40 protein-coding genes (2 of these 40 only partly in view) are annotated in these 57,671 nt (G+C 44.7%); 19 read left to right on the top strand and 21 right to left on the bottom strand.

Going from position 1 to position 57,671, the window contains the following annotated elements; all coding sequences use genetic code 11:
* From RQM65_RS06445 to RQM65_RS06410, 8 genes are all read left to right on the top strand, one after another.
* Positions 1 to 1,333, top strand: the final stretch of a protein-coding gene (locus RQM65_RS06445; RefSeq protein WP_314016795.1) for a SusC/RagA family TonB-linked outer membrane protein. 1,424 nt of this gene lie to the left of the window's left edge; only the last 1,333 of its 2,757 coding nucleotides appear in the window; its start codon lies beyond the left edge, outside the window; the stop codon is at positions 1,331 to 1,333.
* 9 nt (positions 1,334 to 1,342) lie between these two features.
* On the top strand, positions 1,343 to 2,815 hold the full coding sequence (locus tag RQM65_RS06440; protein ID WP_314013540.1) for a SusD/RagB family nutrient-binding outer membrane lipoprotein: 1,473 nt from the start codon (positions 1,343 to 1,345) through the stop codon (positions 2,813 to 2,815).
* Positions 2,816 to 2,832: 17 nt separating this feature from the next.
* Entirely contained in the window at positions 2,833 to 3,690 is an 858-nt protein-coding gene (locus RQM65_RS06435) for a PKD domain-containing protein (RefSeq protein ID WP_314013538.1), read from the top strand.
* Positions 3,691 to 3,765: 75 nt separating this feature from the next.
* The gene (locus RQM65_RS06430) at positions 3,766 to 5,130 is read left to right on the top strand and encodes an aldehyde dehydrogenase (RefSeq protein WP_314013536.1); all 1,365 of its coding nucleotides are present in this window, start codon (positions 3,766 to 3,768) and stop codon (positions 5,128 to 5,130) included.
* A 219-nt stretch (positions 5,131 to 5,349) separates the two neighbouring features.
* The gene (locus RQM65_RS06425) at positions 5,350 to 6,954 is read left to right on the top strand and encodes a sulfatase (protein ID WP_314013534.1); all 1,605 of its coding nucleotides are present in this window, start codon (positions 5,350 to 5,352) and stop codon (positions 6,952 to 6,954) included.
* 214 nt (positions 6,955 to 7,168) lie between these two features.
* A complete protein-coding gene (locus tag RQM65_RS06420; RefSeq protein ID WP_314013533.1) occupies positions 7,169 to 9,817 on the top strand; it encodes a DUF7133 domain-containing protein in 2,649 nt (882 codons plus the stop codon).
* A 473-nt stretch (positions 9,818 to 10,290) separates the two neighbouring features.
* Positions 10,291 to 10,698, top strand: a complete 408-nt coding sequence (locus RQM65_RS06415) for a hypothetical protein (protein ID WP_314013531.1) — start codon at positions 10,291 to 10,293, stop codon at positions 10,696 to 10,698.
* A gap of 929 nt (positions 10,699 to 11,627) precedes the next feature.
* Entirely contained in the window at positions 11,628 to 12,842 is a 1,215-nt protein-coding gene (locus RQM65_RS06410) for a site-specific integrase (RefSeq protein ID WP_314013530.1), read from the top strand.
* 69 nt (positions 12,843 to 12,911) lie between these two features.
* On the opposite strand, the gene RQM65_RS06405 is transcribed toward RQM65_RS06410, so the two are convergent.
* The 4 genes from RQM65_RS06405 to RQM65_RS06390 form a co-directional block, all read right to left on the bottom strand.
* Positions 12,912 to 13,151 carry a hypothetical protein gene (locus RQM65_RS06405; protein WP_314013528.1) on the bottom strand — a complete coding sequence of 80 codons (240 nt, stop codon included), beginning with the start codon at positions 13,149 to 13,151 and terminating at the stop codon, positions 12,912 to 12,914.
* Between the two features lie 154 nt (positions 13,152 to 13,305).
* On the bottom strand, positions 13,306 to 13,935 hold the full coding sequence (locus tag RQM65_RS06400) for an outer membrane beta-barrel protein (protein WP_314013526.1): 630 nt from the start codon (positions 13,933 to 13,935) through the stop codon (positions 13,306 to 13,308).
* Between the two features lie 139 nt (positions 13,936 to 14,074).
* A complete protein-coding gene (locus RQM65_RS06395) occupies positions 14,075 to 15,088 on the bottom strand; it encodes a hypothetical protein (RefSeq protein ID WP_314013525.1) in 1,014 nt (337 codons plus the stop codon).
* A gap of 385 nt (positions 15,089 to 15,473) precedes the next feature.
* Complete coding sequence (locus RQM65_RS06390) at positions 15,474 to 16,586, bottom strand: hypothetical protein (protein WP_314013523.1); 1,113 nt, start codon at positions 16,584 to 16,586, stop codon at positions 15,474 to 15,476.
* A gap of 237 nt (positions 16,587 to 16,823) precedes the next feature.
* Between RQM65_RS06390 and tnpA the strand changes: the two genes are divergently transcribed.
* The 3 genes from tnpA (at position 16,824) to tnpC (ending at position 19,038) form a co-directional block, all read left to right on the top strand.
* The gene (tnpA, locus tag RQM65_RS06385; RefSeq protein WP_314012698.1) at positions 16,824 to 17,105 is read left to right on the top strand and encodes an IS66 family insertion sequence element accessory protein TnpA; all 282 of its coding nucleotides are present in this window, start codon (positions 16,824 to 16,826) and stop codon (positions 17,103 to 17,105) included.
* Positions 17,105 to 17,446, top strand: coding sequence for an IS66 family insertion sequence element accessory protein TnpB (gene tnpB / locus RQM65_RS06380; RefSeq protein WP_314012699.1), 342 nt, complete (start codon positions 17,105 to 17,107; stop codon positions 17,444 to 17,446). The genes tnpA and tnpB overlap by 1 nt, the downstream gene beginning before the upstream one ends.
* A 74-nt stretch (positions 17,447 to 17,520) precedes the next feature.
* Complete coding sequence (gene tnpC, locus RQM65_RS06375) at positions 17,521 to 19,038, top strand: IS66 family transposase (RefSeq protein WP_314013521.1); 1,518 nt, start codon at positions 17,521 to 17,523, stop codon at positions 19,036 to 19,038.
* 71 nt (positions 19,039 to 19,109) lie between these two features.
* Here the strand turns inward: tnpC and RQM65_RS06370 are convergent, their stop codons facing one another.
* From RQM65_RS06370 to RQM65_RS06325, 10 genes are all read right to left on the bottom strand, one after another.
* Positions 19,110 to 19,910 carry a TIR domain-containing protein gene (locus RQM65_RS06370; protein ID WP_314013519.1) on the bottom strand — a complete coding sequence of 267 codons (801 nt, stop codon included), beginning with the start codon at positions 19,908 to 19,910 and terminating at the stop codon, positions 19,110 to 19,112.
* Between the two features lie 327 nt (positions 19,911 to 20,237).
* A complete protein-coding gene (locus tag RQM65_RS06365) occupies positions 20,238 to 21,635 on the bottom strand; it encodes a Sau3AI family type II restriction endonuclease (protein ID WP_314013517.1) in 1,398 nt (465 codons plus the stop codon).
* Entirely contained in the window at positions 21,628 to 22,863 is a 1,236-nt protein-coding gene (gene dcm, locus RQM65_RS06360) for a DNA (cytosine-5-)-methyltransferase (protein WP_314013516.1), read from the bottom strand. Before dcm ends, RQM65_RS06365 begins: the two co-directional genes overlap by 8 nt.
* Positions 22,864 to 23,134: 271 nt before the next feature.
* Positions 23,135 to 24,139, bottom strand: a complete 1,005-nt coding sequence (locus tag RQM65_RS06355; protein ID WP_314013515.1) for a PDDEXK nuclease domain-containing protein — start codon at positions 24,137 to 24,139, stop codon at positions 23,135 to 23,137.
* A gap of 27 nt (positions 24,140 to 24,166) precedes the next feature.
* A complete protein-coding gene (locus RQM65_RS06350) occupies positions 24,167 to 24,838 on the bottom strand; it encodes a recombinase family protein (protein ID WP_314013513.1) in 672 nt (223 codons plus the stop codon).
* A gap of 725 nt (positions 24,839 to 25,563) precedes the next feature.
* Positions 25,564 to 26,811 (bottom strand): MFS transporter, encoded by a 1,248-nt coding sequence (locus RQM65_RS06345; RefSeq protein WP_314013512.1) that lies wholly within the window; start codon positions 26,809 to 26,811, stop codon positions 25,564 to 25,566.
* A 77-nt stretch (positions 26,812 to 26,888) separates the two neighbouring features.
* Positions 26,889 to 28,025: a Gfo/Idh/MocA family protein gene (locus tag RQM65_RS06340; RefSeq protein WP_314013511.1), complete on the bottom strand. Its 1,137-nt coding sequence runs from the start codon at positions 28,023 to 28,025 to the stop codon at positions 26,889 to 26,891.
* A 21-nt stretch (positions 28,026 to 28,046) separates the two neighbouring features.
* A complete protein-coding gene (locus RQM65_RS06335; RefSeq protein WP_314013509.1) occupies positions 28,047 to 31,949 on the bottom strand; it encodes a PVC-type heme-binding CxxCH protein in 3,903 nt (1,300 codons plus the stop codon).
* 43 nt (positions 31,950 to 31,992) lie between these two features.
* On the bottom strand, positions 31,993 to 33,573 hold the full coding sequence (locus RQM65_RS06330) for a RagB/SusD family nutrient uptake outer membrane protein (RefSeq protein WP_314013507.1): 1,581 nt from the start codon (positions 33,571 to 33,573) through the stop codon (positions 31,993 to 31,995).
* A 30-nt stretch (positions 33,574 to 33,603) separates the two neighbouring features.
* Positions 33,604 to 36,540: a SusC/RagA family TonB-linked outer membrane protein gene (locus RQM65_RS06325; protein WP_314013505.1), complete on the bottom strand. Its 2,937-nt coding sequence runs from the start codon at positions 36,538 to 36,540 to the stop codon at positions 33,604 to 33,606.
* A 713-nt stretch (positions 36,541 to 37,253) separates the two neighbouring features.
* Here RQM65_RS06325 and RQM65_RS06320 point away from each other — a divergent pair.
* Positions 37,254 to 38,390, top strand: a complete 1,137-nt coding sequence (locus RQM65_RS06320; protein ID WP_314013503.1) for a XylR family transcriptional regulator — start codon at positions 37,254 to 37,256, stop codon at positions 38,388 to 38,390.
* A gap of 795 nt (positions 38,391 to 39,185) precedes the next feature.
* Here RQM65_RS06320 and RQM65_RS06315 read toward each other — a convergent pair.
* The 6 genes from RQM65_RS06315 to RQM65_RS06290 form a co-directional block, all read right to left on the bottom strand.
* Complete coding sequence (locus tag RQM65_RS06315; RefSeq protein ID WP_314013502.1) at positions 39,186 to 39,887, bottom strand: endonuclease/exonuclease/phosphatase family protein; 702 nt, start codon at positions 39,885 to 39,887, stop codon at positions 39,186 to 39,188.
* A 334-nt stretch (positions 39,888 to 40,221) separates the two neighbouring features.
* The gene (locus RQM65_RS06310) at positions 40,222 to 41,322 is read right to left on the bottom strand and encodes an alkaline phosphatase family protein (RefSeq protein ID WP_314013500.1); all 1,101 of its coding nucleotides are present in this window, start codon (positions 41,320 to 41,322) and stop codon (positions 40,222 to 40,224) included.
* Between the two features lie 57 nt (positions 41,323 to 41,379).
* Complete coding sequence (locus tag RQM65_RS06305) at positions 41,380 to 42,627, bottom strand: purple acid phosphatase family protein (RefSeq protein WP_314013498.1); 1,248 nt, start codon at positions 42,625 to 42,627, stop codon at positions 41,380 to 41,382.
* Between the two features lie 954 nt (positions 42,628 to 43,581).
* On the bottom strand, positions 43,582 to 45,387 hold the full coding sequence (locus RQM65_RS06300) for a RagB/SusD family nutrient uptake outer membrane protein (RefSeq protein ID WP_314013497.1): 1,806 nt from the start codon (positions 45,385 to 45,387) through the stop codon (positions 43,582 to 43,584).
* Between the two features lie 10 nt (positions 45,388 to 45,397).
* Positions 45,398 to 48,640 carry a TonB-dependent receptor gene (locus RQM65_RS06295; RefSeq protein ID WP_349255851.1) on the bottom strand — a complete coding sequence of 1,081 codons (3,243 nt, stop codon included), beginning with the start codon at positions 48,638 to 48,640 and terminating at the stop codon, positions 45,398 to 45,400.
* 246 nt (positions 48,641 to 48,886) lie between these two features.
* Positions 48,887 to 50,035 (bottom strand): FecR family protein, encoded by a 1,149-nt coding sequence (locus tag RQM65_RS06290; RefSeq protein WP_314013494.1) that lies wholly within the window; start codon positions 50,033 to 50,035, stop codon positions 48,887 to 48,889.
* 151 nt (positions 50,036 to 50,186) lie between these two features.
* Here RQM65_RS06290 and RQM65_RS06285 point away from each other — a divergent pair, with 151 nt between their 5' ends.
* The 4 genes from RQM65_RS06285 to RQM65_RS06270 all read left to right on the top strand — a co-directional run bounded on the left by RQM65_RS06285 (position 50,187) and on the right by RQM65_RS06270 (position 53,205).
* Positions 50,187 to 50,618: an RNA polymerase sigma factor gene (locus RQM65_RS06285; protein WP_314013492.1), complete on the top strand. Its 432-nt coding sequence runs from the start codon at positions 50,187 to 50,189 to the stop codon at positions 50,616 to 50,618.
* Positions 50,619 to 50,638: 20 nt separating this feature from the next.
* A protein-coding gene (locus RQM65_RS06280) for an IS3 family transposase (RefSeq protein WP_314012607.1) occupies positions 50,639 to 51,813 on the top strand; the annotation gives its coding sequence in 2 pieces (ribosomal slippage) (positions 50,639 to 50,897 and positions 50,897 to 51,813; 1,176 coding nt in all).
* 35 nt (positions 51,814 to 51,848) lie between these two features.
* On the top strand, positions 51,849 to 52,052 hold the full coding sequence (locus RQM65_RS06275; RefSeq protein ID WP_314013491.1) for a sigma factor-like helix-turn-helix DNA-binding protein: 204 nt from the start codon (positions 51,849 to 51,851) through the stop codon (positions 52,050 to 52,052).
* 70 nt (positions 52,053 to 52,122) lie between these two features.
* A complete protein-coding gene (locus RQM65_RS06270; RefSeq protein ID WP_314013489.1) occupies positions 52,123 to 53,205 on the top strand; it encodes an IS701 family transposase in 1,083 nt (360 codons plus the stop codon).
* A gap of 470 nt (positions 53,206 to 53,675) precedes the next feature.
* On the opposite strand, the gene RQM65_RS06265 is transcribed toward RQM65_RS06270, so the two are convergent.
* Positions 53,676 to 54,152: a DinB family protein gene (locus RQM65_RS06265; protein ID WP_314013487.1), complete on the bottom strand. Its 477-nt coding sequence runs from the start codon at positions 54,150 to 54,152 to the stop codon at positions 53,676 to 53,678.
* Between the two features lie 1,405 nt (positions 54,153 to 55,557).
* Between RQM65_RS06265 and RQM65_RS06260 the strand changes: the two genes are divergently transcribed.
* From RQM65_RS06260 to RQM65_RS06250, 3 genes are all read left to right on the top strand, one after another.
* The gene (locus RQM65_RS06260) at positions 55,558 to 55,944 is read left to right on the top strand and encodes a hypothetical protein (protein WP_314013485.1); all 387 of its coding nucleotides are present in this window, start codon (positions 55,558 to 55,560) and stop codon (positions 55,942 to 55,944) included.
* Complete coding sequence (locus tag RQM65_RS06255) at positions 55,941 to 56,879, top strand: relaxase/mobilization nuclease domain-containing protein (protein WP_314013483.1); 939 nt, start codon at positions 55,941 to 55,943, stop codon at positions 56,877 to 56,879. The genes RQM65_RS06260 and RQM65_RS06255 overlap by 4 nt, the downstream gene beginning before the upstream one ends.
* Positions 56,880 to 57,010: 131 nt before the next feature.
* Positions 57,011 to 57,671, top strand: partial view of a hypothetical protein gene (locus RQM65_RS06250; RefSeq protein ID WP_314013482.1) — the 5' portion only. It continues 575 nt past the right edge of the window; only the first 661 of its 1,236 coding nucleotides appear in the window; it begins with the start codon at positions 57,011 to 57,013; the stop codon falls past the right edge of the window.

Genomic DNA, 57,671 nt, shown 5'->3' with positions numbered 1-57,671 from the left:
TGTCACGAGAAAGGGCATCACATCCTATTATCTCCTCGGCCAGTTCAGTTACGGCGGGTACGTATATTTCGATGCTTCCCTACGGAACGATAATTCCTCCGCCCTTCCAAAGGACAATAACTCGTATTGGTACCATTCCGAAAATATGAGCTTTTTGTTTACCAAGGCGTTGGGTCTGGGCAACCAATACATCAGCAAAGGCAAATTGAGGGGTTCTTTTGCCAAAGTAGGAAATGACACAAGTCCCTATCGCACACAGGCTATCTATAACGTCGATCAAACGGTAACCTTGCCCTATACGGTCGGTTCGATACCGGGCAGCCTCCCCTCTTTCGACCTACGGCCCGAAACTTCCGAATCTTGGGAAGTAGGCGTGGACCTTGGTTTTTTTGAAAACCGGCTGCTCCTTGATTTAACCTATTACGAAACCGATACCAAAGACCAGATTCAGGCGGTTCCCATTTCGGGGTCTTCAGGTTTTGGGAGCGTAGTGGTCAATGCGGGAAACATTACCAACAAAGGCTATGAATTCCAGTTGAACGCCGTTCCGTTTGAATCCGAGAGCTTTGGCTGGAATCTGGGCCTGAACTTTACCAAGAGCAACTCGAAGGTCGAATCCCTGAACGAAGGTCTGACGAGCATCGAATTGAACCGGCTCTGGTCGGTTTCGGTAGAGGCACGGCCGGGGGAAGAATTCGGCGGTATTTATGGCAATGATTTTTTAAGGGATAATTTTGGACGGAAACTGATTACCGATGACGGACTGGCCCAGCGAGGCGAGCGTATAAAACTCGGAAGCATCAATCCCGACTGGTACGGGGGCATCAGCAATACCTTACGCTATAAAAACCTGTCATTGAATACTTTGATCAGCGTACAGCAGGGCGGAGAATTCTATTCCTACGGCAGGGCCTATCGTATGTTCTTCGGAACGGATGCCCGTACCCTGCCCGGACGGGAAACGGGAATCGTAGAGGAAGGCATCAACGAAAATACCGGATTCGACAACGAGGTGGCGGCACCTGCATTTCTGAAACACTTTACCGACATCTTTAGCAACGAGGTCGCCGTGGACCAAGTTCTCGATGCCAGTAACGTAAAGTTGCGTGAAGTAGCCTTGACCTACAATTTCCCTCAAAAAATGCTAAGGGATACCTTTATACAGTCCGGCAGTCTATCGGCCATAGGGCGTAACCTATTCTTTCTTTACAATGCTGCCGGCGACATCGACCCCGAGGCCGGCTTTAGCAGTGGTCCGACGTCAACGGCTCTGGAACATTCCTCTTTGCCCTCGACCCGAAGTTACGGACTCAATCTGAAACTCAACTTTTAATACAAGACCATGAACAATACATATAGAATATTACGTAGAATTACGGTAGTTGTGGTCATGGTAGCGGTACTGTTATCCTGCGAAAAACGGATCGATGACCTTTATGGCAACCCCAACGCGGTAACCGTTATCGACGATGCCGCTCTGTTCACCAAAGCGGTACGAAGTCTTTTTTTGGAAACCACGGGTCAGTCCGCCTCGCGGTTTTCGGGCCATTATGGCCATTACTTTGTGGCCGGAAGTACGGCCCGTATCCCCGACCAGTATGGCGATGGTTTTGACCAGAACTACGATCAAATGTTCGATGATCTGTACGGGGGAACGATAAGGCACATCGAAGAAGTGCTCGAGATCACTTCAACAGGGGAGACCCAGAATGCCGTTCGTCATGCCATGGCCGATGTGATTGCGGTACTGGGCTACGCTAAAATTACCGACGCCTACGGAAGCGTTCCCTACACCCAAGGGGGGAAAGGTAAAACGGAAAATATCCTGCAGCCAGCTTATGATTCGCAGGAAAATATTTATGGGGATCTAATAGCCCGGCTTTCATCGAGTATTTCCGTATTGGATAATGCGGATCCCGCTATGGGCTACCCGGGCTCAGATCCGATTTTTGACAACGATCTTGGAAAATGGGTACGTTTTGCGAACAGTGTCCGGCTTCGATTGGGCATGCGGCTGCGATTTGCCGATAACGACTTGTCAAAGGCTACGGTCGATCAATGCTTATCCGCCCCCTTGATGGAAACGACCGGACACGACGCGTCCATCATAGAGACCGAGGGCACGGGCAATCCATGGTTCACTAACCGTACAGGGTTTCCATCGATCAAAATGTCGGTTCGGCTGATCGATCAGTTGCAGGGAACTGCGGATCCGCGTCTGCCGGTATTTGTAAGTCGCGATGGGAACGGCCAATACTCGGGAATGGTCAACGGATTGGACGATACCGCTTTCGGAAATTCCGATTTTGCGACTAAATCCGATATCGGAATTCCCCTTTCTTCCCCCAACAGCAAAATCTATATGATCACCGCGGCCGAAACATGGCTGCTGCGGGCAGAGGCCGCCTTGGCTTACGACAACGACCCGGTAGTGGCCAACGAACTTTACCGGAAGGGTATCGAAACCGCGCTGCTGCAATGGGAAATCGACCCTATCGAAATCGATGCCTTTTTGGCCGCTCCGATCGCCACGCTCAGCGGTACCAATGACGAGGAACAAATAGGCATCCAAATGTGGTTGGCGCTGGTTCCGAATTATTTTGAGGGCTGGTCACAAATTCGGCGTACCGGCTACCCGGTGGTTCCGCAAAGAACCGCTGAGAATCTGTCCCAGGGAGTAACCAACGGTTTTTTACCTACGCGATTTTTGTACTCCTCGTTCGAGTTAAGTACCAATAAAGCCCATGTTTCGGAGGCCATAGCCAATCAGGGTCCCAATACAATAGACACTCCTATTTGGTGGGACGCAAAATAGAGAAGAAAACCAATCCTATGAAAACGACGGAAATGAATTTAAAACGAATGTTCGCTCTGTTGATTCTCGCCTTTGTGGTGGCGAATTGTAGCGATGACGAAGAACCCCCAATGGCTCTCGCCGATTTTCAGTTTCTGGTCGACGGCACCCAGGTAAGCTTTAACGGCACCGTAGCCAATGCCGATACCGTGAGCTGGGATTTTGGGGACGGCAATACCAGTTCCGAGGAAGATCCCGTGTACGCCTATGCAAGTCCCGGTACCTTCACCGTAGTCATGACCGTGAGCGGAAATAACGGTACTTTTTCGGAAACCAAGCAAGTCACCATTCAACCTTCGCTGGAGCTATTACTTACCGGCGGCCCGGCCCAACCCGATGGAAAATCATGGCGTTTGAAAAAGACCTTTACTGCAGGCAAGGAAGGGGCGGGACCCGTTGATGACGGGCTGGGCGCATCCTACGAAGATACGTTCACCTTTGTCCATGACGGGCGGTATATTGTTGACAACAAGGACGGTCAAAGCCTTATGGGTTTGGTCTATGCCAGTGTCGTCCATGGTCCGAACATTACGGCAGTCTCCGCCGATCCCAACAACGTTCCCTTGGCCAATGTGGTGTACACCCCTGCTACGGACGCAACTTGGGAAGTGCTAGAGGGCGGTTTTACGGTCGATGCGGCCACGGGACCAGTAGCGTTTAAGGACAAGACCCAATTGATTTTGGGCGAATACTTAGGGTTTAAGGATGCCAGCCTAGTGGTGATCTTAAAGGAAATTACGGAAACAACGATGAACGTGGCTTTGGGCATCCATACCGAGCCATCGGTATTCGAGAAGCCTACCTTATTGTTTCATCTATCGTTGGAGGCCTTATAAGCACCACACGAAATAATCACCACACGAATTTTCGGCAGATTTGATATCCAGTACGGAGAATTTATACCTTTACCCATGGAGCAATTAAAGATACAGCGCGATTTCTTTCGGACGCATCGCACAAAGGATGTCGGATTCAGAAAAAAGGCTTTAAGGCGTCTTCAACAGGAAATTATAGCCAGGGAGGATGCTATCTGCGATGCCATCTACGCCGATTTTAAAAAGCCCAGGTTCGAAACTTTGGCCGCGGAGACCCAATTTGTGTTGGCGGATCTCAAGCATACCTTGAAAAAAATGGCGTCTTGGGCGCGACCGGAAAAAGTAGGGTCGAGCTGGATGAACTGGCCGTCTTCCGATTACATCTATAAAGAGCCGTATGGCAATGTGCTTATCATCGCCCCCTGGAACTATCCGTTCCAATTGGCGATCGCGCCCTTGATCGGCGCCTTGGCGGCTGGAAATACCGCGGTGATCAAACCCTCGGAGGTTACGCCGCATACCGCCGCAATCGTTTCCGAGATCATCAAGGCCGCGTTCAAACCGGAATATGTTACGGTAGTCGAGGGCGGGGTGGAAACCTCACAACGGGTATTGGCCGAAAAATGGGACTATATCTTCTTTACCGGAAGCACCCGTGTGGGACAGATCGTTTATGAAAGCGCGGCCAAACACCTGACACCCGTTACGTTGGAATTGGGGGGCAAAAACCCTACGATCGTAGACGGAACCGCAGCCATCGCAACCGCCGCCAAGCGTATCGCTTGGGGAAAATTTTTAAATGCGGGACAAACCTGTATCGCAACCGATTACGTATTGGTAGATAGCTCCGTGAAGCAGAAGCTGGTAGAGGAGCTTAAAAAAAGCATAACGGACTTCTATGGAGAAAACATAGAAAATTCCCCGGATTACGCCCGCACGGTCAGTGAAAAACATTACTCCGGACTAAAGGATATGCTCAAGGGGGAAGAGATACTGTTCGGTGGGAATACCAACGATTCGGACAATTATCTTTCGCCCACATTGGTCAACGAACCAAAACTGGGCAGCAAATTGATGGAAGGGGAAATCTTTGGTCCGATACTTCCTATCATTTCCTATGAAAATGAGGCCGATATCGACAGGCATATAGCCAAATACGGGAAACCATTGGCCACCTACGTATTCTCGAACCGTAAGTCCTTCCAAAAGAAGATTATCGACACCTATAGTTTTGGCGGCGGTGCCATTAACGATACGGTCATTCAGATTACCAACAAGCGATTGCCCTTTGGGGGTGTGGGCGCCAGCGGTATCGGAGCCTATCACGGGCGGACTTCGTTCGACCTATTTTCCCATCAAAAGTCGATTATCAAAAAGGCGAATTGGTTGGATATTCCCTTGCGGTACCCCCCCTATACCATGCCCTTGAAATTTGTCAAAAAAGTGAAACATCTTTTTTAGCTGCAGGCGACCGGATAAAAGGTTCGAGACCGTACCGATGAAAATTAGTGGGATGGTGTCAAAAGGTGAGGGGAGGCATTATGCGAACTTAATGGTACAATCGATTCAAATCGTTACGCTATCGTTACATTATGGTGCAATGGCTACATTATAGGGCAAATTATTTATTTTTGATCATAGACGCTGATAGCAAGCTTTCCCCAACTAAACTACGGAACCATGATAAGGTCGAAGATCAACTTGAGAGGAATACCGGTGTGGGGCCTACTGCTATGTATTATAGCAGTTTTAGGCTGTAAAGAAAAAGGGCCGGCTTCCCAAAAGAAGAGGCCGAACGTGGTCTTCATCCTGGCCGATGACCTGGGGCTGCACGACCTTAGCGTCACCGGAAGCGACTATTATGAGACTCCTCATATCGATAGAATTGCAAACGAAGGCACCATGTTCACCCAAGGCTATGCCGCCAGCAGGGTATGCAGTCCCTCACGAGCGAGTATCATGCTCGGGCAGTTTACGGCACGGCACGGCATTACCGATTGGATAGGGGCGGCCTCGGGAACGGATTGGCGCAACCACGGTCGGAACGATAAATTGCTTCCGGCGGGGTATGTTCACCAATTGCCCTCCCGGGATACCACCTTGGCCGAGACCATGCGGGCCAACGGGTACCGTACCTTTTTTGCCGGGAAGTGGCACTTGGGCAAGGAGGGCTCCTGGCCCGGAGATCACGGCTTCGATATCAACAAGGGCGGTTGGGACGTTGGGAGTCCAATAGGAGGTTACTTCTCGCCATGGGAGAACCCGAACCTGAACAACAGGAAAAAGGGGGAGAACCTCTCGATGCGGCTTGCCCGGGAGACCGTGGATTTTATCGAAAAGAACAAGGACAGTACCTTTTTCGCCTATCTTTCGTTCTATGCGGTACACGGCCCGATCCAAACGACCGAAAAAAAGTGGGGTCATTACCGGGACAAGGCCGAAGAGATGGGTATCAAGGACCATGGTTTTGAAATGGAACGCGTATTGCCGATTCGAGTCGTACAGGACAATCCTATTTACGCCGGACTTGTAGAACAAATGGACGATGCGGTCGGGCTCGTCCTTGACGGCCTTAAGGAACAGGGGCTGGACGAAAACACTATTGTAATATTCACTTCCGACAATGGCGGGGTAGCTTCCGGGGATGCTTTTTCGACGACCAACCTTCCCCTTCGTGGCGGCAAGGGCTACCAATGGGAAGGCGGCATCCGGGAGCCATACTTTATCAAAGTGCCAGGTTTGAAGAACGGGGCCTCGATAGACTATCCCGTGACCGGGGCCGATCTTTATCCCACAGTGCTCGATTTGACCGATATCCCGCTAAAACCCGAACAACATGTCGATGGCGTAAGCCTTAAACCACTTTTCGAAGGAGAAGGTTTGGAAAACAGGGCTCTGTTTTGGCACTATCCACATTACGGCAACCAAGGAGGAAATCCCTCGTCCATAATTCGGGAAGGCAAGTGGAAATTGATCCATTATTATGAAGGCGATAAGAGGGAGCTCTATAATTTGGAAGTCGATCCCAAGGAAGAAAAGGATATATCCGACGCTAATCCGGCCGTAACCGAGCGGTTGGGTGATAAATTGCAGGCTTTTCTTCAAGAGAACAACGCCCGTTTTCCGCGGAAAGAAACCAAGTATGATCCCGAGCTGGCAAAAAGGCTGCATCGAGAGAAAATCGAAATTCTCATGCCCAGGCTCGAAGCTGAACGATTGAAATTTTTGTCCGAGGATTTTCAGCCGAACGATACTTGGTGGGACAGTAAAACCACCTCGGATTGATTTAAATAGTACGCTTCAAAAGCGTCATACCGAAGACTGTTCGTCCTGATGCGATTTTAAATGCTTCTGCTTTGGTGCTCGCTTTACAATTGACAATAGGTTGGCACAAAATTCGTTTATTTGCAATCCGAATGACAACAAGATTGTTGATATGGTCTTGCCCAATTCAAAGTGAGACAAGTCTTCAAGTAAGTTAAAAACCAAAAAATTTTACATGACCAAACGACCCGTTTTTTTTGTGATACTGTTTCTAGTGATAGCAAGCTGTCAAGATAAGAATGAGAAATGTGTACCAAGTGCCGACGTTGTTGAATATCCAACGGATTCTGTGATCAACGCACTTAATTGGCCCAAGGATTTGGAGATAGAGGGTTTTTCCGGTCCTAAACTTACCCCTAGCCCAGCCTGTATGGGAGTGGCTGCTTCAGGCGAGGTTTTTGTCGGCGTGGATATGATGGGCTCTCTCGGAAAAGAGATGGGAAAGGGATCGATAAAACGTTTGGTCGATTGTAACCACGATGGCATCATGGATTATCACACCGAGTTTGCACAGTTGGATAACCCAAGGGGGATTTTACCAATTGGTGACCAAGTATTTGTACTTCACACCACCTTTTCGGACGATACCAAAAAAGCGGATAACATGGACCTTGTGGTTTTTGACGATAAAGATAAGGACGGCATTGCCGATGGCCCACCCAAAGTGCTGATCAAGGACATGAGTAATCCGAAGTACTTGCGGGAACGGGGAACAGACCATGCCACCAATGGCATACAAATGGGTATAGATGGTTGGATTTACATCGCCGTGGGCGATTTCGGTTTTCACAACGCAACAGACAGAGAGGGTACCAAAATGACCCAATTGGGCGGCGGCATTGTGAGAATACGTCCCGATGGCACCCAAATGGAAGTTTATACCCATGGGCTGCGAAATATCTACGATGTGGCCATTGATCCTTTCATGAATGTATTTACCCGAGGCAACACCAACGATGGCGGGGGATGGAATGTAAGGTTCGCTCACCAAATACAATCCGCGGAATACGGTTATCCGGTGCTTTTTAAACATTTTACCGAAGAAATCTTACCGGCGTTGGTCGATGTGGGGGGCGGTTCGGGGACCGGGGCACTTTTTATGAACGATGAACGATGGCCTGAAAAATACAATAATGTTCCCATGATGGCCGACTGGGGAAGGAACCAGTTATACATTCATAGGGTCACGAATGACGGTCCGAGCTTCACACAGCAGGAAGAACAGTTTATTCAATTGCCACAAATCACGGATGTAGATATGGATGCTTCGGGTACAATGTATCTATCCGCTTGGGACGGTGCCGGTTATTCAGGAAACCCTGATAAAGGCTACGTGGTTCGGGTTACCCCTAAGGAATTTAAGTACGAGCCTTTCGTCGATATAAAAGATGTATCCATCGACGATTTGATCGATTTATTGAAAGCTCAAAATGCAAAGTCGCGGTTGAGTGCCCAGTATGAGTTGTTGCAACGACAAGAAGTCAAATCGGTCCCTGGGGTATTGGAACTGGCAAAAGATAAAAATCAGCCCTTGGAAGTACGGGCGGCGGCAATTTTCACCTACGCCCAGCTTGCCGGTGCCACGGGTATTCCGGAGTTGGTGGCGCTGTCAAAGGATACCGCGGTGCAAAGATTTACGTTAAGGGCCTTGGCCGATCGAAAGGAGATTGTTGAAAAAGCGCCCATCCAACCTTTTTTAAAAGGCTTGAAATCTAAATCTCAAGAGGTAAAGGCAGCTGCTATTATCGGTCTGGGCCGCCTAGGGAATCCTGTTGCAGCCCAACAACTATTGAAGATAAACGTGCCGAGTTCATTTACCGCCCCAAAAATAAATACCGAAGGCCCACATGCTACACCGAATGCCGAAATCATTCTGCCACATTTGGCCGTAAAGGCATTGGTAGAATTGAATGCGGTCGATGCTTGTATTGCCGCTCTTGGATCCGCTGATGAGGACCTAGCCCTATGGGCCATGCGCTATATGCATGATTCCAAGGTGGTGAAAGCGCTTATTGAAGCGTATAACCGTTCCACTGACGACGCTTTCAAGAAAAAGGCAATGAACACCTTGGCCAGGATTTATTATAAAGAAGCGCCTTATGATACTTCTTGGTGGTGGAGCACCAGGCCCGATACGCATGGGCCGTACTACAAAACCGTAGAATGGGAACAGTCCCTTGTTATCCGGTCGTTTTTAGTAGATCAATTTAAGGCAACGGGTAAAAGCGACAACCAGTTTTTTACGGAACTCAACAGTAAATATCGATTGGGGATCGATGCTTTTGGGGAATTGGAATTTGATCAACCGAAAGAAGATATGCCAGTGGTCGACTTCAATAAGATTAAAAATGAAAAGGGACAGATCGGGGAGGCTTCCATAGAAGATGTAATGCTAGCTTTAGGCGAGATTGAAGGGAATCCTGAAAAAGGGGCGGACCTCTTTAATTCCCAAGGTTGCGTTGCTTGTCACAGCATCACTGAAGAACAGGTCATGAAAGGTCCCTTTATGGGGCAAATAGGCTCTATTATGAACCGGGAGCAGATTGCGGAGTCTATCCTAAAACCGAATGCCTCTATTTCACAAGGATTTTCCACTGTGCAAATCAGCACCACGGGAGGTGATAATTACGTAGGCTTCGTTACGGCAGAATCCGCCGATAGACTGACCCTTCGTAATATTGTGGGGGATGCAACCGAGCTCGAAAAGGCGAACATTGCCGAACGACAGGAATTGGAAACGTCGATGATGCCTGCCGGTTTGGTAAATTCACTGAGCTTTGAGGAAATGGCGTCGTTAGTGGCCTTTTTGTCGCAGCAAAAATAGATTTTACAAAACCTCAGATTTATCAAGCCATCGCTTATTTAAATTTTCCCTGTGTTGCTCTTCTATAATGTTTCCGAAGGGGTATCTTTATTTGACAGTTTGTTGGACCTATGTTGTACCACTTTTTTGAAAATCATGGCCTCCGATGTAATCAGCGAATCCTTGGAAGACAAGAATTTGGAAGTCACCCCAGGCTTATCGCAAAGAATTGGATAGTTCTATTATGGATGAGGCCTCCGAGCTGCTGTTGCCCCAAAACGCTCTGTTTATCCGCTTTTAAGTACCTGTTAAAATTTCGATGGGCTTATTGGAGAATCACCTTGCCCGTTGTTCGAACGAATAGAGCTTATTAATCCTTAATTTGGCAGTGGTATTCAGTAAAGGGGAGCTTCATTTCTCTATGTAATGACGCTTCTCATATATTAAAAAGGAATATGGATCGTTATGGACATGACCTAACCAAAATCCTTTTTATGAAATTTAGAAGCCCTATCCTTTTTTTGATTGCTTTATTTCTGTTCGCTTGCTCTAAAAGCAGTGATAACGATGAAGTTGTAGTCGATCCGGTAATAGAAGCCGAACTAGTCCATTACATATATGAAATCGACACGGTCAATAAAACCTTTACTTGGGATTACGAGGTCAAATTCAGGAACGTTTCGGAGGTCGATGCCTCAGGATTTGCTGTTGTTTACCATAGAGATGTAGTAGGGGATTTCACATTTCAAAATACGCATCCAGATGGAGCGCAATGTTTTACTATTAAGGCAGGTGAGGAATGTATCTACTCTTTTTATGAATCAGCAGAGTACGATGCCGATCTCATGGAGCCAGGTAAAAACGTCGAATTTGAAAGAGGTGAGTACTTTTTTGAGGAATAAATATTTAGATGAGTATTCACTTTAACAAAGTTTGGGCCATTCGTGGCTGCGTGAGATGACAGGTATTTTTACAATTGCCGATTTTTCAGCCACAAGTAGTCCAATTTACATCAAACGTTGGCATAATCGAGTGATAAGCTTTTTATTCCAGCTTTAGGTTCTCTCTTTTTTCCTCATCGTATGCCATTACTCTTTTATAACAGTTATCTCTTTTGGCTTAGACGACGCTCGTTTTCTTCCACGGCCTTCCTTTTAATGGTTTCCACCAAAGCAGAATCCATAATGTAGTGGGAAGCAAAGCGGAAATTTTAACGTAAATCAGCGAAGTTATTTGAAACATTATCGAAATCTAGGAAAATCGTTGCAGAATGTGCAATAGGCTGTTTGCAGATGACAGTAGTGGTGAGAAAAGTTTTATTACTGTGGTCAGCTTACGGACAAATCATATTTCTGGACTGGACTTGATTTATTTAGGCGACCAAGAAAGGAATAAAAAGCATTTGATTTGTTGTGCCTATTTTATGGCAATCGCACAAAATAGGCCCCCGGTTTTTCGGAAGCCCTACGAGTATTAGTGATCGCGGCAGGATTACCCTCGGTTTTCCTTTGTCATCGATGTTGCAAATAGGGAACCGCGAGGCTGTCGCCTTCGGTTTTGAGTTCCAAACCGCTTACAAAAGCTTTGGCTTTTGACGCTTTTGAAACACAAAACCACGCTTTCGCGTGGTTCCCTGAGTGTCGTGATCGCGGCAGGATTCGAACCTGCGACCGTCTGCTTAGAAGGCAACGGATTTATGGTTTTATATATTCCAAAAAATATTTAAAAGTACTGGTAATCAATGATTTAAAAATCATATGGATTCATATAAAACCATATAATACCCCATTTTGAGTGCAAATTGAGTGCAAATTTTTCGTATCTTCAAAAAATGAAAACCAACCTTACACTTTCAATAGATACGAGACGCAAACGAAAAGATGGCATGTGCCCCATTATTTTCAGATTGAGCCACCATCGAAAAACAATTGCCATTTCAACCGGATTTGCCGTTCCGCCAGAATACTGGAATGCGAAGAATCGCGAAGTCAAGAGAACCTATAAAGGTGTTTCGTCAGTACCTCGTTTGAACAATATGCTGACCAAAAAGAAAACCGAACTAAGGGACGACATTAATTTGTTGGAGGAGAACAAACAGTTACAAGGTCTAGGTATAACCGATTTGAAACGCATGCTAACCAAATCCACCAGAAAGATTTCCTTCTTCGAATATACGCAAGAACTCATTGATGAAATGGAAGAAGCCAACCGTTTTGGTAATGCCAGGGCTTATAAGAGCGCATTGGGAGCATTAAAGAATTTTCATGGTAAGAAGAGTTTACGGTTTGAGGAATTGAATTATTCTTATCTCAAAAAATTTGAAACGGCCCATCTCAAGAAAGGGAATAGTCTGAATGGGCTATCGACGTATATGAGAACCATTAGGGCCATTTATAACAAAGCGATTCATCAGGAAATTGTATCGGCCGACAACTATCCGTTTAGGAAGTATAAGATAAAATCCCAACCTACTGCAAAAAGGGCGATTAGCAAGGATAAGATTAAACGCATTCTTGGTTTGCAATTGGAATCGGACAGCCCGTTATTTCACACACGCAACTATTTTATGTGTTCCTATTTGATGAACGGTATCTCATTTATCGATATGGCTTTTTTAAAAGTGGGTAATATTATCGATGGTCGCATTCAATACCGCAGACAAAAGACGGCTAGACCTTATGACATAAAAATAACGCAGCAATTATCTTCAATCTTGGACTACTATTTAAAAGATAAGGGAAAAGAAGATTTCATTTTCCCAATAGTACGAAGGGAGGATATCCAAGACCAATACTATGACGTGCAATGGGAACGCAAACGTTACAACAAACGCCTGAAAGAAATTGCCGAACTGTGTGATATTGAGGAGAAACTAACAAGCTATGTCAGCCGTCATTCGATGGCTACGAATCTTATCCTTAGTGATGTGCCAATCAATGCCTTGAGTAAAATGCTTGGGCACAGTAAACTTCAGACCACGGAGATTTACATCAAAAATCTACCAACGCATATTATGGATGAGTATCAAGAGCGGTTGGAAATTTAAACTTTTCAAAACATCATATTAAACCTCGGAAAGTTAAATTACCTTATTACAAATGAGTTTGTATCGGATTTAGAAGTTATTAGATAAGGTTTCAATTGGCGCGGTTTGGACCGAAACGACCGGCACAAGGCCTCCGAAATCAGTGGCACTATCCGAACCGAAATATCCACGGGTCATGGCGTTTTCAAAGCTGATAGTTCTATACGTTTGCCCATCGCGCGAGTCAGTAGAGGCGTCGGCGGATTGGGCAATTCCTGCATTAATAAAAAGAAAGGCAGAAAGTAGGGTACAGACGTGCTGTTTTATCATCGTTCATTTGAACTTTGGCAAGCGTCTGGTTGGTAATACATAACGGAAAACGTCCCCGGTCCTTTTCTGCCGTAACCCGAGGTTAGCAAATAAGCAGGGATTTCCGCTGGGAAATCCGCCGCAATAGATCATGGGGTTCTGTAGCCCAAGGTTTTTATATGTTTTTCATTATTCCTATTCCAAGGTGTAGCGACTTGATCTTAAAATCGGAATCTTTGAATACCCTCGACATGCCGTTGTTGTAATCGATCTTCAACTGCAGGGCAAATTTTCGGCCTAAATTATATTCCATTCCCCCCGCGATTTTGAGCCCGGTTATGAACGAAAGGGATCCTGCTCCATAGTCAAGTTCGTCCAAGGGGAAAATATTGTTAAGACCCGCCTCCACAAACCATCGGATTCTATTTGGCGGGAAGTAGTATTTAAAGGTTACCGGCACCGAGATGAAACCAAAGGAGACATCCTCCGGGATCGGCGGTACCTCAAAGTCGCACACGTCGCAGAAATATGTTCCCGTGAAATCCTTATTTGAATATTCGATTGCTCCGGTAATCGCGAGGTTGCTTTTCAATCCGTACTCCAGGCCCAGGCCGACCCTGTAGTTCACTTGTTCGTAATCGGCGGTAAAACCAGTGTACCGACCAAAAGCAACTCTTTCCGAGCTTATGTTTTTTACAGGACCGGCAGATAGTCCGATCCTGAATTTGTTCGTAATATCCTGTGCCCGGACTACGGAAATGCAAAGCAAAAGTATGGCGGTCGTTGATGAAATTCGAATTCTCATTCTCAAAAGGTTATGTGACCAAGTTATATGGCCCGAGAAGGGACAATAACCGGTATGGCCATGTTCGTTCCGATCTGATCGATGGGGACGGGAAATGGTTATTCCGATGGTGTAAACGCCCGGCCTTTATAGGTAGGGTTTATTTTCGGTCATGGAACGGTAGATCTACCCGAATCCCGTTTTTCCAGAAGCAGGGCGTATATTCGACGGGTACGCGACCGACAGATCCCGAAACATAAATATCATCCCCGTCGACGAATATACCATAGGCCTGTGCATCCTCCTCAAGTTCGACGAGCTCTTCGTTCTTCCAGTAACACGCAGTATGGCCCGTACTGTTCGACCCATCTTTATTGATCAGGCCGACCGCGTAAACGTCCGTGCCGGATTTGGTTACCTGCCATACTTCCCCGTACCTTGTATCGAGTACTATCGGTTCGGTGTTCTTCCAGTATGCCGGCAAGGATCCCCGGCTCCCGACATAGAATTCGTTAGGGCCTTCAACATGAACGTTACTGGTGCCTTGAAAAAAGGCCTCCTCCGATGGCAGGGGCAGTTCCAGCAACGCTGGACCTCCGTTCCAGATAAAGGGAGTGACAGGAGAAAGTGCATCCCCGGCCTCCGTTTTTACGATTTTACCGAAATAGCCTGCGTAATAGGGAGCTCCCTCCAAAAAGGATAACGAGGACACCGTCCCGATGGCTATAGTGTCCAATGTTATTATCGAGTCGTTTTTATAGAAGAAATTTTGCCCGCCGCGAAACAGGCTTCCCTGATCGAACCGATATTTCTGGTTTTCGCCTTTAAGATCTTTATAGGAATAAACGGTTCGATAGCTCTCATCCACCGACTCCCGAAAAACGGTGCCGTTGTCCACCGATTCAATGAATTCGGATCGGTCTATGGAGATAGAGTCCGCCCAATATCGTGTGCTGAAATGGCCGCTATTGTTCGCGTAACCTGTAATCAACAACTTACCGCTATCGATAAAGATGGATTGGGCACTGGCCAGGGAATATGATGTTGTTCCCGGCCCAATCCCGTTCGGATCAATTCTGTCCTTTGTGCAACCGCTCAAAAACAGTAACCCCAAAAGCAAAAAAAAGCTGGTTCCTCCGGCCGTTTTCGATTTTTCGCATATCAGTTCTTTCATATTCATATCGTCCTTTCTTCAAGGATGCGGTACATGCAAAAAGGTTGCTTCAAATCGACGAGGAATTTTGAAATCCTATATTTAGACTTCTATAGGACATTGACATTTCGCCAAGCAAAATATAATCTGAACCTTTCAATTCATAATCCAATAATGAAAAGGATAATCCATCCGATGATGCTCTAGTTACGAGCTCATCCATATTTTCCCGCTGAATCTTTACATTATACAAACCAGCCCGCTCAGGGTGATTATCTTCTAGATCATGATAATTCAAATTAACTTTTTCATTGTTAATTTGAACTTTGTAAATGGACACCTTATCCTCTCACCAAGAAAATGATGATATAAATTAATTGTCAGTTTAGATAAAGAATTGTATAATCTAGTTATCTGATTTTTCCAATAGGTTGGTATACACTTTTTTCATCACTTTTGTTTTACCTTTATCCTCAGCTACGGCAGAAGTTGTGAACATCATCACTCCGCTAGATTCATCTGCCAGTCCACCTTTGAGAACAATTTCAAATTCCTCATTGGAAATGACCCCTGGGTTGTTATATGCTTGAACGATAGGCCATACTTTTGGATAAGAACCCTTTTTAATATTCAGTCGATTACTAAACCACTGTATATTCTCTTTTACCCAATCTGGCTCTCGTCCCATTCTCCCGTGGTATACCATAGGAGAAAATACATCGATAGTTTCTTTCAATAAATTATAGTCGAGTCCCAGTATACGACGTCTTGCACCATTGAATTCCTGATCATCCCATGGACAATGATAAAGTCCAAGGAGCGCCTTTGGTCTGATTTCATTGATAATGCTTTTTATTTCATAGGTCCAATCATAGATCACCTTGCATCGCCAATTACGCCATGATTCATCATGGTTGTTGAGAATCCATGATGCCTTCTCTGAGGTCATTCCGTCCGGGATTTCAATCCCGGAATCTTTTGAAAAACCATCAAGACAATGATTACAAAAACAGGTTTCGGGCAAGATGGGTTCAGGTTCTTCAAACTGGGCATGCCAATGTACATAGTCCATCCAAACACCATCCAGTTCATACTCCAGAAGTAAATTCCGCAACTGGCTAAAACGATACTGACGGAAGCCGGGTTCGGTAGGACAAACCCCCATAAACCAGGACGCAGCTTGTACTTTTTCGCCTTTTTCGTTGATCGCCCAAGCTTCAGGGTGTGTTTCTACATAATTTTTACCATTTAAGGTAGCAAATTCAGCATAAACCATTACACCCTCAGATCTGGCCCTGTTAATCATATCATGGTTGATTGATCCGCTATGGACAAAAATAGCATTGACCCCGAGCTTGTTAAGATTGAATCCTTTATCCCAGAAAGGTTTGGGGTTACCATAAACACCCCTTATTTCAGAGGTTTCAGCGGATTTTTGGTCGCAGGATATAAATAGTAAGGGCCATAGAGTAGCGTAAAGCAAAATATATCTAGAACAGAATTTTATAATAGAATTCATGTTGATCTATGCTATCGTTTAATTGAACTTTTGAGTTGCGGGATTTCCCCCCCTCTACCGGTTTCAAAACTATCGTTTATTCAGACTTTATATCAATTCGGTTTTGAGGGAAGCTCATCCCAATACCAGTATCACTTATTAGGTATGGCTGGTTATAGTTTTTTAAAGTATCCACCCCACCAAGTACATATTGCTAGATCACGCTCCTGACTTTAGCTTTGCCCAAAAATAGATAAAATGAGCAAGGAACAGGAAATGTTCGCCCTGATCGATGAATTTGAGAACGGCGTCCTTAGCGGGAAGGATTTCTGTAGGGCCAAGGGCCTTGTACCCTCCACCTTTTATTACTGGAAGAAAAAGAAGGCCCGGATAGATACCGGCAGTAGCACAGGGTTTGTAACTATAGGCCCAAACCCTTTGATGGATGGAAATCTGGAACTTATATATCCAAATGGGATCCGGCTACGGCTGGGGGCCTCACAGTTCACTTTGATCGGCAAACTCCTCAGGCTTTACTGATGTTTGCCTTAAGTTCGTTCCATACGTACCACTTTTATCCCAGGCCCTGTGATATGCGAAAATCGTTCAATGGCCTAAGCGGGCTTGTCAACAATGAGCTGGGCAGGGAACCTACCAGTGGCGATGTGTTCATTTTTTTAAACCGTAACCGTACCCATCTTAAATTATTGCACTGGGAGGCCGGTGGATTCGTATTGTACTATAAACGCCTGGAACAGGGCAGTTTTACCCCTCCTGTCCTTAAAGGCAACAATCCCGGTATGACCTGGTCGGAACTGGTGCTTATGGTAGAAGGGCTGCAGGTAAAAAAGGCCCATCAAAAACTGAGGTACCCACGGTGAAAAAAGAAGCAAAAGACTAGTAAAAACAGGGGTTTACAGTAGGTTTAAAAGAGCGGTTTTCGTATCTTTAAGCTATGCAAGAAGCCTTGGAAAACCTTACTAGAGAAGAGATTTTGGCACTCCTTGACAAGGAGACCGGAAGAAGGGCGAAAGCAGAAAAAGAAAATACCGATCTCAGGTTCCAGCTCGCCTATTACAAACGCCTGGCCCTTGGCCAAAAAAGGGAACGCTTCGAAGGTGATAAAAACCAGTTGGGCCTTCCCTTTGAGATGGAGCCGCAAAAGGCGGAAGAACAAGAAGAGGTATTAAAGGAAAAACTTACCTACGAGCGCCGCAAAAGAACTTCCACCCATAAAGGACGGGTAGCCCTTCCCGGGCATCTTCCCGTAGAAGAGATCGAGATCTATCCGAGCGAAGATATTACCGATATGGTCTGTATCGGCAAAGAAGTCACCGATGAGCTGGAATACGAGCCTGCCAGATACTATATCAAACGCTACATCCGCTATAAGTATGCCCCTAAAAGTAAAGAAGGGGTAATCATAGGGGAACTGCCCGGGCGGGTGATCGAAAAAGGCATTCCCGGGGCCGGGCTCCTGGCCTCCGTTCTGGTCGATAAGTATGAGGACCACCTTCCGCTCTACCGGCAACTGCAACGCTTTAAAAGAGCGGATATCCCCATTGCATCCTCCACCCTGGAAGGCTGGACCAGGCAGAGCCTTAAAATACTGGATATTCTGTACCAACACCTTTTGGAGGATACCAGGTCAAAGGGGTATCTCCAAGCGGACGAGTCCCCGATAAAAGTAATCGACAGGAACAAAAAAGGCACCACCCATCAGGGGTACTATTGGGTGTACCATAACCCTATCGATGGGACCGTACTCTTCGATTACCAGCGTGGGCGTAGCCGTGGGGCTGCCGATTATGTGCTGGCCGATTTTAAAGGCTACCTCCAAAGTGACGGGTATGCGGCATATGACAGAATAGGCAAACGTGAGGGGGTTACCCACCTGAACTGCTGGGCGCATGCCCTAAGGGAATTCGATAGGGCCCTGGACAACGATAAAGAGCGCGCCGAACAAGCTTTGACCTTTATCCAAAAACTCTATGCCGTGGAAGCCCGTGCAAGGGAACAGAAGTTGACCCCGGAGCAGCGTAAAACCCTGCGCCTGGAAAAAGCGCTGCCCGTAATCAATGAATTCGGGAAATGGATGTCCCGGCAGATGGAGCACCGGTCGATCCTTCCCAAGAGTCCTATCGGGAAAGCCTTCCGGTATTCCATGGATCGATGGGACCGGCTCAGCGCCTATCTCTATGACGGCATTCTGGAAATCGATAACAATTTAATAGAAAATGCCATTAGAAAATTGGCACTGGGGCGTAAAAACTACCTGTTCGCAGGTTCTGATGATGCAGCCCAACGTGGTGCAATTATGTATTCCTTCTTTGCGATCTGCAAAAAACACGGGGTAAACCCATATGAATGGCTCAAGTACACCCTGGAGAACATAATGTCCATCAACCATAGGGACATCCGCAACCTGTACCCCCAGAATTACAAGAAATTACGGCAAGAACAACAGGGCTGATCGACCTCACAACAAATCCGTACTGAAAATCATACTAAGTTACAAGATGTAGTTAGTGGGCTGGATACTTTTTAAAAAGGTATATCATATTTGTCTTTAACAAAATCTTTAAAATCATTACGATTTGCAAATAGTTTTCTTATTAAAGGATTTTTACCAAGCTTTTCCACAAAATCACTCAAGTGTGGCTCGTCTACAATGTCATACTCATTAAGTCCTTTTCCACTATTATAAGTTTTCACATATTGGTCAACGATACCTTCAATATCCTTATTAGTCCATAAATCATTGACTCTTTCCTTCAAACTTCTCTGACTTTCCACTATTTCTTCGAGTAATTCTCTGTCAGACCTTATATGATTTTCGGCTACTTGATTGGGAGCAACTTCTAAAATTTCTATGATTTTGGCTTCCAATTTCGGATAAAAAATTTCAAAAACATCTTCTAAAGATTTTTCATTTAATGATTTTCCTCCTTTATTTTCTTTAATTCTGGAATTAATAGTCTTTAATAATCTGAGTAACTCATCTTTCTGAAATCTCGTGTGTTGAAAAGAAGATAATGGTCCCGTAATTTCCGTCGGTGAAGATATATCTGTCAAAAATGTACAAACATAGGAATCTGAAGATTTTGAAATTGCACCAGCCTCAAATAATATCCAAGGTGCATTAAGATTTTCTCTTGTCAAACAAATTATTCCAACTTTTGATTCCTCAAGTCTGTCAGATATCTCTTTCGACCATTTTTTACCTTTTTCTATAGAGGTTGAAATCCATGGTTCAGTTGATTGAATTACTTGTTCTAGCCACTCGCTTAATGATTCAGCAATAAGTTTACTCTTATTTCCTGACCAACTTAAGAATATTTTCATAGATTCGGTTTATTTCAAGTTACAACCAACAATTGCATAAGACCGCAGTTACACTTATTTCTATTTTAAAAGTTTCGTTTATTTGACCTCCTCCCCCCAATTTTGGTGTCGGTCTTAAATAGAGAATCCGGGCTATTTTGTTTAATTATGAAAGTCCTTCATTTAATTGAACTAACGTATTAATTAAAAGGAATTTAAAGGTCGTAAAACCATTTCAAATCACTTACGGATAGGCATGAAGTTATCCCGAATAATTAACAAATCGATGAAGTGCAGGAATTGATCGATGAATGTAGGTAAAGTCTTGTATTTCTCTGCTTATGGGTTTTATTCTAGAAAAATATTGTCGCGGACATAGTCCCAGTTCATCCAGAAACACTGTTTGGTAAAACTTGTCTCACCAGTTCTTTTATCCTTGACCGGTAGTGGATTAGTGTCCATTGAATCGCTGCCATGTGGTCTGACATGTCCGACTGGACTCTCGGTCTTTTTTGGAAAATTGTTCAATCTGATAATTTTCCCGTTTTTGTACTTCCTGAAACCCTTGATTATTTCACCGTCCTGAACAACCTTTTTGGTCCTGAGCCATATTGTTCGCATTTCGTTCCTGTCGGTATATGACATATTCCAGAATTTCACTTTGTTAAATCTATATTCCCCCTCATGCGACTTGAAGAAAAGGAACAGAAATTTTTGCTCGATTTTATCCTTTAGCTTACTGTCGGTCCAGCTTTCGTTGTATATTTCTTCAAAGCTGAAGGCAGGAAAGGAAACGGACTCACGTATACGGTTATTGGTTTCGACCCTTACGGTCTTGATCTCAATTTCGGCTTTTTCGAATTCCTCGATTTCCTTGTCCAATCCGATACCCAACATCCCTTTGGTCAGCAGGGCAAAATAACTTTTCGACCGTCGCTTGATTTCGAGACCTAATTGCAGCTCTATTTCGCGGGCTGATTTACCATAGAAAGGTTCGAACATCGAGCGTATGGTTTCCTCGATAGAAGCGGAAACTTCCAATATTTCCGGTCTAGCAATAATTCTACCGTATATCTCATCTTCTTCCCGGGAAATATTGGCTATTATATGGTTGACATAGCCCTGTTTCAGGGAGTAGGCGCGCTGTTTGGCCTTTTTATTGCTAAACGGCTGTTCCCTGAACGATTTAAGGGCTGTGGACCCTTTGGTGCACGCACCTAAATAAAAGGTATCGCCTTCCGAAATCTCGTGGGCCTTGCCGGACTTTATTTTGTCATTTATTGTTTTCCAGTCGTGACGAATTATTTCAAGATCAATTTCGGGATAGTTCCATTCTTCTATCAGTTTCAATTTGTAGTCCAATAGGTCGGTGTCCGGTTCGTGCAGATAGAAAATTAATAGTAACCTGGCGTTCTTCTTCCAAAGGGCACTGGTCTCGAACTCCTCCTTGTATACCTCCAAGTAATTAATAATGTTCAGGACCAATCTTTCCTTGGCTGCCAATCCTCCTCTCTTTAACCTTTTGAGCGGACTGGTTTTAAGTTCGAGTCCGGCTATCTTGAAATCAGGCTCCGAAACGGAATTAGGCTCATAACCGAAGTAGTATTTCTCGATTATCTGTCCAAGGTTCCCCTTGCCACCGATACCGTGTTCCTCGATCATACTGTCGCAACAGTCGCGTAGCGTCCGGTCCTTGAGTTTTTTGGCAAAAGAAATGATGGATTCTGCGGAAGTGACATCATACATACTCCGGGGAATTGACTTCCTCGTAGAGGTATTCGCCCAACCTTTCCACTATATCCACAACAAGTGCATTTCCCATGAAAAACGCCCGTTTGGCATCCGTAATCCCATCCATTTTTGTATGGTCTTCCGGAAAGGTGTTCAGCCTTTCCAATTCAAGAGGGGTCAACCTTCTCAGGCCGTTTTCAGTACCGATTACGTGCTTGAAGCGTGATGGTGATTTTCCGCCTTCCCCGGTAACTATGGTTCTGGACGGCCTATCGAGGGAGTCGGGATATACCATACCGCCCTCTGAATACTTATAGGTAAACCCTTGCGGCGATTTACGTTCTATTGTCTTGGAACCTTTAAGGTACTGCCACTTCTCCTCGTCCTTCGGGTCAATGTAAAAATCCGGAGGTACATCCTCTTCCAGTACATCGCCCAACAATGTCCTGGGCCCGTCGTAACTCGGTTCGGTCTTTATTGTAAGTACCTGTCCGTCCAGCATCAGACCGGAGTTCAGGAAAGGTGAACGTTTACCGTTCATGTTGAAGCTTTCGGAGATCTTCAAAAGGTCTGGGTTCAGTTCCAACCTGTTGCTGACCGTCTCGCTCTCCGAGACCGGAAAGGCCTTTGCCATTGTACCGGTTTGGATAAGCCAGTCCGGACCGTCAGATCGTGACATTTTTTCGTAAATGTCCGTCGAACGGTGGTAACCTAAAATAAAGACCCTCCGACGCCTTTGCGGCATACCGTATTCGGCGGCGTTTATCACCCGCCATTCCACGGCGTAGCCCAATTGGTTCAAGCTCTGTAACATAATGGCGAAATCCCTGCCCCTCTGTTTGGCGGGTGACTTGAGCAGCCGATCGACGTTCTCCAGAATCAGGTATTTCGGCCTGTTTTTCTTTTCTTGCAGAATCCTGTGGATGGACCACCATAGTACTCCTTTTTTTCCCTTGAGCCCTTTAGAACTGTTCAAGGTCGTGGCCACCGAATAATCCTGACAGGGAAATCCGCCGACCAGAACGTCGTGGTCCGGAATAGAGTCCGTGGGAACTGTCGCTATATCCTCGCTGGAGTGGTTTTCCGCACCAAAGCGTGCGACGTACACCTTTGATGCATGTTGCATCTTGGTTGAAGGTTCCCACTGGTTGCTCCAGACCACCTCATATCCGCTTTTTTCAAGTCCCAGCCGGAATCCACCGACACCCGCGAAAAGTTCCGCAACTTTTAGTTTTTCTTTCATGAATATTACTGTTGTTCCGTTACATTATGAGTTCTTATCTGGCCTGATAGGCCCAGTACTCTCAAATATTATAATATGTTGTCCTCAAAATATCCAATCTTTGGCATATTTCCGGGACGGCAAGTTTCTTCGTTTATATAAACAATATCTAAAATCTAATTCAGATTGTCCAACATCTTGTTGGACTTTTTAGATGGTTTATTTTCATACCACGATTTATCCTTTTTCCTTAAATTAATTGTGTCATCACTGATGACACAATCCTAAAATTTTATTGGTCAAGGCGCATTTTCGATAGGCGTTCTCTAGCTTCAATCAAAGCGTTGTGCAATTTTGCTTCCAATTTATCTTTTGCGGGCAGCTCTGTCCAGTATTCTGCGACCATGATACCATGCTTTCCCATTTCTAAAAGTTCAACCTGCTCGTTACTTTTCTCTGCACATAAAATCAGGCCGATCGGGTGCTCCTCCCCTTCCTGTCTCTCATATCGGTTGAGCCATTTGAGATAAAGTTCCATCTGTCCCTTGTGGGCCGCCTTAAAATGCTCAAGTTTAAGCTCAATTGCGACCAGACGTTTCAGTTTTCTATGGTAAAACAGAAGGTCCAGATGAAAATCGATTCCATCAATAATCATCCTTTTTTGACGTTCTACAAATGCGAACCCTTTTCCCAGTTCAAGAATGAAAAGTTCCAGTTCCTTGATTATGGCGGATTCAAGGTCTTTTTCCTGATAACCGTCCTTTACACCTAAAAAATCCAATAGGTAGGGGTCTTTGAAAGAAGCGCTGACTTTATTCGATTCAAGCATTATTTGGCTTTGGGCAATTTCTTTCCTCTCGTAAGCTTTTCGATCAATCTGGTATTGAAGTTGTCTTGTGCTCCATCCCTCTTCGGCGGTTTTTACCGCATAGAAGTGGCGCTTATCATCGTTTTTGATTGGCAAAAGAACTATGAAATGGGTCCAGCTCAATTGTGTCATCAGTGATGACACAATTTCCAACTTGGGGAAAACTTTGGAGAACTGCATCATGCGTCTTAGGTTGCGCAACTCAAAACTTTTTCCAAAATGTTCGACCAACTGTTCAGATAGCGACGCCACTATTTCACCGGCATACTCCGCCCGCTCTTCTTCCAGAATATGAGTATTTATCTTGGAACCGACCTGCCAATATATTAGTGTAAGGGTTCCGTTTATCTGGGCTGTCACCCTTTTCTTGCCATGCTCTATAGTCTTGGCAAGTTCAAGGAACAGTGAATTTGAGATTTCTTTTTTCATGGCTTTTATAGCACAGTTGTGCTACATTTAAGTTCTTGTTAATTTGATATGGTTATCACAAAAACAATTGTCAAAATCTTGTTCCTTGTCCCAGAAAACGATTCCACATTCTTTGCAGTTCCGTCTCCCCTCAATGGCCAAATATTTGTAAAGTGTAGGTTTGGACTTGATACCGGCCAATTTCATGATGTCGGTGACCGGTAAGTTGTTCTGCCGATAATACGAGGCCGCCAGAATAGCTTTTTGTTTGGCCTCCTTGCCCAGACCTTTTTTTCGGCCAAGCTGTATACCCCTTCTCCTTGCGCTTTTGAGACCGGCGGTCGTGCGCTCGATGATAATATCACGTTCCAATTGTGCCACGGCACCGAAGAGTGTAATGACGAATTTTCCATGTGCCGAAGTCGTATCGACAAATGGGTCATTGATACTCCGGAACTTGACCCCGAGTTTCTCGAACTGTTCAACAAGTTTCAAAAGATGGGATATACTTCTTGCAATTCGGTCCAGTTTCCAAACAATAACTGTATCACCTTCGCGAAGTCTAGAAATCATCAGGTCCAAATCATGGCGTTCGGCCTTCGCTCCGAAAGAAACATCCCGATAGATGTTTTTTTCCGAAATACCCTCCTTTAGGAGCGCATCGATCTGCAAATTTGGATTTTGGGTCTTTGTGCTGACCCGGACATAACCGAACAACATATCTGGTGTAATTATACCTTCAAAAATAAACTAAGGGATTACACCGGAAAAATGAACTTGTTAGGACTTATTAACCGTGTTCGGTAGGTAGTTCAAAAAAACGGCCGATAAATTGAACTTTTCGAAATCACCATTAGTATGTTTTCAACGGACCTTTAAGGAGTATGTAGCCCATCGGTTCGAAAACCTACGCTAAGGATGGACATATAACCAAAAATCGGATAATATTTTCTATGAACCTCAATATGTTATATATTATAAGCCGGTGATTTATAATCTACATGACCCTAGGAGACAGCTATCCTTCCGTTGAGCCTATTCAGAAAAAGCATAGGGACAGAAGTTTCCCTCTGTCCCCACACCAACTAAACTAACTCAACTCACTATTTTAAAATCATGCAATAGATTCTTTAACTTTTACTATCAACAGCCCTTCTATTAACCCGGCTTCTTTATATTGTGATTTCATTCCGCCTAAGATATTTCCGAATGTTTGAAATAGCTCTTCACCCGCTCGGGCTCCGTCCGTAGCATCTCCAGTGGTTCTTGATGTTTCCGTCAGGGTCTCCGCGTCCTTCGGGGAAGGCCTGTCGGAAAGCCCCCCTTCAGGTCGCAGTTCAGGTATTCGTCCGGGTTCCTCTCCGAGGAATGAAGAAGAAGCCGGCTGACTACAGGTATAAACCGCTCCTATTTAAATGTGCTTTCCGGACATTCTGCATTTGCAATTAACCCACATTCACCTTTGGAGCCTGACCCATTGCGGCATCCGTCGCTCTCCGTTTCTTTATCCAAAAATAGAGTATGGTAAAGAGCACGGTCAATATCACTGGAAACGTAATCATCCTTTCCAGTGTTTCTTGCCCTGCCGCCAATTCCAATGCGTCCCCGGTCAATCCCATCGAGTTAGCCGTTTCACGGGCACGGTCGATCCATCCCCCGATAATGGGCTGGAAAATGGAGGTGGAAAACATACCGATCGCCCCTACCACAGACATGCCCAGGGCACCGCTCTTTGGAATCTTTTGGGCCACGAACCCGATCATATTGGGCCAGAAATAACATATCCCAACGGCAAAAATAGCTGCGGAAACATAGATCATGATCCCGGTCTGGGTGCTGAGCAAGAAGATACCCAATGCCGTAAAAACGGCCGACCCGAGCAGCACACCGGTCTGGTCGAACTTGTGGACGATCTCGCCCCCGAAATAACGGCCCACCGCCATTATTCCGGTGATCAGCGCCAGAACGAGCATCGGCACGGCACCGCTCTTTTCCAAGACCAGTTCCGCCCATTGCGTAGGTCCGAACTCCGAGATCGCGGTAAGGGCCATACAGGCAGCGATAAATAGGAAAAGGGGCGTGGCCATGTTCTTCAGGTTGCCCTTTACGGTAGCGGCCTCCTGGATCCTCGGTTTCGGGAATTTCTGCCCATAAAAAAGATAAGCATAGATGAACGTCGGTACGAAGAAGATCCAGATCTGTGCTTCCCATCCCATATTCAAGGCCGTCATGCCATAGGAAATCAGGCTCCCCAAGACGATGCCCCCCGGGAACCACATATGAAAGCGGTTCATCAGGGTGTTCATGGTCTTTCCTTCATAACTGTCGGCTATCATGGGGTTACAGGCCGCCTCGGTACATCCGTTGCCCAGTCCGATCAGGAGCGTGGAAACCAACAGGCCGACATATCCGCCCGAATATATCGTCAACAGGATTCCTGCCGAATGCGCGAAAAACGCGAACTGCATGATTTTTTTAGGACCTATCACATGGTAGAAAAGGCCGCCGATGATCATGGCGATGGGGAACCCGGCGAACCACATCTGGTTGATGAACCCCAATTGTTTGGCGGTAAGGTCGAAGGTCTCGGCCAGTTCGGGGAGGATTCCCGCCCTTACACTGAAAGTCAAGGCCGTGGTGATTATCGCAAAACAGCTGCCGTAGAAGAGTCTTTTGTTATTATTGGCACTCATTGGTTTCAAGAGTTTGGTTTAACAATGCCCCTGGCGTTTTCACTGGGCTCGACAAAATGGTGGGATCGGTTCCGAAGTTATTTTGTGGCATAGTGTAATTTTTCCTTTAGGGTAAATTCGGGCAACTTGATGATTTCCCCACCTTTCATGGCCGACTCGTGCGCCAAGATTCCCACACAGGTGATATTGGCCGATTCAATGGCGTTGGGATAGGGTTGGCGATCCTCCGGGAGTGCCGACAAAAATTCGTGTGCCAAATGCGGGTGCGATCCCCCGTGCCCGGCGCCCTGGATAAACGAAAGGTGCTGGTTGTCCTCGGAATCGTAGACGCCGGCCGTGGTGAACGGGGCGATCTCATCGGGCAACAAATGGGCAAAGTCCGGGATCTTCACCCGTTCCGGATCTTCCCCGTTATGGATTACCGAATCCTCATGTTCGATAAGTGTCCATTCAAAGGATTTTTTACTTCCATACACATCGAAGCTCTCGCGATACTGCCGGGCCGTATTGAACAGCGAACGGGTGAGTTCGGCGGCCAGGTCGGAATCCTTGAACTGGATATGGCAGGTCTCTACGGCGAAGGGCGAACCGTACTTGGGAATCAGTTCTTCATCGATCCTGCCGGAACCGAAACAGGAGACGTATTCGGCCTCGGCCCGGGGCAATGCCAGAATGGGGCCGACGCAATGGGTGGCGTAATGCATGGGTGGAAGGCCTTCCCAATATCCTGGCCATCCGGCCATTTCTTGTTGATGTGAAGCCCTTAAGAACTGGATACGGCCCAGTTCGCCCTTCTCGTACATTTCCTTAACAAAAAGAAATTCCCGGCTGTAGATGACCGTTTCCATCATCATATAGGTCAAACCGGTTTCCTTTACCAATTCAACGATCTGCCGGCATTCTTCCACGGTAGTTGCCATGGGCACGGTACAAGCTACGTGTTTCCCTGCCCTTAACGCCGCGATGGATTGCCCCGCATGGTTAGGTATCGGGGTATTGATATGTACGGCATCGATTTCCGGGTCCTTTAGCAGCTCGTCATAGTCTGTATACCTTTTCTCGATCCCGAAAGCGTCGCCGATTTTATCCATTTTTGGTTTGTTCCGTTGGCAAATTGCCACCAATTCGGCATTCGGATGTTTTTGGTATATAGGGATAAACTCCGCCCCGAAACCGAGGCCTACGATGGCAATCCTTATTTTTTTACTGTTCATGATTTGAATTTTATTTACGGGTTATGTGGTCGGCTGCAATTTTTTTAAATAGGCTATCAGGTCCAATACTTCCCCATCGGAAAGGTTGTTCAACAATCCTTCCGGCATCATCGATTTCTCGGAAACGTCCCGGGTAAGAATCTGTGATTTGTTGATGTTGATGGGTTCCCGGCCTACAACGCGCAGGGTGATGTTCCTATCGTTTTCACCGATGATGTTCCCACTATAGGTCCGCCCGTCCTGAGTGGTAACGACCACCAGTTTATAATCGTCCTGCACGTCACCACTTGGGTTGAGTATGTTGCTCATCAAATAGGTGGTATTGGTACGGTTGGATCCGGTAAGATCGGGGCCGATCTTGCCCCCTTCCCCATGCAGCATATGGCATGCGGCGCAGGTACGCCGATAGATTTCCTTGCCCTTGGACGGGTCTGCATTGGAGACGGCCTCATCGGTCAACAATGCCGAGTATTTCTTGTACTCCACCTGTAGCGTCTGCGATATGTCGTCGATCGGGCCCCAGATCTCCACGAAGCCGTTGCCCAGCACTGCTCTTAATTGCAAGACGGCGTGTGCGGGTATATCCGATTTCGGTATTGTGCCATTCTTAAGGGCATTTCCCAAAACTCTACCGTACATGGGCCTAGATGCCATAGTTAGTATCGCTTCCTCCTTTTCGGTCGGTGAAAGGCTACTATATTTTTCGAACAGTGCCCTTCCCAGGTCCTGGCTGTCATAGGCCGCTATCGCCTTGATGGCCTCTGATCGTAATTCGGGATTCTCCAATAATGTAGGGATCATTTTTTGTAAAGCGGAATTTTGATTGGCGGCCAGCCCTTGGATCGCATTTTTCTTCTCTTCGAGATTTCCGCCGGGATCGTTTATTATGGCCAGGAATTTTTCTGCCACCTCGGCGTTCCCGAAACTTTGCGCTATCTTGTCGGCCATGGGAGAGAGTTCGGGATCCGATTGCAGGCGCTTGTAGGTCGCTGCCCAGTTCGACGGCTCCTTCAGCTCCGAATTCCCTTCCATCCCTGACAGCAGGCCGTTCAAAAGATCCGCCCGTACATCGGATCTCTCGCCTATTTCCGCTATCAATTGCTCCATTTGATTACCATCTACCAAACGTCTTGCTATTTTTTGGGTCAGCGACGGGATTTCACTTTGTTTCGCCATGATCAAGGCCTTTTCGGGCCGGTCGGCGACCAAGGGCTCGATACCGAACCACAACATCAGGGGGATGTTCGGGTCATCGGCATCCTCCTTGTACTGTACCAATGCCGATGCAATATCCCAGCGATCTTCCTCGTACATTCGCTGCAAGGCCCCTGCCAAGTAACGGCGGACGACGGGAGACGATTCCTTTTTGGCCAAGGAGACGAACCGCTTGACGGCTGCCGTCGAAGGATTTTCATCCTCCACCAAGAACTGGATGGCCCAAGACCGAACATATTGGTCCTTGTCGGCCAGAAGATCCAGCAGTCTGCTCGCACTTATATTTTTCGTAATCCATAGGGACCATAATGCCCGGAGTCGGGTATCTTCACTTTTATTATTGGCCAGTAAATCGTTCAAACGGGATACGGCAGCACTTTCCAAAGCCTGATCCGAGGCACGGTATTGCAATATGACCCGCGCCCGTTGCGCATGCCAATTGCTTTTGCTCAGCTGCAGTTCCACGAGTTCCCTATCACTTTTCTTGTTCAGGTCCTCAAACCGTCCGGCCCAATTTTCGGCCAAGGATTTTTCCGGCGAGATCCTAAAAACCCTGCCCGTATCTTTATTGAGAACGGCATCCCCACATATATCGGCATCGTGCCAGTCGAGCACATACAGGTCGCCCGCAGGTCCTACCTCCATGCTGAAGCCTACAAATTGGGCATTGTTGGCCATCATAAAATCATCGCCATGGCTGGCGGTAAACCCGGAGCCGTTAGGGCTAAGGATGTCGGACAGAACCCCATGGTCGTGGATATTCGCCATAAACAACCGTCCTCTTTCGCTCTCCGGAAAGGCATCGGACTGGTAGATCCGTGCGCCTCCGTGTGCCGAACGGTGCCTGTGGTCTACTATGGTCTTGATGTCCTCGTAAACATATGGGTTGAAATGTTGTCCTCCCTGTCGGTGGTATATCCCTCCGGGGAATACATGGAACATATGGGGAATAACACAGGCGGAAATAAACAGTTGGCCCTTGGAATCATAGTCTATGCCCCAGGGATTGCTAAAGCCATGGGCCACCACTTCAAAACGGTCCTTTATGGGATGATATCTCCATACGCCACCGTTTACGTCAACACCCTCGGCCTCTAAAAGGTCTTTTGGAAATTCCTCTCCTTTCGTATACAGACGGCCCTTACCTTTTGGCTTTCTGATTACGGAAGGCGTTGCAAATCCCTCAAGGCCATAAAGCCAACCGTCGGGGCCCCAATGGAAACTGTTGATCGTCTCGTGACGGTCCCGGATGCCCCAGCCCGTTAAAAGTACCTTGATGTCCTTTTCATCTGCCTTGTCGTCCCCGTTTTTATCGGGCACGAAAAGCAGGTTGGGCGGTGCGCCGATAAAGACCCCGCCATGGCCAACGGCTATGGCCGAAGGAAACGGAATGCCCTCCATAAATACTTTTTTGCTATCGGCTACGCCATCGCGATCGGTATCCTCCAAGATCAGGATACGGCTGTCACCGGAATTGGAAAACCCCTCTTTCCTTGATTCATAGTCCCTGTTCTCGGCGACCCACATTCTGCCCCTATCGTCCCAGCAGAAGGCGATGGGCTGGGTGATCATGGGCTCGGAGGCGAAGGCGTTCACTTTATAGCCTTCCTTGACGGTCATGGCCTCGACAGCTTCCCCGGGGTTCAGAAACTTGGCGTCCCGGCCTTCCTGTTTGGCTATCTCCCACAGGGAGGCCGTATTGTACATGCCCTTATCCCCAACATAATCGCTCCATAGGTCGTTCACTAGTAAATCTTCGAATTTCCCGCTGTAGGCAACTACCTGATGTTGGAAAATCTTGGTCTCCCCCTTTTTTATCTGCCAATCCCCGGATTTTGCCAGTACCGGGCCGACACCGAACTGGCCATCGACACGCCACGGTTGCGGGTAGCCTTGGTTCCCCGTATGGTCGAAAATCGCGATGTGGCCCCATCCGTCAATTTCATCCAGGCCATCGATCTCCATTCCGACGTCCACCCACATGGCCCTTTGCCCGTTCGCCTTACCATTCTTTTGGAGTGCGGCATTGACCACTTCACCTTCGATACCCTTCTCCCAGGGCATCCTAAGGAAAAGCCCGCCGTAGTCGAACTCGTTGACCGTAATGTCTTCGAGGGCTTCGCCCTCCCACACAAGGCTCAAGAAATATTTGTCCATTTTCTGGGTAAAGGTCCAGGTCTGGGTCTCCTTGAGAATGGGTCTTTTGTCCTCGCCCAACATATTGTAGACCGTTTTCCATTTCACCTCTTCCCCTTCGGCGGTCAATACTTCCATGGAGACTCTTTGCCAATGGTCCCCGCCGGGATTATGGAAAAAGTCACGGCCGATCTTTTTCTGGATTTCCTCCGGCTTGTCGGGATCGTAGAACCACTTTTTCAGTTCCCCCGGGGAGGCGCCTTCGCCGTTTACCCGGGTAAAGCCCCAGTAAAGCCCGGTCTGGTGTTTGTGGTGCCCGGGACTGTACTGTGTCAGTTCCGCCTCCGTGCCCGGTGCCAGGATCGGGTGGATATACGGGCGGAAACCGGGTTCCGCGTTCTGGGTCACGAGAGCGGCCGTTCCCCCGTCGGAAAATACCTTTATCTCCGTATCGGTCTTCTCGATTAGGAAATCCGCCTCCTTCTGATCGGTTGAGGCCACCTCCTTCTCTTTTTTTTGTTTGCAGGCCATCAAACAAGTAATTCCAATTAGCAGAATTAGTAATCTTTTCATGGGTTTAATTATTTAATATTTTTCCGTTCCAAATATTATTTGTTTACCAACCTGGATTTTGCGTTAAATTAGGGTTGAGTACCAGTTCATTAAAAGGAATTGGCCATAAATAGTCCCTGTCCTTATTAAATGACACATCAAATCCTGTAAGTGCAATGGTGGTCAGGTCACCCTCTTCATTTTCATAAGTCATGCCATATATAATACCGGTAAGATCCTCGGCAATTCTCCACCTCCTGATATCGAAATATCGCAACCCTTCAAAGGCCAGTTCCACTGCGCGTTCATCCCTCACGATTTGACGTAGTTCTGCCTGATCAAAGATGCCCGAAATAGCTGGCATGTTCACGTCAGGCCTGCCCCTCACTTCGTTGATGGCATCCAATACGCTCTGGTCGATGTCGTTGGCCTCAATTTTTGATTCGGCGTACATAAGCAATACATCCGCATAACGGAGCAAAATTAAATTAATCCCACAATTGTTAGGGTCTGGATTATCTTCCGGAGTAAGATATTTTTTTACGTTAAAACCCGAATAGGTTGAGTTTTCGGAAGAACCTATGGCATCCCCTGTTCCGCTATTTGGTCTTGGATCATATATTTGGCCATTGGGAAGGACAGATCCCAAGGTAAAAATACTATAGCCCAGACGGGGATCTCTTCCAGTATATGGATTATTTGGATCAAACCCGCTTAGAGGGTCCATAATGTCCAGTCCATTTGCCATCTTATACATGTCTACACATTGTTTGGTCGGCACCAAATCGTTTCTTTGGGGCCAGATACTGTTGGGGGTGAGAATATCATATATATTGCTAGCGTTCACATTCTGGGTGAATTGTCTGTCCAAAATGACTTCATTCGAGTTCTGGGCCGCATAACCGAACATATTTTCATAGGAAGGGTACAAGCTATATACGCCCAAGTCTATTACTTCTTTGGCCGTTACCGCAGCCTTCTCGTAACGTTTCGCATATAGCAATGCCCTAGCTTTAAGACCCAGTGCGGCCCCTTTGGTGATTCTGCCTGTTTCCGATTGAGTAGTAGGTAAAACATCGGCGGCGGCGGTAAGCTCCGAGGATATGAAATTCCATACCTCTTCAATAGGTGTTCTTGTAAGTTCCAAGGATTCTTCTAATGTTAGTTCGCTAGTAGACAACGGAACATCACCGAACAACATTGCAAGATCCATATATAATTTGGCTCTTATAACTCGTATTTCCGCCTTTAGCCTATCAATTAATGCTGGGTCGGCAGGCTCAAAATTGTCGACATTGGCTAAAAAGAGATTGGCTCCCTGGATACCTTCATAGGCAAATGCCCAAACCTGGGCGATCTTGGATGAAGCTGCATTGTGGGCACCCTTTTCAACGAGGGACTCTTGCCTCCATTGCAAAGTGACATGCCCGATATCCGACATGCCATCCCACATGGCATAAGTCATGGCATCTTGTAACAAATATGGATAAATTGCATTTGAGGCCAAAATAGCATCATTATCGGTGCTCCAGAATTTTTCTGAAACAATTCTATCATTTGGAGGTGTATCCAAAAAATTATCCTCGCAATTGGTACATAAGGTACCTGCTAATATAATCAGCAATATATGTTTTAGATATTTCATCTTCTTAAAGTTTTAGATTAAGGTTAAACCTCAAAAATTAATGTTTACACCCAAGGTGGTAATGGCGGTCTGTGGATATCTTTCTGCACGTCGAGCTACTTCTTCCTCTGGGTCTATATTGAAATCGTTTAATTCGCTAATGGTAAATAAATTAGTAGTGGCTACATATACGCTTGCCGATTGGATTTCCAACACATCGATAAGGGACTTGGGTAATCTGTATTCCAATTGGATGTTCTTTAACCGTAGATAGTTGCCGTTCAGAAGATCTCTATCGGCCATTATAATATTGCGAAGATCAAATTTTAGAGGCCTTGGAAAACGTGCATTTGGGTTTTCAGGGGTCCAATAATCCCTAGTTACCTCGTGTGTAAAACCGCCCCATATGCCCATTTCGGCCAAGGCACCGCCAAGTCGGGAATTGAAACCGGCCGCCCCTTGGAACAGCATATTTAAAGTAAATGGTTTATATGTAAAATTGAGGGATGCCCCAAAATTATATCTAGGGAAACTCTCCCCTAGGAAAACCATGTCGTCCGGGTTGATTACGCCATCGTCGTTATTGTCTAGAAATTTCACATCGCCCGGTTGGGCATTGGAAATAATAGTAGGATAATTTGCAATCTCCTCTTGGGTTTGAAAGTAACCATCGGTTTTGTATCCCCACCATGAATTGATCGGAAGGCCCTCCTTTGTTATAAATCGTGATTCGTTACCTCCTCGTATATACGGTCCGGTGCCCGCCAAATCTATCACTTCATTATTGTTAACGGAAAAGTTAAAATTGGTATCAACCTTAAAATCCCCGAAATTGTTCCTTAATCCCAGGGCAAATTCCCAACCCTTATTGTCCACCTTTCCCGTATTGCGGGCCGTTGATAAAAGCCCCAGGGTGGCTGGCACCGGTACTTCCAGCAAAATATCCTCGGTTTCCTTGTGATAATAATCTACCGTAAGTGAAATTTTGTTCTTGAGCATTGTAAGATCCATCCCTATGTCCGTTTGGGTGGTAGTCTCCCAAGTAATATCCTTATTTGACAAAAGCGTTTGCTTATATCCCTGTACCGCATTTTCGCCGAAAGAATAACTTCTTAAGTCATAAGCGGCAAGGTAACTATAAGGATCGACCGCTTGATTGCCGGATTTCCCATATGATCCCCTTAATTTAAACTCGCTTACAGTTTCTTTCAATCCGGACCAGAAACCTTCTTCCGATAGGCGCCAACCTGCCGCGAACGAGGGGAAGGTACTGTATTCGTTTCCACTTGCAAATCTTGAGGATCCGTCATAGCGAATATTAGCCTCAAAAAGATATCTGTCCTTAAAAGAATAGTTCAACCGCCCAAAATAAGAACGTAGACGCCATTCTAAATCAACCCCATTGTTATCTTTCGTGGCATCATTTGCGCCTTGTGAAATAGATTGAATATCATTGCTATAAAAGTTCTGACGAGAAGCATATAAAGTAGATTCGTCATGATCGATTTCCGAATAGCCTGCCAGTATATTCATATCATGATTACCAAAGGTTTTCGAATAATTTAAAAGTGTATTCAAAGTGGTTTCTCGATTGTCGTCCCGATCTTCATATAAAGTGTTTATTGGTTTGTTGACCAATCTTTTACTAGGGTCATTATATGCAAAGATTTCATATTTATTCGAATATCGTTTCTGTTTATCAATTGTAGTACTAATACCATATTGCACACTAAATTTCAATCCATTCACGATTTCCCACTCCCCTTTTAAATTTCCCAAAAAGTAATTTTGATATTTATCATCGGTTCCGTCAAGGTCGGCACGTACCAAAGGGCTCTGTCCATCAGATGAAACCCCGTAGGTGCCATCGGGATATCTAGGTACGATCCACTGTGAATTTTGTAGCATCCCATTTATCACACGGTCTACATTAATAGGGTTGGCCGAATGAATGTAGCGATAATTAAAATTCGAGGAAATTTTAATTTTTGGGTGAATTTGAAAATCCGAATTGAAGCGAACATCGGTAGTATTAGCTGAAGAGTTGGGAATAATCCCTTCTTCATCAAAATATCTAACGCTCAACAGGGATTTCATTTTATCCGTTCCCCCTGATATGGTTACGGATGTATTTGTTTGGGGAGCGGTCTTAAAAAGCGTTTCAAACCAATTATTTGGTAGAGGGTATTTAATGCGGTCCGTGGCACTAACATATTCTTGTATGTACTCTTCGCTATAAATTGGGCTCCCGGATGAATTTGTCCAAGCGATGTTCTGCATGCGCATATAGTCTTCCACGCCCATGTGTACTGGATTGTTATTGGACTTCTGAAAACCATAGTAAGAATTAAGATAGACGTTTACTTTTCCCTCTTTCCCTCGTTTGGTGGTTACAAGAATGACCCCATTGGAAGCCCTTGACCCATAAATGGCGGTCGAGGAAGCGTCCTTTAGCACGGATAAGGTCTCTATGTCATTTGGATTGATATTTGTAAGTGGTTGTTCGACCCCATCGATAATTACCAATGGTTCATTATTGCCACTTAACGTGGTTATTCCTCTTATCCGCATATTCATTCTTGAAGTTCCGGGAGCCCCCCCTAGATCTTGGACCGTCAAACCGGAAACGTTTCCCTGCAACGATTGTTCAATTTTGGTCACAGTTCTTTTTTTCAGGTCTTCGCCGTCGACCGAAGCAACCGCACTTGTAAGACTTACTTTCTTTTGTGTTCCATATCCGATCACCACCACTTCATCCAGACCGGTGGCGCTTTCCGCCAGTTCAACGTTCACGGCCGTTTGTCCGCCGACTTCAACTTCTTTGGTGGTGTACCCGATATATGAAACGATCAAGGTGGCATTCTCATCCGAAAGGTCAATGGAATAATTTCCATCAAAATCTGCCGTCACCCCATTGGTGGTGCCTTTTTCTACTATATTGGCCCCAGCCAAGGGAGTTCCCGTTTCATCGGTTACCGTTCCGCTCACAATTTGCTGAAAATAATTATAATCATGCGTATTCATAAAACTTGTAGAAGACAAATCTGGATTTGCAAGAACTTGAAATGAGGCAAATAAGCATAAGAAAATGAATAGTCTCATTTTCCGGTCAATGTTCAAAAGAAAACTGAAACAATCTTTGGTACTATTAATTGTTTTACCCATAATATTTAGATTTGCTTATATTCAGATTAAATCACTTTTTCCTTTGTTTGAAGGTGGGTTTCACACCCCTACTAAAAAATAGCGCAAAGGTCCGGGTATGAAAACCTTTTCATCAACCATCGTTTTTAGAATGGTTTTTTCAAGCTCACATCGATATTGCGCAATTGAAAACACGAAACTGGCTGTATAGTTTGAAATTCGCCATTATCAACACCTTCAAACTTATCGGAAATATGTAAATGAAACAATATGAAATTTATCCTTCCCTTTTAGATATTTTACCAATTGGTGTTGTAGCCTTTATAAAAGAACAGTATTTAAGATTATCAAAAATGTCATGTTCATTTTGAGCAAATAAGCAAATTTTTGATTTTTAAAACAAAAATAAATCCTATAAAACACTATCAAACTCTATTATTACTTTTATGCCACAGGATGGAACCAAATTATTATTACATTTGAATTAGATATTTAACATATAAAGTTCAACCTTGAAAAGCAATTTTGAGAATAGCATACGTAAAAAGCGTCACAAAGTGGCGTTACTACTTGAGACTTCCAACGCTTATTCCAGGGGATTGATAAAAGGCATTTACGGATATATCAAGGAACATGATGGATGGGATGTCTATTTGGGTGAATATGGCAGGGGCGAACCTAATCCCGAATGGTTGTTGTCATGGAAGGGTGATGGTATTATTGCCCGCATTGAAAACGAAATAACTGCCGAATTGATCGATAAATGCAATTTACCGACCGTCGATGCCAGTTCGGCCAATTTAATTCCTGGGATACCTTGGGTAGAAACAGATGATAGCAAAATAGCGAGCATGGCGCTAGATCACCTGCGAGGTCGAGGGTTTAAGAATTTCGGCTTCATAGGTGTCGATTTCAATTGGTCCAAATGGCGTTACAAGCACTTTGATAGCTTGCTTCAGGATATGGGCATTCCGTGTTATCACCATAGCCTATCATTGGATTTAAAATTAAACGTGGTGGCCGAGCAAAAAAATATTGACTCCTGGTTGGCCAAATTGCCCAAACCGATAGGGATTTTTGCGGCATACGATCAATTAGGTCGTTTGGTTATCGATTCTAGCCATAGAACAGGGTTTATGGTGCCCGAAGAAATAGCGGTGATAGGAGTGGATAACGACCCGCTTATCTGCGAACTTTGTTCCCCGTCCCTGACAAGTATAATTCCGGATACGTTCGCGACAGGTTATCTGGCGGCGACTTTGCTGGAATCCATTATGAAAGGGAAGAAGGCAGCGGAACTTACCAACTTAATAGCACCATCGGGCATTAAAAAAAGGAGGTCGACGGATTCACTTGCCATTGACGACCCGTATATTTCCAAGGCACTGCACTATATTTATGAGCATGCCAATAGCGGCTCGTTCAATCTCAACGATATACTTGATTTTGTTCCGATGACAAGAAGGGTATTTGAAAAAAAATTCCTGAAGGCGGTAGGAAGGACGCCTTACAAAGAAATGCAGCGAATCAGGATAAACCGTTTAAAGGAGCTCCTGGGCGAAACGGAATTGGATTTAACGGAAATTGCGGAAAAATCGGGCTTTGAACATGTTTCCTATATGAGCTTCATGTTTAAGAGAGAAACTGGAATTTCACCTATAGCCTATAGAAGTAGTAAAATGAAATCCTCCTGAATCCAGTAGAGTTCATTCACTTGAACACATTTCGCATGCCAAAAGTTATGAAACCAAATTTTTCCAGCCGAGATTTCCTCGATTACCGAGACTTGGGCCATCTTCGATATTGCAGTAACATAAAAAGGTCTTACGAAACGAAGAGATCTTCAAAAAACAAGATTGGTTTAGGCTAATTTGGCGAATATCGTAGGGGGTGGATAAAATACCCACCTTAACTCAGACTTTCCCGAAACTGACATTCGTTTACGTTTGAGAGCCGTTTACTTGAACTCCCCCATTTGGATATTTCGGCTCGGATTGTGCCACTAATTTCGGAGGCTTTGTGCCAGGCATTTCGGTTCGTTCTGAACCGAAATATCCAGGACAAGCATAGAGGTGGACAAGCAAGCAAACCAGATACATGGGAAACCCAAAATACTGAACTCCGATCAAGGCAGCCGGTTTACCTGTTTGGATTATCAAGGGCTGCTGAAAAAAAAATCCAAAACAAGAAACAGCTGAAAATGGTCTCAACAAATCGAGATATTATAACTTCTCTCGACGCAAATGTAACTGTCCAACAAACGGAGCGACGTGCCGATCGGTCGAACTATTAGTGATAGAACCAATGCTGGATAAGTATTCCAACTATTTAAATTTAGGGGTCCAGGGTTTTCCCATAATAAGGGGACCATTAAGCTATAGTTGTGAGCTTCAATATAGAACAACGTTTTTAAAACTTATGCTACAACAACGTATCTTCAATTCTTATCTATGACACCCTCTATTTAGCACATTATTGTAGAATATCTATCATTCATCCAATAGTTCCAATGTAACCAAATATGCACAATGGTCGGAAGCATAGGTGTCACAAATGACTTCTTTATCAAGAACCTTCCATCTATTTTTTGGATAGTACATTACATAATCTATTTTTCGTCTAGGATCATGGGAAGGGATGGTGGGTTCAGGATTTTCCTTGTCATAGGCAGCTGTCCATATCTCTTCAAGAATGTGCATAGGTTCGCTTCCGGGACGTGAATTCAGGTCTCCGGCCAAAATGGTGGGATATGTATTTTTGGAAAACACTTCGTTGATTTTTTTAGCCTGTAAAATCCTTCCCGGCTCCCCTTCATGTGCCAAATGGGTTCCAACAAAAGAGATGGTATCCTTCGAGTCGGGCAGCTCGAAAGTCACTTCTAGCGCAGCTCTGGGTTCTTGACCGGGAATATATGGCAAGGCTACGTTCCTAGTAGTCAAAAAAGAAAAATTGGATAATACCCCTTCTCCATATTCACCTCCATCATAGTACATGGCCCTTGCAAAAATCGGGGCCATTTTAGTTCTCCACCCTAGTTCGGTGGCCAAATCGTATTTTTTGGACCTGTTTACCTTATAGTCAACCTCTTGTAGGGCAACAAAATCAGGGGCCGTTTCCTTAATGACTCTTGCTACAACGTCCAAATTAAAATCTCCTTTGGTAGTTCTTCCTCCTAAGACGTTAAACGACAATACTTTTACAATTTTTCTGTTCTCAACTTTCGTTTGGGCTACCGAAACGTTGCAAATTAAGACAGTTAATAAAACTGGGAACATCATCATACAATTGCGCATAAACATTCATTTTTGAAATGTTAAAAACAAAATCTTTAGACCTCTACACCGCCATCTCGCATCATGTTAAGCAAAAGCCTTAGGCAAAAATATCAAATTGTGTTGGCAAGGTTTGAAATTCAAAAAAGGTTACGCATATAAATACTTGGAATATTTAAATATATGCAAATACTATTAATCGATAAGTTAATTATTGTTGATCAGCGTAGATTCCGAACCACTGATTTAAATATTATTTGTCAAAATCAATCGAGTCTCCAATTACATTCTCTGATTTGAATTTATATCCTAGTAAATTTGAAATAGTTGCTGCGAATTGATTTTGATAGATTGTTATATTACTCTCTTTCATTTCTCCCTTAGGGCTAATTCCTGGTCCCATTATTGCAAACCATATCTCATTGGAATGGGGGACACGTGGACCATGAGATGTCCAGTTTTCATTGTCACCTCTTCCATGGTCAACGGTAATTAGAAGAGCAGTCTTATTTTTATATTGTGGGATGGTCTCCAAATAATTCCATAGGTCTTCTATCATAGCATCAAATGTAAATATCTTCTCTAAATACATTGGATAGCTTCCATCATGTGCCATATCATCCGTCCAAGCAAATCCAATGCTTAATAATTTTGGGCGTTTAATTCGTATAAACTCCTTGGCATGTAAATAAGTAATATAGTCAGGTCGAGAGCTTTCTTTACGATGTATTATAGTTTGCAAGGAATTCAATGTTTGTTGTAAGAAGGATTCGTCGGTTCCGGGACTTGTGGAGTATCCACCACTAATTATAAAATCATTTTTGTGAGAATTTAAATAACCATGGATTCTATCCCATGAAGCGAACGCAGCTACTTTTCCAGCAAAATCTTCTTGTTGGTTTATAAATTCAAATACACTTGTATTTTTATTATATTTCAACTCATTTGAGTTTATTTCTGGATCCGCGTAACCAGTAAATATTTCGCTATACCCCGGATTCGAAATATTAGTTTTATTGCTCACGTTTACCCGGTTATTACACCATCGATTGCCGTAGATTCTACCCTGACTAGACACTTCAGACCATAAAAAAGGCATCAATCTTTTTCTTCTTGCATGCTTAGTATCATCCCAGAACTTTTTAGACAACCTATTTCCTTCAGTTTTAAGAAATTTTGGATTATTCAAAAGAACAGAATCCGCGCCTCCAAAAACCTCCTTCCATCGGACACCATCTAATGTTATTACAATCAAATTTTCAACATCTGTTTCAGATTGTGAGTTGCCAACATAAAAGGAGGATAATATAATTAAAGTGATGCTTATGGACCTAAATGAGCATATAGAGTTCATACTATTATTTATTAGAATAAAGTTCAGTAGTTAATAGGCAGAAAATTGTATACTTTATTAATCAACACTATATTCCCCAACTACCAAGCCATCGTCCCTTATCATTTTCACGTTCAGTTGTTCTTCGTCTGCTTTAAACTGGATTAATGTCCTGTTTCCCGTTTTGGGACCCCCGCCTATTATGACAGGATAAGTATGCGCATCAGAAGGTGGATGAACCCCATATCGATGGGTATGTCCTGAAATGACCATATCCACGTTGTATCTTTCGAAAAGCGGATGAAACAATTTACGGCAATGCAGGGTGCCGTGCCAATCCCCGGAATGGAAAGGAGGAATGTGCATGAGAACCACCCGATATTTACATCCTTGATAGTCCTTTTTTTGAAATTCATTTTCTAACCAAATGGCCTGCTTTTCCCTAAAGGCATCAAAGGATACGATGCCCCCATACTCCTTGTCGGCATCGGTTTTGTCCTCTCCAGAATCCAATACCACCCAGTGTACCGGACCTTGTTTGAACGAGAAATAATATTCGCTATCCGGATAGGCAAAGTAGTCTTTGATATTCCGTGCAAACTTGCCCCTTGTCTCGTGGTTGCCCCGAACCATCAAAAAAGGTTTTTCACTCGCAAAAATATCCGTGCAGGGGGCAATCAGATGATCGATCAATTGTTGTTCATCGGTTTGATAGTCGAACATGTCGCCATTAAGGGCTACAAAGTCGTATTGAAAACCTTTGTTCAAGGATAGCAGATCGGCAAAGGAATAAGGCCGATCGTGAATGTCGTTGAGAATCAAACAGGAAACGCTATTCATATCTTTAGATGTACGAAAGGTATGGACATCCCCCATGATGGTGTCTCCAAAAACCAGGTCATAGGGGTCGAATTTAACGATTTCCCTGCTTGCTACCCTATACTTATAGGTAGTTCCCGGTGTAAGATCTTCTAGCCTGATGGTATTCAAATGATTATTGGCTTGAATAAAACCGTCCAAGTTATCTTCCGCTTTCAGATCAAGGTCTTCCGAGCCATATTCCACCCAACTATGTGCTTTGGAATTTGTAATAAATACAATGTCTACGGAGTTTTCCATTAAATTTTGAATGTAGGGTGCGGTGGAAAACCCGAATGAATCCGCTGACGTTTCGACTCCGTTCTCTGACTGAATCGTAGGTTTTGCCATAATTTGGGTCATTGGCAGTGAGGCACCAATGACCGCAACTTTGGAGAGATTCCCAATAAAACCTCTCCTACTCTTCAATTGTTTATTTTTAGATTGATTCCTCTTATCCTTGTTCATAATTCAATATGTTTAATTTTCTTATTCATATCTAAAGTACTTCATATAGATTTTCAACTCATTTCGATAGGATATAATAGCATTCCGATTACGCTAATACCGTAATAATTGGCTTCTCTGTCCACTTCACTCATTCACTTTGTAGGAGCATAACGTTTCTCGACCAAAACAGTAATACTTTCCAGTTACACAAGGATTTAGAACAAAGTTGCTGTTTTTGATTTTTTGCCCGTGCTATCCACTGGATAATTCCCTTGTGACTCGTCGAGTAAACCCGGGGAACTTCCCCCCGAGTTTCTCACAGCACCGTACGTGATACTCTCGCATCATACGGCTCCTATTGTTCCACTACGGAAAATCACTTCCCCGCAGTTCCACTTTGCGCCCGGATATGGTTACTCCCGTTCTGCCCGTGGACATAACGGTTTTCCATTCGACGGCTCGAAAAAGCCGAACAATACAACCCCTTCGCTCCACTTCCGTTACAGAAGCTTCATCACTACTACGGGATGTTCCGCCCCCGTGCCACGCTTCGATACTTTCCTTCTAACAGTGTCTTTTGCTTGAAGTTTTCTCTTGCCATCGTAACGACAGGTTCTCACGTTCCGTATAAAAGCCCATGCCAAGCTCGTGCCGCCTATAGGCCGGATGCCGTAACAACGGTAGACAGGCAACCTTGTTACTTGTCCCAGGGACGATATTGCACCTTGGTTTTGACATCGTCTTACCCTTTCGACGCCTCGTCAGCGGTTCATTTGCACTCACCTTCTTGACAAACACCTGACCCTTTTAAAAGGGCCTTTTCCTATATCGCTCACTACCACGGCATTTGGCCACAGCAGCTTATAGGTGGTTTGGAACCGGCGCCTGTACGCCGATTCCGGAGGGCCTACCTCCATCTTTTATACAGCACCTAGTGCTAATTTCACTGAACTTATCACTAGTTCGTGACACTCAATAACCAGGGTTTTGAACGAGCAAACTATTTTTACTTATTTCGTCCCTAGGAATGGGCATAAAATATGCCTTATCGACCCAACTCCTTTCTTGGAACACCTCATGTGTTATGGTCGGAACCGTAGCGGTAGTTTTGTCCGGTAAGAGCTCATATATTACCTTTGCTCTTAAAACTGGATGATAAGCTTCAGGCCCAATTGCCCACCTTCTGACATCATGTATCCGGTGTTCCTCAAAACTTAGTTCAATACGCCTTTCATTCCGATAGCGCTCAATTAAATCATCACCCGATTCGGTTAAATCAGGTTGCCCCGCCCTTCGTCTTACCATATTTATATATTGTCTAGCCTCTGCATCTTGCCCAAGCGCGATACATGCCTCAGCATAATTTAAAAGTATCTCGGCATACCTAAAGTAACGATAAGGAATACCTTGGAACCCGACACCTCCGCCTTCGATAAAGGTTAAATCTTTTGCCGGATCTATAAACTTTCGCAAATAGTAGCCCGTATAAGAACCATTCCATTCTTCTATGCCTCCGGATCTGGTATCCAATCCGAATCTCAGATCAATTTCCGATGTTTCATTATTCCATACCTCATAAGTCCCGACCTGAATAACACCATCGGGATCACGCCCTATGGCATCCTCAGGCCTTTTCCTCCATTTAGCACCTTCATAAAATATGTGTGCATAAAAACGTTGGTCCCGATTTTCATATGGCATACTGGCCTGGACCGGATCGGTCCAATCAAATTTAGACCCATCGGCCATTTCATAGGCATCTACAATGTCCCCTATCGGGGCGTTCACACCCCATCCATGATAACCATTAGGTCCTCCATACAACCCCAAGTATTGCTCTGATTTTTCTTCAAGGAAAGGTTTCAGCCATATATCTTCCTCAGTATATCCTGGTGTCAAAAAGTACTCCTTGATATTTTGAGCGATAGAATCCCCAGGGGCGGGGTCTGCTTTATAAAGACTATATAGTCCTAAGTCAATAACTTCTTTAGCAGCATTTTTGGCAGCTGTCCATCTTGAACCCCTATCCCCACCTTGATATCCCAATAATTCGGGATGGGTAAATGATGGCAATACTGTAGAATTATGTAACTCACTTGCGGCATATAGGAGTACCCGCGACTTTAATGCCAGGGCACCACCCTTTGTTGCACGTCCTATATCGGCCCCGTCTTGTACCTCCGGCAACAAATTTGCCGCCAAGTCACATTCAGAGACAATAAAATTGATGCAGTCTTCATAGGAGTCCCGAGGCGCTTCAAAATCACTCCCTAAGCCGTACACCTCGGTAATTAATGGGACACCGCCCCAGGCAGCAACTAATTCATGATATGAGTAGGCGCGTAAAAAACGGACCTCACCTTCCGTTTTATCCTTTAATTCTGCATTCTCAAAGGGAATGTTTTCAATGTTCTCCAAAACGGTATTACAGTTTCTTACATTTTTATACAAGTCTTCCCAGGTCTTATTGTAATACATACTTATCCATGCAGGTGTTTGATCTTGTGTTATTACTCCATTATTGAAATTAAGCGCACCGGTATTTCCACGATAATCGGCCTCATCGACAACATTTGAGGACAGTCTGCCTCTTAAAAAAGGTTCTGGAATGTTTAAATAAATGTTATTAACGAAGGACCTAACCAAAGCTGGATCCCCCCATAAATCTACTTCGGATACTTCGGTGAGCGGTTTGGTTTCCAAGAAATCATCACTGCAGGAAATAGTAATAGCCAACGTTACCGATAGCAGTAACAATACTGATTTTAATCTTTTCATGTCTCCAATATTAAAAGGTTAGACTTATACCTAAGTTATATATTTTGTTTAATGGATAGGCATTGGAAGATGTAGACTCGGGGTCAAAATCATCCAATTTGTCAAATGTGATAAGGTTGTTACCCGAAAAATAAATTCTGAAATCTTCGAACCCCGCTTTTTTTACTTCTTCGAGCCCTCCCAAATTGTAACCGATCACTAAATTTTTCAGTCTAAGGTAGTCGGCATTTTGTAGCCAGTATGTGTTTCTTTGATCTCGCCAGTACCCGAAATATCTGTTCCATGGCCTTGCCTTTGTTGCGCTTGGATTTTCCTCTGTCCATCGTCCGTTGGCGTCTTTGGCAAAATAATTACCGGATTCTCCCTGAAATTCAACATAGCTATAACGCTCGGCGCCTGTAGCCCATTGAAATAGTATTGAAGTATAAAAATTCTTCCAATCCAAATTCATGTTTAATCCTCCTGAAAAAGTAGGTTCTTCCGTCTTTTCGGATCTTACTCTATCAAGTCCGTCGATAACGCCATCTTCATTAACGTCTTCAAAGATTACGTCACCTGGCCCAGCACCCTCCCAATGTGGGTATGATTCAAGCGAGGCTTGATCCTCAAAAACTCCTATGGCATTGTAATTCAATTCCGCATTCATCGGCCTTCCGGTCGATCTTTGATATTCGGGAACCCCAGGAGTTTCGTCCCAAAACTTGATATGGTTATTGCTGTATCCTCCATTTAAAGAGAGATTATATCGAAATTCACCAATAGAATTATTGTATCCTATCAAGAAGTCGAACCCTTGATTGACAACTTCTCCAATGTTTTCACGGGGTAAAATCAAACCGGTAGATTGCGGCACGGACGCATTTCGCTGCCACAGAATATCGGTTCTATAATTATAAAAATAATCCATCGAAAAATTGAGTTTACTTTCAAAAATTGCTCCGTCAAGACCAATATTGAATTGATTTGCTACCTCCCAAGTTACGTTGGGGTTTCCGACCCTTAGTTCTTCTAGCACCTTTTCCTCATCTCCAAAAACATAGTTGCGAGTTCCAAAGCCGTAACTCGAATTGAACTGATAAGGATCAATTCGGTCATTACCGGTTTTCCCCCATGAACCGCGTAATTTAAAATAATTTATAAACGACAAATTATTGTTCCAGAAATTTTCTTGAGAAGCTATCCAGCCTAGAGAAACCCCGGGGAAAAAGCCGAACCTTTGGTCTTCGGAAAAAATATATGACCCATCATATCTCCAAACGAACTCGAACAAATATTTATTTAAAAAATCGTAGTTTACACGTCCGAAATAATTTAATCGTGCACTTGTACTAGCTTCGCCGCTATTGTCCTTTTCGTTTTCTCCGCCTGCAAATAACTCGTCGATTGTTGTTGAAACAAATTGTTTGCGGAACGCCCAAAAATTCATCTGGTCACCAGAAAGTCTTTCTGATCCAAGAAGGATACCAAGATTGTGTTTTTCCGAAAAACTCCTTTCATAGTTGAGCAAAGCATTTATCGTCACTTTCTTGCCATCCTCCATTTCCTGTCGAAGTTGTGGGCTCGGAAAACCTCGCTGCGATTTTACTAAGAACGGCAAATCATTTTCGTCCAAAGTTTCCTCGTCCCAAGTATATAGATCCCATGGTTTTTCCCATAGTTTTCTATTTTGGATATTTTTATCGTATGCCACATTTCCCGTAAATGAAAGACCCTTGGCCCATGGAAACGTAATATTTAATTTCACATTACTTTGAAAAACGTAATCGATTATTCGGTTATAACCGCTTTGCTTTGTTGTTATTACTACCGGGTTATTTCCATTTGCTATATCAGGGCCGTTTAGTCCGTTTGGCCAGTAAGCGTTAGTAGTGGGGTAGCTCCGCATTAGCATGCTGAAAATGGTGCCGGCCGACCGCGTGGGATAGTTTCTATTTTCTTGCCTTCCGGAGATATCAATACTTAAATTAATGTTATCTGAAATTTTCCCATCGAGATTGCTCCGAAAATCGGTCTGGTTATACGAAGTTGCGCTGTTCTTATAGATTCCGTCCTGATATCTAGTGCCTACCGACACAAAATATTTCAACGATTCCGACCCACCCCTTAATTCAAGGGAAGAAGTTTGCATTAGCGCTTCCGATTTCATTGTTTCATCATACCAATCTGTATTGGGGTATTTCCAAGGGTCGGAACCATCTCTATACCTTAAAATGTCCTCTTCCGAATATTTTGGCTCTATGCCATCGTAGGCATAAAGCTCGTTAATCATTTGTGCATAAGTTGCGGCATCTGCCATATTGGGAAGAACGGTAGGGCTACTTAATCCAGTATTCACATTAACAGTAATTTCTGGTTTTCCTTCTACACCTCTTTTAGTGGTAATCAAAATGACTCCATTTGCCGCTTGAGCCCCGTAAATAGCTGCTGAAGCATCCTTTAGGACGGTGATATTCTCAATGTTCGCTGGGTTAAGCCTGTTCATATCCCTGTTCGGAATGCCATCAATCACTATTAAAGGACTGTTATCTCCTAAAGTATTCGAGCCCCGAATTCTAATGGTGGAATTATCGCTGCCTGGCTCACCGGATCGTGTTACCACAGTTAAGCCCGACACTCTACCTGCAAAAGAATTAGAAAAATTAGTTACCGGAGATTTGTCAAATTCCTCACCTTCAACTGTACTGATTGCGCCTGTGATAGTAGCCTTTTTTTTTACCCCATAACCTACAACGACAACTTCATCCAACCCCTGCGCACTTTCCTCCAATTGCACGTTAACGGTTGCCTGCCCATTGACAACTATCTCTTTTTCGGCGAAACCGATATAGGAGACCACTAAGGTGGCATTTTCATCGGAAAGTTCGATGGAGAAGTTACCGTCAAAATCGGATTGTACCCCGTTGGTAGTACCTTTTTCAAGGATACTGGCTCCGGGAAGCGGCGACCCGTTGGCATCGGTAACGGTTCCCGAAACTTGAAACTGTATCGTCGTGTTAAAAACCGGCGAAGATATCGGAGCTTTGACGGAAACTGCTTTTTGCGAAACCTTCCTCAAAATAATCTGCTTCTTCAACACCTCATAACCCACATCGGTACCCGAGAACAGTTCCGATAGCACAGTTGTAATTTTTTGTTTCTCTACTTGTATGGAGACCTGTCGATTTACGTCGACATCCCTTCTGTTCAGCAAAAACTTGAAATCGGAAAGGGATTCTATCTCATGTATCACTTCTTGCACCGTAGTGTTCGGCATATCCAAGCTGATTTTCTTGTTCTGCGAATAGGTGTTTGCATGAATTTGGAAAAGTGAAACTATCGTGAAAATTACTGTAAGTTTCATTTTCAGGCTTACTTTTAGGGAGTATGGTTTACCGCCTTTAAGATAAAAGAGTTTTTTCATAATCTAGCGTTCTTAAATTGGTTGAGTATTTAAATTACTGGTAGTGATTGCAAAGGTCTTTTTGATTATCGGTCTAATTTCATGGATTTCGGTTTTAGGTTACTGAATAATCACTTTGTTATCTTCTATCTTATATTCGATCGCATAGCTTTTGTTGAACGACTCCAACACCTCTTCGATGGTCTCGATATCAAAAGAGGCATCGAACAATTGCCCCTCAAGGTCTTTGTTCCGGTTCTTTATGGTGACGTTGTATTTTCGTTCCAGAGCTTGTCGGATTTTCCATAAAGAGGTATTACGGAAAACGAGTTTGCCCTGTACCCAAGCGGTGTACATATCGGTATCAACATTTTCTATGGCGATGTCGTTCCCCGCTTTTCGCCATTCGGCCTTGAAACCGGGCTCAAGTAAAATGCCTTCACCGTTTTCCGCGTCTCCTGTTTTTTTATGGAGTTCCACGGATCCCTCGACCAAAACTGTATTGATATTTGTGTCCTCGGGATAATGGGATACGTTGAATTGGGTGCCCAAAACTTCAATGTCCAGTTCGTCGGCATGGACCGTAAAGGGATGTTCCCTGTCCTTGGCCACATCGAAATAGGCTTCCCCGGTCAAGAATACCGTCCGATCAAATCCTTTTAAAAATTGCACCGGATACCGCAAGGAGGTTCCCGAGTTCAAAAAAACATGGGTGCCATCTGACAGCACCACATCGAAACGTTTGCCGTATGGCACTTTTAAGGTGTTGTACACTAATTTCTTGGGGGCGGTTCCTTTGGCAACAGTGGCAACGGATTTCCGATAGGTCATTTTCGACCTTTCCTGATTCCCGATTATATTTCCATGGGCATCCTTTACTTTCCGGTTCGCCAAGGGGTCTAAGGCTTCAATGGTTCCATTGTCCAACGTGATGGTGATGGTTTCTTCCTTGGGAACAAGTTTGACCGGATGATTACCCTTCGTCCGATCCTGTTGAAAAAAATAACCCAGCGCCAAGAACACGAGCCCCACAGCGGCGTATTTCATCAGCGAACGGGCTTTTCGGCTACGGAAGACCTTTTTATCCCTCTTCATCCTTTTTATCAGGACTTCCTTGATCTTATCCGTATCCGGTTCGTTCATAGCAGTGATGGTTTCGTAATGCGACCGGACGAACGTCTCAAAAATCCGCTCGTTGGCCTCGACCAAGATCCAGTCGGACAGCGCATCCAGATTTTCTGCCGATGCCTCGTGCAAAAGGTATTTCACGATTCGCTTTTCCGTTTCGGGGGCCATCATATTTCGGTTCGGTCTCTATAGATAAGACAAAGCTAATTGGCAATACCCTAACTTTTTATTGACTTTTTTTTCACCTTTGCGTTTTGTCCTATATATTTATGCGATAGATTATGATCGCTATATGGAAAAAGACGAAACAACGGAACTTATAGAACGATTGAAAAATGGGGAAGAAAAGGCGTTTATCCAACTGGTCGACCTATACGACCGCAGGCTGTTCGGTTATGCTCTGACCTTGACGAACGACCATGCCCTGGCGCAGGACATCCTCCAGAACGTGTTTTTGCGCACATGGGTAAAGCGTAGAAAACTGCCCATTGCTACCTCTTCCCTACAAAATTTTTTATTCAGATCCGTTTACAACGAATTTATCAACCAGTACAAGAAGAACCGTTCGACCATGGTCTTGGAACATAAATATTTCGAGGCGCTGGACAAGGCGGTACGATTACACAGCGAAACCTCTTGGGAGAAGGTCATGGCCCGGGTTACCCGGGAAATCGAAATGGAATTGCTACATTTGATTGGACATAAAGTTGAGGGACGTCACTAACGTTTTAACTTTACCCTATAATGAGAAGAAAAGCAAGACATTACACTGATGAGTTCAAGCAAAAGGCCGTGGAACTGACCTATGCACGCGGTAGCATCGTTGAGATCTGCCGTGAACTTGACATCCCCAGATCTGTACTGGGCAGATGGAGAAAGGAGATGGGCGAACTCGGCCCCAACAGTTTTCCGGGCCGTGGCAACGCGAAAATGACCGATGAACAAAAAGAGATAGGCCGGTTGGAGAAACGCCTGAGGGACGCGGAACTTGAACGCGACATCCTAAAAAAGGCCATTGGCATCTTCTCCGCGAGCGACAGGAAATCTACCGGTTCATAAAGGACCACAAAAAGGAATTCCCTGTCGGGAAGATGTGCAAAGTCTTCAAGGTAAGCAGAAGCGGATTTTATGCATGGCAGAACCATATGCCCTCGAAGCGCGACAACGAGAACCGGATGTTGCTTTGCGAAATAATGCGTGTGCACGAACGGAGCAAGGCCAGTTACGGGAGCCCCCGTATGACCGATGAGCTCAGGGCCCGTGGGTTCGATGTGTCCAGGCCACGGGTGGCCAGGTTGATGAGGAAAAACGGGATACGGGCGGTCCACGCCAAAAAGTTTGTGGTAACGACCGATTCCAAACACAGGTATCCGGTGGTGGAAAACAAACTGGACAGGGACTTCTCCGCCGGGGAAAGCGGCCGGGCATGGGTATCGGACATCACCTATGTAAAAACGGCCAAGGGGTGGCTTTACCTGACCGTTGTCCTGGACCTTTTTGACCGTAAAGTACTGGGCTGGTCGCAAAGCGACGATCTGTGCGCGGAGAAAACCACGGTGGCAGCATGGAAAATGGCAGTTGTCAACCGTCCGCCCTCAAAGAAACTGATCTTTCATTCGGACAGGGGCATACAATATGCCTGCCATGATTTTGTCAATTTACTGGACAGCTACAAATGTGTTGAAAGGAGCATGAGCAGAAAAGGAAATTGTTGGGACAATGCCGTGGCCGAGAGCTTCTTTAAGACCATAAAGGTCGAACTCATCTATAGAAACGGCTACCGGGAGAAAAAGGAAGCTGCGCTATCGATATTCGAATGGATCGAAACATGGTACAACAGGAACAGGAGACACTCCGCTCTTGGTAATATGACAATCAATGAATTTGAGAAATCAATGCAACTTAAAAATGTAGCTTAACTAAATGTCCGTTTTTTTGTTGCAAGTCCAAAAGTTTGCCACCAAAATGCAGGGAAGTCTTCCTGCTAAGCAGAAAGGAGGGACTGACCAATCTGGAAATCTCGGAATACCTGAAGGTCTCGATAAAGACCGTGGAGGCACATCTGACCAAAGCGTTTGAGGAGCTACGAAAAAAACTGGGAGCGGAGTATCGAACGTTTTTGTTCGTTCTGTTCGGGAGAAAGGGACTGCTGGGCTAGGTTTGGGAGAATCGGAATTATAAATAAATAACTCAAGTTACGCAAAGATTAAAAAAGCTAACTTTCCCTTATGGAAAACATTGAAGATTTGTATACGGACTATCTGCTAAGCAGTTTTGGCCAGGTCACTTCCACCGGTCTGTCCTCGTTGCTGGACGGTTCGATCTCCCACGACAAAATAACCCGCCACCTGTCGGGCGGTGCCTCGGGCGGGAAGGAACTCTGGCTCTCGGTCAAGCCCTTTGTCAAGAAGTACAGGACGGAGGATGCCTGCATCATATTCGACGACACCATCGTCGAGAAGCCCTACAGTAAGGTCGAGGGGCACAACTGTTACCACTTCGACCACTCCAAGGGCATCAACGTCAAGGGCATCAACATGCTGAACTGCCTCTACCACAGCGAATCGGAAAAGGGCACCGTCCGCTGTCCGGTGAACTACCATTTAGTGGCCAAGCTCCTTCATTACTGCGAGATATCCACTAAAAAGGAAAAGCGAAAGGCCACGGTCACGAAGAACGAGCTCTTCAGGGACATGGTAGGGCAGGTCGTCCATAACCAACTGCCCTTCAGGTACGTCCTGGCCGACAGCTGGTTCTGTTCGAACGACAATATGAAATTCATCCACAAAAAGGGCAAACGTTTCATTTTCGAGATCAAGGCCAACCGCCTGGCCTGCCGCGACGGCACCGAAAGGGACAACGGGCGGTGGAAGGGGATAAGGGAAACGGTCGCCGGCGACGCCCCGGTGGAGGTCTACCTAAAGGGTCTTGGCATCAGGGTCCTTCTGGTCAGGCAGGTCTTTACGAACAAGGACGGCTCCACGGGGGAAAGGTTCCTGGTGTCCAACGACCTTGGCCTTGACGGTGCAGGGTTCATGGCGGTCTACAAAAAACGGTGGAGCGTCGAGGAATACCACAAGGGAATAAAACAGAACGCCTCGGCGGGCAGGTCGCCCGCAAATTCGTTGAAGACAAGGGCCAACCACATATTCCATTCGATCTTGGCCTACGTCAAGCTCGAGAAGCTCAGGCTGGCGAACGGCACCAACCATTTCGCCAAGAGGGCGAAGGTCTATCTGGCGGCCGTCAAGGCTGCATACAGGGAACTGAATAGGATAAAGGGAATCAAGGTCGATTACGAACCTGCGTAACTTGAGTAAATAATAAGGCCTTTGAGGTTAAACTGCTCTAATATCAGCAGAAATTTTAAGTATATAAAAAACCCACGTTTATCTGGACTTTAAACATCGTCAGAGCATCCATCAACGGAAGGGTAGCCGTCAATTTGGGCCATATAAAGGTTTAAATGTTCTTTGTGATAGACCGCAGGAGCATGGTCACCTGCCTTATCCCTACGATGTTACGGGCTTTATCTTATTTTCAATGCTATATACCCCCAAATAAGGCTAATACATGATAAATCTATGGTTAGAATTATTATGTGAACTACAGCCGATACAATATACATTTTAAATGCTTACTGTTTCCTGATTCTTGTATCTTTTGCCCACTACTCAACTCTCACCACCAACCTCTCACCTCTATGGACAATACAAATAATAAAGGTAGTTCCGTTCCTTATTTCAGAAATAGAAGACACTTGAACCATAAAAGTTTATTTCTAAGAAGTATGTAAACCCAAACAACGTAAAATGACCAATAGCTGACCAGTATGGTAAGCGGTGTGTTCAATGATCAGCATCATTTCCCGAATCAAGGTTTGATCGCCTTTTCCGTGACGCACAGGTTTTTCCAATGCATTTTTTTCGGCTTGCAAAAAAGAAACCAATTTTTCCCGATCGCTTTGAAAATCGGCAACTAATTTCTCCCAAGCTTGTTCGTTTTTTGGAGTTTGGGTTTCCGGCCAATAGTCATCGGGCCAGCTGGGCGTGGAATAGCTTTCGGCTTTACAGAAATTTAAAATATCATTTTGCGTATAATAAATATGGTAAAAGACCTCGTAAAAAGAATAGGGTAAATCAGCAGGACGGACGCCCAGCTTATCCCAAGTGATTTCTTCCAGCAACTTATCGACTGGCATAAAGGCCTGGCCGCCTTTCAGGTGTTTAACTAATTGTTTACGGATAATGTTAGGCATACTGTGTCAATTTGATAATGTGTCGATGAGTCGATGAGTTCGTGAGTTTTCAGGTTCAGATTTTCAAATTCGACTTCAGTATTCAATTTAAGTCTTTCTTCTATCCTCTCTTGTCTATTTTCTTTTTAAATCAAAAATCGTCAATCGTTAACGGTTATTGGTTAAAAGTTATCTGGTCTTCAAATAATAAACGCTCAGAATTAGTTTTTTCTAAATCATAAAGATAAGGAAAGCCCCAGCATTTTAAATTAAAAATGCCGAGGTTTAAGGGATGGTAACGTTGGGGTATGAGGCCCATCTGTGCGAAAACGTACGCTAAGCCTGGAGACGTAACAAAAAATCCCATAAGATTTCTATAGATACCAAGAATGAATTACATGCCCTTTGGTGGCAACTACCCTTCCACTGGGCCTGAACGAACGTTTTTTAGAACTGTGTTTAAGCTCTCAAAGTTCAAATTAACCCGTACCCTTTTAATTTAACCAGTAGCTTACAATCCCACGTTTATTTGGACTTTTTTTTAAACCTGCTCCTATATGTTATTTCCAAGCCTCTGCTGCAGCTTCCGCGCCAATCCAATTTAAAACGGCAAACAAGGTCCTTTGCACGAGAATTTACTTCATTCCGGCTTCGCCTACCTATCTAGGGACGTCCAAGAGTAAAACAGGTTGAAATAGCCGCTTGGTCTGTTCTACCCTTTTCCACAATATCGTATTTTTTTAGAAGGTTCTCGAACGGTTCATTTTAGAAATAAAAAGTTGGGGTCAAAAAACTATGCATTAGCTAGGGAGACGTTGAAAATTATCATAGGTCAAATCGGCGATTGCCCTGTTTTACTGGATTTGATGCAAATAATTAATTAGCTAAATAATTAATTAAAGGATTAAATATTTTTACAGGGGAATACAGATAAAGAGAATTCCACGAGACTTTTTTTGATGGATTTTAAAGGAAGACTTTAAAACTGAAGGCTTGTAGAATAATTAATCCCCAACCCCTGAGGAAGTCGGGCAACCCTACATTCCAATTCTGCACATCTGGACAAGCTGCACACCTCCCCCGAGAAGTCTCTCCGGTCCGGTTTTGCCCGACCTCCTCGGCCGCCCAAAAGAACAAGCGGCGAAAAGGCCGCTTGCCCTTTCCTCCCCCTATCCACAAAAAACTTGGATATTTCCTTAATACCGTAATTTTTTTCAACACCATATCAGACCAGATGAATCCCCAATCTGTACCCATATAATCCTATATGGTTCCATATGTTTTTATGAGTTAAAATATTGAATATAAGATAGTTATACTCAAAAATGATTATCTATATTTATCCGTGAAACGGATAGCGAGGTGCATTCCAAGTAACTTGGAATTGTCTACTTCTTACGAAGTGTTTTAACTTAAAAGCAAACAAATGGAACAGAGGAAAAGAGGCCGGAAACGGTTGGGAAAAAAGAAGAGGGGGCATAACGTAATGCTCCGTTTCAACGATATGGAATATGAAAGATTGAAAAAAATATGCGAATCCTATGACTTGGATATTTCGGAAAGGGGAACGATAAGTCCGTTGCTGAGAAGATTGGTCTTGAACGGCGAAGCGGAGGAAAAAGATAGGCTCCCTGACAAATCGAACCTTGCCTACCATATCAACAAAATAGGCAATAACATCAACCAGTTGGTCAAGATCGCGCACCATAAGAACCTGAGAAGCCCGAATTCGGACCTCGAACGGGAAATTAACAGGACCAACGAACTGCTCTACATGATTATCGAAATTACGATGGAAGAAAAATCGGGATGATAGCAAAGATCATTTATGGCGAAACCTGTACGGGGACATTGAACTATGCCTTCGGAAAAGAAGGTATGCGAATACTCGGTTACGGCAATACATTTTCCCAAAGCATATCGCGGAAGTTCTTCGGGAGCGTGCTCCATTTCCAGGGACAGCGCAACGCCACCAAGAACCGCTATGCACATATCAGTCTGAACCTTCCGCACGGCGAACGCCTTGATGACGGTACGTTCCTTAAGATCTCCGAAGAGTACATGGAAAAGATGGGCTATGGGGAACAGCCCTATGTAACGGTAAGGCACACGGATACCGAGCACGAACACGTCCATATCGTATCCACCATCGTAAAGGAGGACGGAAAAGTACTCGAAATCTTCAACAGCCATAGAAGGAGCATGGCGACACGGCAGTATCTGGAAAAAAAATACGGCCTGTCCCCGGCACCGACGACAAAACAGAAAAGGGAACTCCCGATATACCGATCGCCGGGACTACTGTTCGGCATGGATGCGGAAAAAGGAACGAAGCATTATCTGCAGGACGTACTGAACGGCATCAACCAGAAATACAAGGTGCGTAGCTTCGGGGAACTGGCAAGATTGGTGAAACCTTACCATATCGAACTAAGACAGACCAAAAACGAATCCGGTAGGGTAGGGGTCGCCTATGGACTGGACAACCAAAAGGGCTACCGGACAAGGTTCATCAACGGCTCCGAAGTACACCGAGGGCTGAGCGGCCCGAAACTACAAAAGGTCTTCGATATCCATTCCAGCTCGAAGCTGTTGCCGATGCACCGCAAACGGCTGCTGAAACAGATAGAGACTACCTATGGCCTTTTCAAAACAATACATCCAAATGACCTAGAAGATGTGCTAAAGGAATATCAGGACATCGACAGAAACTGGACAAAAAGGAAGACGGTATCGAGGGATTTATAATCTATGACAGATCGCGATATGTTTTTAGGGATAGGGAACTGGGCAAGAACATACGGATTCAAAACCGCAAGGATATTTTCAGTAACGGTGACGGAACCACTGAAATCGATACCGAAAGCAGACAGTTCAAATTGGAAGTAAACAAACTGATAAAGGAGGCATTAACAACATCCTATCTGAAATCCCCCAAACAGAACGGGTTGTTCTCGCAGTATATCGTGACCAGGAATTTTGGCGACATCGTTCCGAGTTTGACGGCCTCGAAAAAGCATAATTTCCTGGAACGCTATATCCCAAGAAACCAAAGAAAGGCATTCAGGAAAGCGATAGAAAACGCCTTTCCGATCGTCAGGGAAAGATTGTACGAACTGGAAATGAAAAAGGAAAGGGAAACCTTGGAAAACAAGTTCAAGCTCATTGGTAATATACTCAAAAAGCGAATTTTCGATGTCAGAACGAAACAGGGAAGCGTCCGTTTTTTGTTCCAATCCTTGGGCGTGAAATACTATGACAACAAGTTGTCCTTTACCGGTTCGAACAGGCATACCGTTCCAGTTCCTTTGGGCCGTTTGCCCATCCCAAATGCCATGGAGGAATATGTGTCTACGGGTTTCGTCCGTCAAAACCATTTGATGCTCGAAATGTTATCGGAGCAGAGTTCCGAAAACAGCCCTAAGCTAACGGCAACGGCCATTTTTCTGCCGATGGTGTTTCCCAAGCTCTATGAAAGAATGAACACTGTTCATAAAAAACAATATGAAATTATCGCATTGGCTTCCTATCTGCAGCATG

The organism is Pricia mediterranea (assembly GCF_032248455.1).
GTDB lineage: Bacteria > Bacteroidota > Bacteroidia > Flavobacteriales > Flavobacteriaceae > Pricia > Pricia mediterranea.
The sequence above is the reverse complement of the archived record's forward strand: the minus strand, read 5'-3'. Positions and strand labels throughout refer to the sequence as shown.

Excerpts from the sequence above, each read along its gene's own strand:
- RQM65_RS06255 (WP_314013483.1), top strand. The coding sequence starts at position 55,941 with ATGATAGCAAAGATCATTTATGGCGAAACCTGTACGGGGACATTGAAC.
- RQM65_RS06265 (WP_314013487.1), bottom strand. The coding sequence starts at position 54,152 with ATGCCTAACATTATCCGTAAACAATTAGTTAAACACCTGAAAGGCGGC.
- RQM65_RS06260 (WP_314013485.1), top strand. The coding sequence starts at position 55,558 with ATGGAACAGAGGAAAAGAGGCCGGAAACGGTTGGGAAAAAAGAAGAGG.
- RQM65_RS06410 (WP_314013530.1), top strand. The coding sequence starts at position 11,628 with ATGAAAACCAACCTTACACTTTCAATAGATACGAGACGCAAACGAAAA.
- RQM65_RS06390 (WP_314013523.1), bottom strand. The coding sequence starts at position 16,586 with ATGAATTCTATTATAAAATTCTGTTCTAGATATATTTTGCTTTACGCT.
- RQM65_RS06400 (WP_314013526.1), bottom strand. The coding sequence starts at position 13,935 with ATGAGAATTCGAATTTCATCAACGACCGCCATACTTTTGCTTTGCATT.
- RQM65_RS06430 (WP_314013536.1), top strand. The coding sequence starts at position 3,766 with ATGGAGCAATTAAAGATACAGCGCGATTTCTTTCGGACGCATCGCACA.
- tnpC (WP_314013521.1), top strand. The coding sequence starts at position 17,521 with ATGCAAGAAGCCTTGGAAAACCTTACTAGAGAAGAGATTTTGGCACTC.
- RQM65_RS06300 (WP_314013497.1), bottom strand. The coding sequence starts at position 45,387 with ATGAAAAGATTAAAATCAGTATTGTTACTGCTATCGGTAACGTTGGCT.
- RQM65_RS06295 (WP_349255851.1), bottom strand. The coding sequence starts at position 48,640 with ATGCCGAACACTACGGTGCAAGAAGTGATACATGAGATAGAATCCCTT.
- RQM65_RS06365 (WP_314013517.1), bottom strand. The coding sequence starts at position 21,635 with ATGTATGATGTCACTTCCGCAGAATCCATCATTTCTTTTGCCAAAAAA.
- tnpA (WP_314012698.1), top strand. The coding sequence starts at position 16,824 with ATGAGCAAGGAACAGGAAATGTTCGCCCTGATCGATGAATTTGAGAAC.
- RQM65_RS06270 (WP_314013489.1), top strand. The coding sequence starts at position 52,123 with ATGGAAAACATTGAAGATTTGTATACGGACTATCTGCTAAGCAGTTTT.
- RQM65_RS06420 (WP_314013533.1), top strand. The coding sequence starts at position 7,169 with ATGACCAAACGACCCGTTTTTTTTGTGATACTGTTTCTAGTGATAGCA.
- RQM65_RS06335 (WP_314013509.1), bottom strand. The coding sequence starts at position 31,949 with ATGAAAAGATTACTAATTCTGCTAATTGGAATTACTTGTTTGATGGCC.
- RQM65_RS06415 (WP_314013531.1), top strand. The coding sequence starts at position 10,291 with ATGAAATTTAGAAGCCCTATCCTTTTTTTGATTGCTTTATTTCTGTTC.
- RQM65_RS06310 (WP_314013500.1), bottom strand. The coding sequence starts at position 41,322 with ATGAACTCTATATGCTCATTTAGGTCCATAAGCATCACTTTAATTATA.
- RQM65_RS06405 (WP_314013528.1), bottom strand. The coding sequence starts at position 13,151 with ATGATAAAACAGCACGTCTGTACCCTACTTTCTGCCTTTCTTTTTATT.
- RQM65_RS06370 (WP_314013519.1), bottom strand. The coding sequence starts at position 19,910 with ATGAAAATATTCTTAAGTTGGTCAGGAAATAAGAGTAAACTTATTGCT.
- RQM65_RS06440 (WP_314013540.1), top strand. The coding sequence starts at position 1,343 with ATGAACAATACATATAGAATATTACGTAGAATTACGGTAGTTGTGGTC.
- dcm (WP_314013516.1), bottom strand. The coding sequence starts at position 22,863 with ATGAAAGAAAAACTAAAAGTTGCGGAACTTTTCGCGGGTGTCGGTGGA.
- RQM65_RS06435 (WP_314013538.1), top strand. The coding sequence starts at position 2,833 with ATGAAAACGACGGAAATGAATTTAAAACGAATGTTCGCTCTGTTGATT.
- RQM65_RS06285 (WP_314013492.1), top strand. The coding sequence starts at position 50,187 with ATGGAAAAAGACGAAACAACGGAACTTATAGAACGATTGAAAAATGGG.
- RQM65_RS06395 (WP_314013525.1), bottom strand. The coding sequence starts at position 15,088 with ATGAAAGAACTGATATGCGAAAAATCGAAAACGGCCGGAGGAACCAGC.
- RQM65_RS06330 (WP_314013507.1), bottom strand. The coding sequence starts at position 33,573 with ATGAAATATCTAAAACATATATTGCTGATTATATTAGCAGGTACCTTA.
- RQM65_RS06340 (WP_314013511.1), bottom strand. The coding sequence starts at position 28,025 with ATGAACAGTAAAAAAATAAGGATTGCCATCGTAGGCCTCGGTTTCGGG.
- RQM65_RS06355 (WP_314013515.1), bottom strand. The coding sequence starts at position 24,139 with ATGAAAAAAGAAATCTCAAATTCACTGTTCCTTGAACTTGCCAAGACT.
- RQM65_RS06350 (WP_314013513.1), bottom strand. The coding sequence starts at position 24,838 with ATGTTGTTCGGTTATGTCCGGGTCAGCACAAAGACCCAAAATCCAAAT.
- RQM65_RS06305 (WP_314013498.1), bottom strand. The coding sequence starts at position 42,627 with ATGAACAAGGATAAGAGGAATCAATCTAAAAATAAACAATTGAAGAGT.
- tnpB (WP_314012699.1), top strand. The coding sequence starts at position 17,105 with ATGTTTGCCTTAAGTTCGTTCCATACGTACCACTTTTATCCCAGGCCC.
- RQM65_RS06345 (WP_314013512.1), bottom strand. The coding sequence starts at position 26,811 with ATGAGTGCCAATAATAACAAAAGACTCTTCTACGGCAGCTGTTTTGCG.
- RQM65_RS06425 (WP_314013534.1), top strand. The coding sequence starts at position 5,350 with ATGATAAGGTCGAAGATCAACTTGAGAGGAATACCGGTGTGGGGCCTA.